Genomic DNA, 57435 nt, shown 5'->3' with positions numbered 1-57435 from the left:
TTAGGACGCAATACTTTAATCACGACTTTCTTTGCTTGATCAGTTTGTTTTAATGTCGCGGTATGAACTTGTGCAATTGATGCAGATGCTAAAGGGGTTAAGTCAAAGTCTTCAAAAGATTGTAAAAACTCCTCTTTTCCTATGGCATCAATAATTAATTGTTGCGCAATTTCGCCATCAAATGCTGTCACTTGATCTTGAAGTAATGCTAATTCATTTGAAAAATCGTCAGGTAATAAATCGCGTCGTGTTGATAACATTTGACCAAATTTAATAAACACTGGGCCGAGTGATTCAATTGCTAATCTAAAGCGTAGAGCTAAGGCTTTATCTTTGTGTTTATTTCTGATCCAAAAGACACTAAATCGGGCACATTTGATGTACCAAGGAATAGACTTTTTCGGTAATAATTCATCTAAACCAAAGTTTAAAAACGTTTTAACGATGCGATATAAACGAAAACTACTCACAACAATTCCTAATTAGACAATACATTAATCATTTTCCTGTTTGGAAATGCTGAATACCTTTGCAGCTAACTCTGCTAACCTTTGCTCTATATTAGCAACTTCGCTAGTAATTTCATTTACTTGTTGGTTAAATGCAGTCAATTGACTTTCGGTAACAACTAAACGCTTTTCATGTACAAGCCATTCACTTGCATCAGCTTGTATTTGCTGGCTAGCAAACTTTAATTTATCCGTTAACCATAATGAAAATTGTGACAGCTTATAAGTAGGGATATCACCAATATGGTGAGCAAATTCAGATTGCCAATCTATGGTTAAGTGTTCAAAAACACTCGCAAACTGTTGTGCTACTTTAATATCACCTAAGATATCGAGTTTACCTTGTTTAATTAATTCAGTGAGTTGCTGTTCTTTTTGTAATTCAACCAAACTTGCAATACTCGTTTTTAGCTGACAATCACTTCGCTCTGTTAACCTTGTTACTAATATCGTTTGCTGGTGAATCGAGAAACTGATCGGAAAAGCAAGTTCAGTTAATTCAAGTGTTAAGGTTTTTTGCTCTAACGGAGTTAATACTTGTAAGCCATGGATATTTAGAGACAAAGCTTTATTGAGTATTTTTTCTATTACTGAACAAAGGGCTTGTTGATGCATAATTTGGCTCATATTTTTGACTCAGTTTTATTAACTGGTAAAAGCTAAAACTTATAGCCTTTATGTAAAGCAACCACACCGTCGGTTAAATTTTTATAAGAGGTTTGCTCAAAACCTGCATCATTCATCATACCTTTTAAGGTTTCTTGATCAGGATGCATACGAATAGACTCAGCTAAATATTGATAGCTGTCGCCATCTTTAGCGACTAAATCACCCATTTTTGGCAAAATATTAAAGGAATAAAAATCATAAATTTTATTGATAATTTCATGCTCTGGCTTAGAAAACTCTAACACAAGTAAACGACCGCCTGGCTTTAATACTCGGTACATTGAACGCAGTGCCATTTCTTTATCGGTAACATTTCGTAAACCAAAAGCAATGGTAATAATATCAAAAGTATTATCTTCAAACGGTAAATATTGTGCGTTCGCTTGTACATATTCTATATTTTGTACTAAGCCTTTATCACGCAATTTATCGCGGCCAACATTTAGCATTGAACTATTAATATCAGCTAAAATAACTTTACCTTCACGGCCAACCAATTTTGAAAATTTAGCCGTTAAATCACCCGTTCCACCGGCCAAATCTAAGACCTTATTACCAGGTCTTACGCCACTAGCGTCAATGGTAAATCGTTTCCATAAGCGGTGAATACCAAACGACATTAAATCGTTCATCACATCATATTGTTGCGCGACAGAATGAAAAACACTGGCCACTTTTGACTCTTTTTCGTTTTTCTCAACGGTTTGGTAGCCAAAATGTGTTGTGTTTTCAGAATCAATGGGATCTTGTTGGCTGACTGTGGGTTGTTCTGAAGATGACATAAGGTTTTCACTAAGCTAAAAAATTAGCAATAGTCTACCGTATTTTCCTGTAATATTTAACACTTCAGATCAAGTAAACTTGCGTGGCAAGTAAATTGGTAATGAACTTTTCAATATTGCTCACTTCTAATGTCTATCAATATCACCTTATCAGGAAATTTTATGTCCATTAAAACGCTACTTCTTGCCGCTATTGGGGGACATCTATTGAGCGGTTGTTCAGCAAAAGAATTATATAACGCTGGTAAAAAACAACAAGAAACACATTGTAATCAATATGTTGGCCATGAAAGAGCACAGTGTTTGCAAGACATTAATCATAAAAGTTATGAAGTTTATCAGCAAGAACGCCAGCAAGTCATCAAAGGTGAAGTTGACGAGCAATAAGATTGAAACTTTGTCTGGCATTTTTCACAAACAAGAAGATCTATTCACCAAAAATCTTTAATGAGTAAATAAGTCGAACACATTCCCTAAAGTACTTGTTTTCCCTCGATAAAACTCGGTATAAGTACAGTTTGCACATATTACGGCAGTGAACTTTCGATTTTGCATATCAAAAATTTTTGACCAGCCGCTGCCCGTGGTTGCAATAGTATCGGTCTCATATTCTTGGCAATCACATTTTGGGCATTTCCAACGATTAGACATAGTATCTCCTTAATAAACGTGTACGATACTTGAGCATCGCCATGAAATGCTTTGCTCAAATCATACTCGCGGTTAATCACTTAATTATCATACCAAATACCGTATTTATCTCCTTGACGTTTTAAAAAGTGATAAAGGTAGGCAATAAATAGCAGCATTAATCCCCCGGTAAGCGCTGCTTCATTAATTAAGCCAAGGCAGCAAAATAAGAAGCCAAAACAATGACCTATTACTTCAATTCTTTTTGCGGTCGCTCTACTTGGCCGTCTTTCCAAAAAATTAAAAATAAACCAAAATTTTAATAATATAGGTAAGGTTTTCCAATTATCTGATTGTTTATTCACCGTAAATTTCTCCTGATTTAATGTTGATATATCAACATCTAAGGCAGCGGCAAGACACTTTAACGATTCTAAACTGGCATTTTTTCCACTCTCAATTCGTTGAATGGTGCGAACATTCAATCCCGACATCTGTGCTAATTGCTCTTGGGAAAGATGACGACTAATGCGTAGCTCTTTTAGAATCATAAAATTATCTCTTCGCTTAAAATGATCAAGATACGTTTTACTGTCTGTGTCTGTTACGACAGTTACCCGACACTATAGCGACATTCTAGTCACAGTGAAAAATTTTACTGATTTCATTTATGATGAAACAAAAACCCTATACGTTTTAACCGGCAATGTTATCGAAATGTCGAACTCAACTTTTCTATCTCTTGCGCTTTATCAGTGACATTTTGACCATTTTCATTCACTTGCTCGGCATTGTTGACATTTTCTTTTGAAATACTATCAATATGATGGACACTTTGATTAATTTCGTTAGCAACAGCGCTTTGTTCTTCAGAAGCAGTCGCTATTTGAGCGGTAACATCGGTAATATCGTCTAACATGGCTTTAATATTTACCATGCTTTCTTTCGATAATTTAGAATCATCAACACATTGTTCTGCATCATCACGACTTGCCAGCATAACTTGACTCCATTGCTGCAAGGTGTTTTGCAATTCAACCACAGAGCCCCTGATTTGCTCAGTTGCCGATTGCGTTCTACTCGCTAATGTTCTCACTTCATCGGCAACTACCGCAAACCCTCTTCCTTGTTCTCCAGCTCTCGCCGCCTCAATTGCCGCATTAAGGGCAAGTAAATTTGTTTGATCGGCAATCCCTTCAATCTCCGACATAATGGTTGAAATTTTATCCGCATCTTCAACTAGGCTATTTGCCGACGTTGCTGCTTTTTCAACTTCACCTGCTAAATGGATGATTTTACTTTGACTGGTTTCAATGGTTGTAATGGTTTTCGAACTTTCATCTTGAATAATAACGACTTTATCATGGGCGCCAGCAGTATTTTTACTGACTTCATCAATGGTTGCTGTCATTTCATTAATAGCAGTTGCCAATTGATTTAGCTGTGAATTCTCTTCAAATAACCCTTCTAGGGTTTTGCTTGAGGTATCTTTCAACTGTTCAGCTAAATCAAGTAAACTTTTTCCTGTGTCGTTGCCTCGACCTAAAATGGTGCGAACTTTCGCTTGCTGTAAAAGGTTGGGATAATTCAATAGACTAAAAATTCCTTTACCAGAGAAAATTAGCCGGGATGGACTATCATAGCTTGCTTTTGTCTCAGAAATTTTCGCCGGCAATAAAATGAATTCATCATTAAAAATCACGACAACTGCCAGTAAAGTCATGAATAAGATACAGGCGGCCACCAAAGAAAAAGCATAAGCCAAATAACCACATGACATAACACAAATTAAGGTGGCTAAAACTCTTTTAACGTTAATATTGGTTGAAAATTCAACGGTATTTTTATCTTGATTCAACGCATCGTATAATGTTTGCGCGGCAACTTTATCTTTTTTGCTGGGTAAAGTGCGAACCGATTGGTAACCAACAATTTTATCATTTTCATACAAAGGGGTTACATAAGCATCAACCCAATAATAATCACCATTTTTACAGCGGTTTTTCACCATGCCTCGCCATGAATCACCCCGTTTTAATTTCTGCCATAAATCAGCAAATGCCGCTTTAGGCATATTTGGGTGGCGAACAATATTATGATGTTGCCCGATAAGCTCTTTGGCACTGTAACCTGCTACTCGACAAAAGTCCTCATTAGCATATTGTATTACCCCTTGAAGATCTGTGATGGAAACAAGCTGCTCGGTTGATGGAAACGTCACTTCATTATTAGTCATGTTCATCTTTAAGTATTAATCCTTACCAGTCTAGCTAAACTAGATTGTCCTTTTTAACTACGACAAAAATTTTTCGGTCTTTTAATATTGGATCAACTCAATAAATATAGCCAATAAAAATTGTATATATTTTTCTCTGAGATATTGATAATTAATAAGTTATCTTCTGTTTGCTATAAAAAAGGGGAAGCAAAAATGCTTCCCCAAAGTAACCTCAAGATTTAGAGGTTAACTAACGCAAGGTTGATCATGAACATTGAGTTATAAAACATATTTCACGGATAACTGTGCATAATTTGAGTCAGCTTCAAGATCCTCTGCGTCAAAGTTACCCACTTCAACCCCATAAGAAAGTTTTGGAGTGATGGCTTTAAAAACATTAACGCCCCAATGTGTACGATCTCTGTCTGACTCTTCGGTTTGTGTATTACCATAGAAGAAATTCGAACGAAGATCTTCCGTCCAAAAATGACGATAAGACACTAAAATTGATGTTGTTTCTTCAACTTCTTCACCCACTAAGTCCGTGGCAGCTGCTGCACCTACATAACGTCCAGTATTGCCACCATGAAGTTGAAAACGAAAATCATCTTTGCCAAAAGTATTTATTCTGCCCGCGATACCATAACCTAACGCTGACTCAGACTCTCCCAATGCAGTTTCAAGTTGTTTAGCAACTGCGGCTACGGAAACATTACCCCAGTCTCCTTTAAAGGTATATTTACCAATCACATCTGGCATGGAATCTTTTGAGCCATATCCCCCAGAGCCCACATAGCCACCATATGATTCAGGATTTTCAATAGACACTTGGAAGCCACCATTGGTATAACGCACTAAGTCTTGGCGAATAAAAGCCGATGCCACTAATGGGCCGCCAAAATCTGCCGCTTCAGCAATAGCACTTGTATTGACAAATGTTGACCAGGTTTGACCTACCGTCCAATTTTTATACTTGATAAACGCATGTCTTAAACGAGGGTGGCGTGAGTTAGTCAGCTTTTCATTACCGCCACCACCAAATAAATCAAATTCAATAAAACCGGTAATATCTCCACTGACGTACTTAGTATTAAAGCGGGTAGAATCGGCATGAAATCGCGTGTTAGAAATTTCATCTTTAACCACATGACCGATCCAAAAGTCATCATTGGTTAATGTTGATGCGGCATTACCATCGATATAGCGAATATCCCCTTGAATATAACCGCCAAAAGTAATGGTATCTGTATCATTGACTTGAATGGAATAACCGGCATTAGCAGAACTTGCTAAAAACAATAAACTAGTCGCCAATAGGCTTTTTTTTCCGTTTAACATTTCACTTTCCCCATAGTTTTTTGTCAGCCTTAGAAAGAAAACAAAACAATCCTCTGGCCATATTTATTGAGTGCTTATAATTTTTATGGTTAATACGGTAGAGAGTTAGATGAAATTTAGGAATTAGACCTAAGTCTACATTTACGGTTATTTTAGGTAGACTTTAGTCTTATATAATCTAGCATTTCGTCTTAAAATCATGATGGACTATCGTATGATGAGCCAACAAACTCTCAGGATTATGCTAGGCTCTACCAGCAAATTTATGTGCGATTAAACTATAATAAAAAGGTTGTTTTCATGAAAAAACTACTCTCTATCACTGTATTAACATTGTTCACTACAGGGTTAGTCCAAGCAAAACAGTTAACGAAAGAGGATTACCAGCAAGCTGAAAAACAACTTTCTGCGACCACAAAAAAATTAGTAACCGGGACGGTTGAATACCCACATTGGTCGAGTGAGAATGCGCTTTATTACCGCAGCCATACCTCTGAGGGCAATAGGTTTTATCGCATTGATGCAAAGAGCAAAAAAAAATCATTCGCTTTTGACCACCAAAAATTAGCTGAAGCGCTTGCCCGTATTACAGAAAGTGACATCAATCAACATAATTTACCTTTTACTACCATTCATTCTTCTGAACAAAACGTCATCACGTTATCAATAAAAAAGCAGAGTTATCGTTGTGATATAACACAATATTTATGTCAAATAGATAAATTGGCCAAAGCATCAAATGAACTGTTAGCGCCAAATGGTAAACACGCAGTTTATATTCAAGATCATAATTTATGGTTGCGCGATATAGCCACCAATAAAACAACTCAACTGACCACTGATGGTATTGAAAATTTTGGCTATTCTACAAATAACGCGGGCTGGGTAAGGCGCTCAACGCCTGTAGTGAAATGGTCTCCCGACTCTAAAAAACTTACTACCTTTAAACATGACAGTAGAAATGTCGGTGAAATGGCCATAGTATCAAGCGCAGTTGGTCATCCAAAAATAGATGTTTGGAAATACCCTTTACCTGGTGATGAGCACATTTTTAAGATTCATCGCGTGGTGATTGATGTTGAAAATGCCAAAGTAACTCCGCTTGATATGGCACCTGATGATCATCGCTCTACCATTACTGATCATGTTGCTGGGCGAGACGGCAGTTTATTAGATATCGATTGGGCTGAAGACAGTAATAGTTTTGCTTTTGTTTCTTCTTCTCGTGATCATAAACAGGCGACATTACGTATCGCCAACGCGAATACAGGCAAAGTGAAAACAATCTTTACCGAAACAGAAGACAGTTTCTTTGAGTCTGGCGTTCAAGGGATTAGCTGGAAGTATCTCGAAAAAAGTAATGAAGTTATCTGGTTTTCACAACGCTCTGATTGGGGACATTTATATTTAATTGATCTTGAGTCAGGCAACATAAAAAAACAAATCACTCGCGGAGACTGGACGGTAATTTCTCTGTTACATGTTAACCAAGATACTGGTAAGTTAATTTTCACCGGCGCTGGTAAAGAAGGTGGCGACCCATATTTTCATTACCTTTATAGTGTAAACAAAGATGGTTCTAACTTGCAGTTATTAACGCCTGAAAAGCAACATCACAGAATTACATTAGCCGACAATGGACAATATTTTCTCGATCGTATTTCAACGTACAACCAAGCAGAGCAGAGTTATATACGCAGCACTGAAAATGGTCAAAGTTTTGCGATTGAAACTATGGATATTGCCAAATTATTACAAACCGGCTGGCAAGCGCCCACCCCCTTTATAGTTAAAGACCGAAATGGTCTGCATGATCTGCACGGTTTAATGTATAAACCATCAAACTTCGACGCAAATAAATCTTATCCTGTCGTCAATTATTTATATCCTGGGCCTCAGGTAGGCAGTATCCGCGGCCGTCATTTCAGAGAAGCGAGAGGAGACAATCAAGCCATTGCCGAATTAGGTTTTATTGTGATAGAAATTGATGCCTTAGGAACACCGGGACGATCGAAAAGTTTCCATGAATTTTATTACGGTAATATGGGCGACAGTGGCATTCCTGATCAAGTTGCCGCGATAAAACAATTAGCACAACAGTACACCTGGATAGATGATTCAAATGTCGGTATTTGGGGGCATTCTGGCGGAGGTTTTGCCTCTACCCGAGCCTTATTACTTTACCCTGATTTTTATCGTGTAGCGGTGTCACAAGCAGGTAATCACGACAATCGAAATTATGCCGATGAATGGGGTGAAAAATTTCATGGTTTAGTCACTGAAAACGAAAGGGGTGAAAGTAATTATGACAGCCAAGCGAATCAATTAATCGCGAAGAATTTGAAAGGTAAATTGCTTATTGCCCATGGCACAACCGACACCAATGTCCACCCCAATAATACATTAGAAGTTGTCAATGCGTTAATTGAAGCAAATAAAGATTTCGACATGATTATGCTACCTAATCGCGGCCATGGTTTTGCTCGTGAACCCTTTATGATGCGTAAACGTTGGGATTATTTTGTTGAGCACTTAATGGGAGCTCAGCCACCAAAAGAATTCACGTTTAAGACGCTTAAAAAATAACGTTTACAATCAATGTTGAAAATAATTATCTAATAAAAATCACTGCAAAATAATTAAAGGGCGCAAAGTTAATAGTACTTAGTGCCCTTTTTTTGTCAGTAATTTAGCGCTTCAACCTATCTTTTGAGCTCATCACTTAGTAAAACTAATTTTGTAAAAAATTGCCTTTGCTGCTTAACTTTGCTTTAGATCAATAATCTAGCTTCAGTAGCATTTATAATGAAGGTAGAAATCAACAGGAGATTACAGATGTCCGAGCAACTGATAAATACCTTAAAAGATAAACAAGTTGAACTCACAAAGCGTGTCGCGGCAATCGAAGCTGACTTTAAAAAAGGTCGCTCTGCCGATTTCTCCGAACAAACCACTGAAAGTGAAAATGATGAGGTGTTAGACGAAATTCTTCAGGAAGCTAAAACAGAGTTATCATTGGTAAAGAATGCCATTTCAAAGCTCCAACAAGGACACTATGGTATTTGTGAATCATGTGATGATGACATAAACCCTGAGCGTTTGAAGGCATTACCTTACACCACTACCTGTATTAAATGTGCTAAATAGGATATTAACATGACTGTAGAAAAACATGATTTACACCACGAATTTCCAGAATTTAATGATGAAATTAGAGCATTAAAAATATCCGACGCTCACTTTTCTCGCCTATTTAAAGAATATCATGAACTTGATCATGAAGTGCATCGTATCGAGCAAGGTGTTGAAAACACTTCAGATGAATATTTAGAGACACAAAAAAAGCAAAGGCTCAAATTAAAAGATCAGCTTTTTGTTATATTAAAAAAAGCGCAAACAGCCGCTTAACAACCTTTCTACCTATCAATTTGGCTAACGTACTCAGTTAGCCATTTAACTATCAATTTTTCACCTTTATTTGAATATAAACTCGACCAACAATTAATATTTCTCTTCGAAGATAAGAGTCAATATCCTCTATTTTTATTCACAGCTTTCAAAAAATTAATGAACGGTGAATATCAACCATTTTACCGGTGCTTTTTGATTTAAAAATCCTGACAGTTGGATAATGGTTACAAACATAAATATTCCAATCCTGATTAAACTTTTAGGTATTTATAATCAGTAGAAAGCTCTTCATTTAGCAACAGGTCGTATTTTGTACATTAGTTAAGTTTTTTCTTACATATAAAACAGATACTTAAAAATAAGTGTAAAGATATGTTGCAAACTACTCTGTTTATTTTTTGTTAATTTTTTGTTTAAAATTTGTTAAATCAATAATTTTAATTATGGTTATAAGACTCGTAATAGATGAGTACACAATAATAATTAACTAAAAATAAGAGATATTTATGAAAATTAAACACTTCAATTATCTGTTAGTTGCGATGTCGGTTTCACTTTCTCCGACGATGATGGCGGCTAATTCAGACGGTATTCTAGCAAAAACCAATAACGGACAAGCGATGTTTTCCTCAGGAAAGCTAGGGACAATTGACGCAACATTTAACATGAAAGAAATGCATAATGTCTTGTCAAATTATGCTAAAACACCATTAGCGAGTAATAATTCATTTATTATCAAAAGAAAATGGCAAGATGAATTAGGTCAAAACCATACTCAATTAACACAAAAAATTAATGGTATTGAAGTCTTTGGTACCAATGTCACCATTCATGCTAAATCAAATAGAGCTCTTAAAGGCTTACAGCAAAATACCGGTAAAAGCGAAATTTATGCAATTTCTGGCGTTATCGCGCATGCTGAACCATTAAAGACTAAAAAGAATGCTGTGCTTAGTGCGACAAGCGCGACCGCACGTGTCATTGAACTTGCTCAAGAAATGGGAGAAGTAACAACTACGCCAGTGCAAGCTTATGTATATTTACCCTTAAGCGAAGAAACCAAACTTGCTTGGCAAGTAGAAGTCACGTGGGATAATGGCGGTGAAGATTTTGGCCGTGATATTTTATATTTTGATGCAAATTCATTCACGTTATTAACACGCCATGCCCAAGTGCATTCGGCAAAAAATTGGCGCTCGTATACCTTACAAAATCAAAGTCAATCTGCTGCACCAGGTCAACTTTTATGTACCAACAACCAAAGCTGTGGTGACGCGTCGGCACAACGTGCCCATGACGGTGCCTCTAAAGTGTATGATTATTATAAAAGCCGTTTCAATCGAAATGGTATCAATAACAATGACATGACTATGATTTCTAGTGTGCATTTAGGTAATAACGTTGCCAATGCTTATTGGACTGGCAGTCAAATGATGTACGGCGATGGTGATGGACAAGTACTCGATGATTTAACGTTAAGTTTCGACGTCATTGGTCATGAGTTAACGCATGGCGTAACACAATATACTGCGAATCTTATTTATAACAATGCCTCAGGCGCATTAAATGAAGCGTGGTCAGATATTTTAGGTGTGGCAGCAAAAGCATATCGTGACAACACCACACAAGCTGACTGGTTATTAGCTGAAGAAAGCTATACTCCTGGCGTTAGTGGCGATGCTATGCGTTATATGAAAAACCCTACTCAAGATAACTACTCTAAAGATTGGTGGCCAGAACGTATTCCTTATGTCAGTAATCCAAGTAACAGCAACGATCAAGGGGGGGTTCACGGTAACTCGGGAATTGCTAATTTAGCTTTCGCTTTGTTGACAGATGGCGGGCAACACCCACGTAATAAATCAAACGCAACTGTCAATGGAATTGGCTTATTAAAAGCTGAACAAATATTTTATCGCGCTTTAACCACGTATATGAATCAAAGTACTAACTTTGCGGGCGCAAGGAGTGCAACGGCGCAAGCTGCGGCTGACCTGTATGGTGCAGGAGAAAAAACAGCGGTCGAAACGGCTTGGTGCGCCGTCGGTGTAGGTGCATGTCCTTCAACTGGTAATACAACCGAGGTATTACAAAATGGTGTAGCAAAAACGGGGATTTCTGGTGCTGCAAAAGCTGAAATGTTTTACACCCTTGATGTACCTGCTGGCGCGACTAACTTAACATTTACCACATCAGGTGGCTCAGGAGACGCAGATCTTTATGTCAAATTTGGCAGTGCTCCTACATTGTCTTCGTCTGATTGCAGTAGTACCACAGCGACCAGTAATGAAAGTTGTAATATCTCCAATGTTCAAGCTGGTACTTATTACGTGATGGTTCAAGCATGGAATCAAATCAGTGGTGTTAGCTTAACCGGAAGTTACCAAGCGAGTACGGGTGGACTTGATCCAATTTATGAAAGCGTGAGTGGCGTGTCTGTCGGGCAATCTGCGTGGAAACGATATACATACACGTTGCCTGCGGGCTATGCAGATATGGATATTTCGATATCTGGAGGCACAGGTGATGCAGACTTATATATCAACTTTGGCTCACAGTCGACTACAAATAACTGGGATTGTCGCCCATGGAAAAACGGAAATAATGAAACTTGTTCGTTTAACAATCCATCGGCAGGCACTTGGTACATAGATATTTATGGATATAGCAGTGCTTCTGGCATCACTTTGTCGTTATCGGCAAATCCATAACACCTTCGAATAACTTCCTATGGTTCACTAGTTAACTAGTGAACCATTTTCTTGTCGTTCAGTAAAATTAAAAAATTCGATTAAACTTTGTCTTTTGGCGCCCCTTCATCACATTTTTTACACACTAATTGCTGACCTAACATGCCATTTCGGCCCTGCTCTGTAACGACCCAAGGGCGATTTATAAAAGGCGGTTGATGTCTGACATGTTGAAAGTGATCACAGGCTAATTCCGCCACCCAATCAGCTTGTTCATCTAAATGATATCCGACAATAGTTTGTTTCATAATATGCAATTACTTCATGATAATTTCAGTGACCACCTGTGTTTTCACTGAGTTAGCAATAAAGCATTGCTCATGCGATTGATGATGCATTTTGGTTAGTTGTGCTTTCGTTGGCTGTTTATCACCCGAAAATTGCACTAACGGTTTTAGCGTGACTTTGGTCATCGAAATTTTCCCTGCTGAATCTTTCTCCATCTGCCCAACAGCATTATCTAGATATGATTCGACAACAAACTTATTTTTTGCAGCGATAGATAGAAAAAAGAGCATATGACAGCTTGATAACGAAGCAATAAAAGCTTCTTCCGGGTCAACATGTTCTGCGACCGAATAAGGTATTGGCACAATGTGGGGCGAAGAAGAAGCTTTTACCTTAGCACCGCCATCAAATGCCCATTCGTGACCTCGACTATATTGATTGTCTATATATTGTTCGTCTGGCTGCTTTGTCCACGAAATGTTGGCAAAATATTCTGACATTACTTGTCCTCGTTTAATAAACACTTATTTTTTATTGCAGGAAAATGCTTGTAAGTTTTGTTACATTCCCTTTTCTATCATAGTTTTAATTGTTTTAGCTTTCACAAAATGATCTAATTGATGAGTTTGGATCCACCAAGTAGCGACTTCCATTAATAGATCCGGTCGGTCATTTTTATTGGCAAAGAAAGCATAAAATGACAACCCAACATTCGGGCCTTTTTTCGCTATTTTTTCTTCGCAAACGTCGATAATTTTAGTTCTTAGTTCATTTCTCATTTTAATTACTTTGCATTTTAGTCAATCACTAACAATGACTTCCTTCAGGCACAATAACGGGTAAATCCATACAAGCATAATCAACCCCATTTTGACTTAACAGACAGGTTAGCTGACCACGATGATGCGTTTGATGGTTAAACAAATGCTGTACAATATCCGCAACCTTCTTGGTTAACAGAACGCCTTCGGTAGTCGTATATGAAATCACTTGTTCACACGCTTGTTCGGTCAAATTTTGACAAAAACAAATGATCAATTCATCAAGGGCTTGGCGACAAGTATTGAGCTGAGTTAATTCTTGATAATAAATATCTTGGGGAGATATGGGGGCAGGAAAGCGGGTAAAATCTGCCAAGGTAAGTTGACCAATATTATGTTGCGCTAAACGTGTTAATAAAACTAAATCACCAAACAGTAAATGATTCCAATAACTCATAATATTGGTAAAAAAAGAATGGCTGTCTTGTTCAAGGATCTCAACAGATAATGGCAAACAGCAATGCATTAATTGCCGATTTATTCGCTGATTATAAAGCGACATCATCTTAAAATTATTCACTAAGCTCAAGAATTTATCTCTTTAGGCAAATGATAAAACAACGAAATTTTTCGACCATTCTCATTGAAAAAGTGTTGTTACCTTACTCTTTTGTAATCAGCCAAAGTGCGTGTAAAATCCCTGGAATATAAAAGAAAATACACAAAATAATATTGATTAATAAGTCTTTTCCAACACCGCTTTTTAAAAACACAGCCACAGGCGGTAACAATAAAGCAATAATAATATGGAGTAATTTATTCATAATGATTTCCTTAAAAGTAAATTCATTCGTGTTATTTATTCTAACTTACAACAAATAGCCATGGATGAACAATGTAAACGTCTTCAAATTTTCAACTTTATATGCACGTAAAGTGAAGCTATTAACGGGAGCAAAGTAGTTGGTAGAAGATAATAAATAAGCTCATCTTCAGTAAAGAAATGTAAAAACCACAACAAGGTAATAATAGCTAATATCACTGACATTATCATTAAGCTGATGCCAATAATTCTACCCGCTTTTTCTGGATCTGAAATTTTATCCTCCTGCCAACCAGCAATTAAACCTCGGCGTCCCTGAAAGGCAATAAAGTATCCCAATACCAAACAAGGTAAAACAGCAGAAAATAAAACAAGTAATCCGCTCAAAGTAAATTCATCCATAAACACTCCTAGTTAACCAAGTATTAGGTTTTTTTAAAGTTGTTATCCCTTAACGTTAAGTCAATTTTTTAAGATAGCCTTTTATTAAATAACACGAAAAACAAACAGGCAAAGCAACCATGGTGAATATTTCAAAGATAACTTCAGAAAGGTTTTCATTAGGCGCCATCAAGATCATCAATATCACACCTATAGTAAACAAGAGCGATAACACAATAGTACCGCCCCAAATGACCTTACGCATAAAAACTTGTTCTCGTTTTGCTAAACTTTTTATACCAATACCCATCATTCTTCCATATTTACTACTGCAAAATTATAAGAAATAATAACGTAAAACCCGTCAAATTGCACAAGTATATTTAAGCCAACTTATTGTATTTTACACCTTTACTGTGTAATTACATACTTACAATAAAAACTCCTTTAACCGTGTTTTATTTGAATAATGGCAGGTTTGTGCGAGCAATAACTCCGCAGTGGCTATTGCGTCATTTAAGGCATTATGCGCAAAATATTGTGGGAGGTGATGTCGCTTTCTTAAGGCGCCTAATCTCAGCTCAGATGGATCATAGGCAACATCTTTTTTATCTAACCTACGTTTGGCGATAGCCAAGGTATCAATGATCGGAAAAGATGGCGCCAAACCATACAATTCAAGACACGCCTGCTGAAGAAACTCGCGTTCTATTCGTGCATAGTGAACTAGCATCACTTTCCCTGCTAACGCCTTTAACAAGGCTTCCACAACCACTTCTAAAGGTTGTCCTTGTTGCTGTTGCTGATCCGTAATTTGATGGATCACAACATTATCCGCTTTGAGTTTTTGCTTAGTATTTATGATTTGATGATAACAAGTATTGAGTTTGATTTGTTGTTGCGACATATCAACAAAACCAACACTCAGTAACTTATCTTGTACAGCATCTAAGCCAGTTGTTTCAAAGTCTACTGCTAAAATATTTACCGCTTGAAAAGCACTGTTTACATCAGGAAAAGGTACCGAAAGAAAATCTTTCAACGGCCCCTCTGGAGCAAGTAAAAGGTTTCGTTTACGTTCAATTTCATAACCGATGAGCCATTTAAATAGCAAGTGATGTCTTAACATAGTAACTCTGTATTAATAAGCCGACTGACGACTGTCTTGCAAGGTTTTAATCACTTTAAAAGCGTCTTTTAAATGCTCACGTTCAAGCTTTGAAATGTGTTTTGGTACGAGATAATTGTCTGGTTGCTCATTCAGTTGCAGTTTTTTTGCTTGATGCTCCATACGTAACAAACCTAAAAATTCATAAGCATCAATTAAATTCGCCGCTGACGCTTTGGTTAACGATGGCGAACCTGCTACTTGCTTTAATCGTTCTATGGTATTGGTTGCGGAGATCCCTTCACTTAAGGCATAAATTCTGGCCAGATCCACAATAGGTGCAATCCCATTATGTTTTAAATCGAGTACGTTTTTATTTTCGCCATTGTTGATCAACACAAAATCGCGAAAAAATCCCAGAGGGGGTCGATTCATTAAAGCATTTTTAGCAAGGTGTGCTAAAAATAACGTATTTCCTTTGGTCTTCTTTAGTAAGCGTTCACGCACTTGTTCAAGCAAAGAAATTTCACCATGAACTGTGGTTAAATCAAAAAAAACACTACTGTTTAGTAAGGCTTTTGGGCTAGGAGTCTCAACCCATTGATTAAAGTATTTATGCCATTTTTTTTGCGGTTGTCGCCATTTTGGGTTTGTCGCCATAATGTCACCTGGACAATAAATAAAACCACATTGCGCGAGCCCATCACAAACAAATGTCGCTAACTTTGCAAACCATTGGTCATCTTCTGGAATCATGTTATCAGCAATTATTAAGGCGTTATCTTGATCTGAGTGGGCAAATTGTTCTTGTCTTGCTTGTGATCCTGCTGCTAACCATGCATACGGTACGGGTGCTTGGCCAAGTTGTTGTTCAGCCAATTCAATTAACCGAATTGTAAAAGCCATGGTAATTGCACTGATACTCTTTCCAACATGATCTGCCGTAGTGCCTAATTTAGCCATACGAATTTGTAACTTTGGCAACAATAAGCTGGTTTCCACAAGTTCATCAATATTTTTAGCTTTACGAATGATATGGGTTAAATTGACCGCATTTTGACTCTCGTTATTCATTAAATCTGTGATAGTCACCATGGCATGAAGTTGATTCTTTTTCATCACAGGCAAATGATGAATGCGCTTTGCCGTCATCAACATTAAAGCGTCATAAGCACTAGCGTCATGATTTATCGTCAACATATTCTCCGTCATAATGCTACTGACCGCTTGAGTAAAATCGAGGCCTGTGGCTATACAACGTTGTCGTAAATCTTTGTCTGTGACAATACCAATCGGCTGCAGCTCTCGCTTGTCACCTTGAAGAATATCTTTGACGATTACTAGGCAAGAAAATTTACGTTCAGTCATTTTAATCGCAGCTTCTTGAATAGAACAATGTTGATCTATGGTCTCAACCGGACTGTGATAAAACTGACTTATACTCGTATTTAATAAAGACGAAGCGATAATTGCGTCTTCATTGATTTGACTCATTTTCTTATTTAATCGCTGCTCTGCACTGTGAACAAAAAAGTTAAGTACCGCTGGATAATCAGCAACTAAAAGCTCAAGCTCTTGATAATCAATACTATATAAAAGTGTGTCTTCCTCTGTATGCACTGTTATTTCTGACGAAACGGGGGGTTGGCAAAACACAGTGCATAAGTCTCCCTCACCGTATTTCCCTAATAATTCATCCAAATGATCACGATAATTTAGCGCACCTTTTCGTATGATAAACAATGGATGAACGGCACAATGCGAAGGAGGTAAAGGTTCGCCTTGATGCAGATAACAAATACTTATCGTATTGACGACTTTACTCAACAATGCGGGAGGCAGTTGATCAAACGGAGGAATCGTTTGCACAAAAGCAGAAATTTCAGCTAACTCAGTGTCCATAATTATCTTTTCAGTCATGGCTATTCTATGTTTGTAGTGCATTTATTCGCGAAAGGCTAACTTTATTTGCGCGATCTAGACTAAAGTGTAATACCTCGGCTTGAAAAACCTTGTTAGTGTTTAAATTAGCTAAGATTCATTATGGATTTTTGCCTTTGCTACATCACTGACATGGTATGGTAAATCTGCAATCAATAATTAATTTTGCTAAATAAAATAACAGGTTAATAAGTGCGTAAAAAAATTATAAAACGCGTATTAGTGAGCTAACAAGCTCAATGCTAGGAGAATAAAATGGAAGACAAACAGTCATATTGGTCAGAGAATCTGCGCCTAATATTTATCTGTCTTGCTATCTGGTTCGTGGTTTCATTTGGTTTCGGTTTGCTGTTAGTAGAGCCATTAAATGAAATTCGATTAGGTGGGTACAAACTAGGTTTCTGGTTTGCACAACAAGGCTCTATTTACACCTTCGTTGGTTTAATTTTCTGGTACGGTAAGAAAATGAACGACTTAGATAAAAAGTATAACGTGGAGGATGCGTAATGGATGAGTTAAGACTCTATACGTGGATCGCAGTTGGCGGTACCTTCTCACTTTATTTCTTTATAGCTTGGTGGGCCCGTGCAGGTTCAACCAGTGAATTTTACGCGGCCGGTGGTGGTATTACCCCATTACAAAATGGTATGGCAATTGGTGCCGACTGGATGAGTGCCGCATCATTTATTTCAATGGCCGGTTTAATTGCTTTTTTAGGGTATGGTGGCTCAGTATTTTTAATGGGCTGGACTGGCGGCTATGTGTTACTCGCCCTATGTTTAGCGCCTTATATGCGAAAACATGGCAAGTTTACCGTCCCAGAATTTATCGGTGATCGCTTTTATTCTAAAACCGCGCGTATTGTTGCAGTGGTTTGTTTAATCATTGCTTCACTCACCTATATCATAGGTCAAATGAAAGGTGTCGGTGTCGCATTTTCACGCTTCTTAGAAGTTGAATATGACATGGGACTCTACATTGGTATGGCGGTTGTGTTTGTTTATGCAACTTTAGGTGGCATGAAAGGTATTACTTATACGCAAATTGCACAATACTGCGTGCTTATTACTGCTTATACGATACCCGCCGTATTTATCTCATTACATTTAACAGGAAACCCCATTCCGCAATTAGGTTTAGGTTCAACACTTGCCGATGGAAGTGGTGTCTACTTACTGGATAAACTTGATACTGTTGTCTCTGAATTAGGCTTTAAGGAATATACAACGTCAACATTAGGGGATGTTGAAATGTTTGCTTATACCTTATCTTTAATGATCGGTACGGCCGGTTTACCTCATGTAATCATGCGTTTTTTCACGGTACCTTCGGTTAAAGCCGCGCGTCAATCTGCTGGCTATGCTTTAGTTTTCATTGCATTGCTTTATACAGTGGCTCCTGCCGTCGGTGCAATGGCTCGATTCAATTTGATGAATACCATCGAACCTGTTGCTGGCCAAAATATGGAATATGCAGAACGTCCACAATGGTTTAAAGAATGGGAAAAAACGGGTTTATTAGCCTTTGAAGATAAAAACGGTGACGGTAAAGTGCAATATAATGCTGATCCAACTACCAATGAAATGGTCAAAGTTGATCGTGACATTATGGTACTTGCAAACCCTGCTATTGCAAATTTACCAAACTGGGTAATTGCCCTAGTTGCCGCCGGTGGTTTGGCAGCCGCATTATCAACCGCAGCTGGTTTGTTATTAGCAATATCTTCGGCGATTTCACATGATTTAATGAAAGGTGTCTTAATTCCTGACATGAGTGAGAAAAATGAATTGCTCGCCAGTCGTATCGTAATGACATTATCAGTTTGTGTCGCTGGCTATCTAGGTTTAAATCCACCTGGCTTTGCCGCAGGAACGGTAGCATTAGCCTTTGGTTTAGCAGCATCTTCAATTTTCCCAGCGTTAATGATGGGGATCTTCTCTAAGAAAATGAGTAGTAAAGCCGCTATTGCCGGTATGTGTTCTGGGCTTGGGGTAACAATGTTATACGTATTCCAACATAAAGGTATAATGTTTATCCCAAGTACAGCATTTTTAGGTGATATGGAACCGAACTGGTTTATGGGTATTTCTCCAAATGCCTTTGGTTCAGTAGGCGCTTTTGTAAACTTCGCTGTTGCGTTTATCGTACTTAAGTTTACCGGCCCCGCTCCTAGCCATATACAAGACTTAGTGACTAACTTCCGTACTCCTCACGGCCAAATTGCAGCGGCTCATGATCATTAAATAAAATGCCAATGCAGTTAACTAACGAATAAATTTAGGCTCCTGTTCTTATGAATTGGAGCCTTTATTGTCAGAATAATTAAAAGATATTGTTTTGACTACTTTGTTTTTCATTGAGCAAAATAGGCAAAACAATATTACATTTATCCATAATAAGCACGATAGGAAATTACATGAATCGTCACACTAAAATCGCTATATTTGTCGCTCCAATATTAATTTTACTCGGCTATGTTTTATCTGACATGTACATGGAGCATGAAGCGAGTAAAACGAAAATTGTTGAATTAGTGCCTTTTGGGCATTGTGATATAAAAAATCAAAAGTGCATTTTAAAGTCTGGAGAATTTGAAATTAATGTGATGGACGATCAAGGGATAACTACAGTTAATTCAACGTACCCACTTGATACCGCTACCTTATTTACGGTCGATAAAAATAATCAAGCCACGCCTTACCAATTAGGTATGAAAGATAGTCCTTATTATTGGAAACGAGAAACGCCACTTGGTAATCTACTTTCAAAGAAAGGTGAGAGTGTTAAGTTAAGGGTAATTATTGAAATAAAAGGCGGCAAATACTTCGCCGAGTTTTATACTCAAACGACTAAATAACCATTAGAATGTAAGCAACTTCAAGGCTAATTCAGGTTTTATATTAGCTTTGCTAAGCACAGTTTCAGCACCTTGCTTTAGAATAGATTGCTTAGTCATTAAAGCGGTCTGTATTGCAAAGTCAGCATCCATAACTCTTGAACGGGCTGCAGATAAATTCATATGCGAATTGCGACTGCTACGGGCAACACTGTCAAGCCCACCCATTTTGGCACCATAATGAGCTCGATTCTCCCCTACCTTATCTATAGCATTCTTCATTGACACTATCGCTTTTTGAGCTTCAGATAAAGGATCTAATGACAAACCAGCTATGTTTAAATCGCCAGCCGTTGAAGGAGTTTTATCTATCTGAATAACATCATCAACGCCGTCGGCTTGAGTAGCAACAAAGACTTGAAACTCACCATCATCATTTTTTTGTTCCGGGTTCGCAGGGCCTAACCCAGTCCAAGTAGCTGTAATATAAAAGCTACCATTTCCCACTACTGATAACATCAACGGTTCAGTTGTTTGATCTATGTGAAGAGTTTCAATCCTTTGCGTAACAGAACCATTATTGTTACCGTCTGATGGACTAGTTCTATCTGCATCACCACCAAAACTAATATTCATGCCATTATAATTGGTCGTATTACTCGCTGTTGCCGAATAAGCTGCTCCGCCACTATTTAAGCTTGAATCATCGTAAGTTGCTGTAGGGGAATACCCATTGGCAACTGTTAACACTGAGTTTTCCACATCAGCCGGAGTACTTATTCCTTTACTATTCCATACATAATCATTTAAATCCGTACCAACAATGTGCTGCCCTGATTGTGTAAATAATTGAATATCATCATCCGCACCTAATGCATCAATCTCAATCGTAACATTGGTAGAACCAGCAGGAATGGAAGCAAATGATTGAATGCCGGAGGCAAAAGATTGTTGTATACCATTACTCACTACATTATCAATACTATTAACAACGGTTGTAGGTATTGCAGAAGGCAATAAGGGGTAATGATCAAAAATATGTGTGGAATAAGCAACTCTATTGATTTCTTCTTTGAGCTCTTGAAATTCAATATCTAAACTTCTTCTATCACTCTTATTTAATGCACCACTGGTAGCCTGAATAGAAAGCTGGTACATACGTTGAACCATGGCACCTACTTCTTCTAAAGCTCCATCAGCAACTTGCGCATAACTAATTCCATCATTTATATTTTTATCGATTGTATCTAGCGTTTTTATTATTGAAGTATGTCGATTACTAATGGCTAGCCCTGCAGCATCATCTGAAGCACTATTTATTCGCTTACCTGACGATAGTTTTTCCATCGCATTATTAATGGCTTTTGTGCTATTGGCAAGATTCCTCTGTGCATTCAGGGATGTGGTATTGGTATTAATGTACATTAATTAATTAGAACTCTACTTCATCAGTGGTAAATAATTATCACTAAAGCAACATACTAAGTTACAAGGCGTAATTTCATTTGATGATAGATACAGCAATTTTCATTCCAACAAAATCAATCACTTAAAACAGGGTGATAGAAAAAGAAATGTCAATTAATTGACCTAAAAATTAAGGCAAACTATTTACTTATTTAAATACTATAAAGCTGTTTTTACTTTTCTCTCTAAAATAACTGGACCAGTTCCTTTTTCAGCGAGTTCATCGTCTTTATTATATAAAGGACAATGATTTAAAGATAAGCAGCCACAACCAATACAGCCACCAAGATAGTCTCTTAAGTTCTCTAAATAGGTGATCCTAGCGGTTAAATCATCTCGCCAGCTGCTCGCCAGTTTTTCCCAATCACGTGTATCAGGGGTTCGGTTATTCGGTAAAGTCGCCAATGCTTTTTTGATCTCTTGTAAACTTATTCCCATTTTTTGCGCCGCTTTGATCACCGATACACGCCTTAATACGTCAGTTTTATAGCGCCGTTGATTACCTTGATTTCGCCAACTTTTAATTAACCCTTTCTCCTCATAGAAATGCAACGCAGACACCTTTACTCCGCATCGTTTTGCTACTTTCCCTACGGTTAGTTTTGCGTCTTCTAATTTATTTTTCATCTATCAATGTCCATAAAAATTATTTTCAAAAAAAGCTTTACCTCAACTTAACTTGAGGTTTTAAAGTATCGTCACTTTCTCCAAAAAAGGCAATTTAAAATGAATAAAAACAAGGTTACTACTAGCAAAAACACTACACTAAGAAATTATTTAGCGAATTCTTTGCACTATTTTAATCAAACAATGCAAAACAAATAATCCCCTCAAAACGATAATAAGGAACACATATGATCTATCTAGAACATTTAAACTTAGTGGTAAAAGATATTCCTGCTGCACTCACTTTTTATCAAGCAGCTTTCCCACATTGGTTTATTCGTAGCCAAGGGCAAAGTGACTGGTATGGTAAACCTCGGGATTGGTTACATTTTGGCGATGATTATCAATATATTACTTTCAATAATAATGGCGAGAATAACAATCGCGATTTAACTGGTCATCAAGTTGGGCTTGCGCATTTTGCTTTTGTCACCAACAATATTGAGCAGGTTATTAACCGATTAGCCAAAGCTGGTTTTGCTATTCATAAACCTGGGGCTGAAGAGCCTTATCGAAAGAACGTTTATTTTGTTGATCCCGATGGTTTTGAAATCGAATTTGTTCAGTATCTCAGTGATCTGCCAGCAGAGCGGAATCTTGAATAAACAACTATAAAGTTATTGGTCGAGTTTCAAACAATATATCCTTGTTAAATAAATATATATTTACAAATATTACTGATTTTTGTTTATCTTCAAACATTTATCTATTTTATTACGCTATACTGTCAAAAGTTTTACACAAATTTTACTCGTAACTTTTAGGATTTATGTTCAACAATCAAGACAATACAGTAAATGGACTTGCTACCGAGGCATTAAATACTGACTTCTATGACGTCATGTTTGGCAGTATTAATACCACAGGGACCATGAGCGCGCTCGAACAAAATACCTTAAATCGAATCGTTAATGTATTAAATAATCCACAGCAATTAAAACAGCATATTCCTGCTTTACCTGCCATGCTGATTAAATTGCTCGATGCGTTAAAAGATCCCCATGCTGATTTTGATACCTTTGTTGATATTATTGAAGTGGACCCTTCTTTTGCTGCAGAGGTTTTAAAAGTCGCAAATACTGCAAAGTATAATCGAACCGATAAAGCCATTATCTATTTAAGCAAAGCCACTTCATTATTAGGCATATCTGGCTTAATGAACATAGCCAGTACGCTACTACTGGCAGAAGTTATTCCATGTAATCCCTTATATTATCAGCTTTATGGGCGGCTAATTTGGGTACATTCAGTTCAATGTGCAACCTTATGTGAAATGCTAGCAAAAGCCGAAAAACATAATACGGCCGATGCATATTTTATTGGTCTTATTCATGATCTTGGGCGCATCATTATTTTCAATTGTATCTCTGAAAATATGGAAAAAACTTTTGCTTCATTAACACCGTGCACAAGAGAATATAAAGCCTTGATGTCAGAAATGTCGATGGATATGACTTATTTTATCGCCAAACAATGGCAACTCCCTCCCATCTATATCGAAGCGCTAAAACAACAACGTGAAAACAATCGTAATGCGTTGAGCGACATACTTTTTAAAGCTAACCGCTTAAGTGAACACTATTTATTATTTCATAAAAAAGCAGTGAAAGAAGATGAATATCAAGCGGTACAGCAAGAGCTTGGCATCAGTGATAAGATTTTTGAAGCGTTTAACGAAGTTGCGCCTACTATTTCTGAAAGTATTACCTGATCATTTTATCCCTAGTACCGACTCAACTTTTCGCATCAAGTGTTTTCATCGGCATATTTGCTTGATATCTTACAACAACAATAAATAACTCTGATAATTTCATGTTCCCTAACTGGCAACTCACCTTAATTAGTATCAGCTATATTGGTTTATTATTTCTTATTGCTCATTTAGGGGATAAATATCGCCATCGGCTCGTGAAAAAAAGCCAAAGTATTATTTATGCATTGTCGCTTGGGGTATATTGCACATCGTGGAGTTTTCTTGGCACTACCGGACAAGCTGCGAGTAACTTTCTATCTCATCTTCCAATATATTTAGGGCCGATCCTGCTTTTTATTTTCGCTTGGCCATTTATACAACGCATTATTCGAACAAGTTTAAAGTTAAATTTAACCTCAATTGCAGATTTACTTGCGGCACGCTTTGGTAAGTCACACAACTTGGCTATATTAATCACCGTAGTAGCTTTAGTTGGCACTATGCCTTATATCGCCTTGCAACTAAAAGCCATTGTCTATTCATTTCAACAACTTCAGGTCAGCAATACCGTCAGTACTTGGGGATTAGGCTTAATAGTCAGTATGATATTAGCAGGTTTTACCATCGTCTTTGGTATTAGAAATATTGATGTGACAGAACGCCACCCTGGGGTTGTATTGGCTATCGCGTTTGAAAGTTTAGTAAAACTTATCGCTTTTCTTGCTGTCGGTATCTTTGTCACGTTTTTCCTTTTTGAATCCCCCAGTGATATCTGGTACCAATCAGGTGCAAATATTCAGCTATATCAAAATTTTAACATGCCAAATTTAATGTCAATGATAGCAATGTTAGTGATTGTCATGGCAGCCTTTTTATCTTTACCACGCCAATTTCAAGTGATGGTCGTTGAATTGAAAGACGAAAAAGACACTTGGCTTAGTCGACGTGTTTTCCCTTTGTATTTATTAGTGTTTGCTTTATTTGCAGCGCCACTAGGGCTTGCTGGTCATATTGTCTTAGGCGACACAATTCCAGCAGATGCTTATGTGCTTTTTTTACCTTGGTCTCAACAACAAACTTGGTTAACGCTTATTGCCTTTTTAGGAGCGATTTCGGCGGCTAGTTCTATGGTGATCATTTCTTCAATCGCGTTAAGTACTATGCTAAGTAATGAAATTGTATTTCCACTATTTTTTCGTTCCAACAAAACGAATCACATTGAGTACAGTAACTTCAGATATCGCTTACTTAAAATTAGAAAACTTTTAGTGCTTTTTGTTATTTTATTAGGTTATGGCGTGTTTTTAATGGCTTCGCCTGATACTTTGAGTTCGCTAGGTGAAGTTGCTTTCGGCGCATTCGCACAACTTACCCCTGCATTAATTGCAGCCTTTTATTGGCGTCGAGCGAGTTTAACTGGGGTATACGGAGGCATATTAGTTGGCTTTACCATGTGGCTAATACTGAATTTTCTGCCACAATTTGGGTTTTATCAGCAGCCTTTTGATGATGGCCTTATTCCCGCCAACAGTTTATCGAGTCTAATAAGTTTAGCCGCAAATATTTTTGTCATGTGGTCGCTTTCGCAAATAAGCCGACAAACGGTGCAAGAACGCGTTCAGGCATCATTATTTTTAGAATGGCAAGCACCAAACTTACTCAGTAGTGGCAAAAATAGGCGCATTGATGATCAAGAGTTAGAGTTATTAGTTTCTCGCTTTGTTGGTATAACCAAAGCCGCCAATAGTTTCGCGAAGTTCCAACGGAATAAAATCAAAAAAGAATTAGGCACGACGGCTTATAATCAAGCATTATTACAACATACAGAAAATACCCTAGCCAGTGTAATGGGCGCGTCTTCGGCACGATTAGTGTTATCTTCTGCCCTTGATGGCAGAGATATCGCGTTAGACGATTTAGCACTGCTTGTTGAAGATGCCTCAAATCAACGCCAGCAATACAGCGAAAACCTACTACAAAGTGCAATAGAGAATGCAAGTGAAGGCATTTCCATTGTCGATAAAGATTTAAACTTGGTGGCTTGGAATAAAAAATATCTCGATATATTTCAATATCCACCGGAATATATTTATAAGGGCGCCCCGATTGAAACCTTAATTCGTTACAACGCTACACGAGGATTATGTGGTTTAGGTGATATAGAAAACCAAGTAAGTAGGCGCTTACACTATTTAAGACAAGGTAGTTCCCATAGCTCTGAACGCCAACAAGACAATGGTAAAGTGATCAGAATAGAGGGTAATCCATTACCCGATGGTGGCTTTGTCATGATGTTTTCCGACATCACTGCGTATCGTCAAGCAGAACAAGTATTGAAAGAAACGAATGTCGATTTAGAAGCGATCATACAAGAACGTACCCAAAAATTAGCACAAGCAAATGATGCCCTTGAGTTAGCAAAAGAAAAAGCCGAACAAGCACATATTAAAAAGAGTTTATATTTAAAAGCTTGTAGTCATGACTTAATGCAACCATTAGAAGCCGCTCGTTTATTTACTTCAGCCTTAACCAGTCAAGATAATTTAAATGAAGTGCAAAAAAGACAGGTGAAAAATATCGATCATTCGTTAAAAGTGGCGAATGATCTGTTAGCCGACTTAGGTGAAATCGCTCGCATTGAAAGTGGTAATATTAAGCCACACTTTACTGCTTTTGCTTTAAATAATTTATTTAAAGAACTTGCAGAAGAATTTTCTGCATCGGCAATTGAGCATGACATACAGTTTCGTCTGGTAGAAACCTCGGCGTGGGTATATTCCGATCGCAACCTCTTACGCCGCATTTTACAAAACTTAATTGGGAATGCTTTTCGTTATGCAAGTCCAGGTAAAGTATTACTCGGCGCAAGGGTGATCAATCAGCAAGTAATAATACAAGTGCTCGATAATGGACCCGGTATTCCCGTTGAAAAACAGTCGTTAGTCTTTGAACAATTTACTCAACTGGACACCCCTCAATCTCAATCTGGCAGAGGGTTAGGTTTAGGGTTAAATATCACGCAAAGTTTAACTCAACTATTAGGTCACGCTTTAGGATTAAAATCAAAAGCATCACAAGGATGTAAGTTTACGATATCCCTTAAAAAGGTATCGCCGGTGTTACAGCCTATGATTGAAAAACCTAGCATCAAGATTGGTTTTAGTGATATTACCGTTATGTGTATTGATAATGATCCAGACGTACTTAGCGGCATGGTTGAACTCTTGACTACATGGCAATGTAATGTCTTAGCCGCGGATTCATTTGAGCAAGCACAATCCTTGTTTGCACAACACAGTAACGATATACAAATTTTATTGGTTGACTACCAACTTGATAATGAACATAACGGCTTAAACTTAATTTCAACATTGAGAAAACAATGCTCGTATCAGATCCCGGCCATTTTAATTACCGCAACCACAGACAGCGATATTGAAGAAAAAACCAAAGCAGCCAATGTTGGTTTCATGCGTAAATTAGTAAAACCCGCTTCACTGAGAGCGATGATGAGTGCTCTACTAACGAAAAGTCTTCAGGATAAATATTCATAAAATGTCCGCCAAACCTTGGTTGACGGGCAAACATTAAGTTAGGTAATCACTTGCTCATCGCTAATGATCATTCCGTTATGGTTGAATCGTGAATATCGAGTTGGCTGATAGCAATTACCGCTTGCGTACGATTACGAACATTAAGCTTTCTGAAAATAGCCGTTGCGTGTGCTTTGATCGTCGCTTCAGAAACATTTAAATCATAAGCAATTTGTTTATTAAGCATGCCTTGAGCAAACATCATTAATATTCGATATTGTTGCTGAGTCAAGCTGGCAACTCGCTCGGCAATCTCGGCATGCTCTTCATTACTAGCATTCATTTGAAATGATTCGGGCAACCAAATATCCCCCATCAATACTTGCACTATGGCTTGGTAAATTATCTCCACTGACGTTGACTTAGGGATAAAACCCGCTGCGCCAAACTCAATCGCTTTCGCAATTGTATCCTGATCTTCATGAGCCGAAACAATCACCACAGGTATTTGTGGAAAATGATTTCGAACATGGATTAACGTGTTAAAACCATGAGCTCCGGGGATATTTAGATCTAATAACAACAAATCACTTTCACTATTCTCTGAAAGCTGTTGTTCTAATTCAGCAATTGTTTGTGCTTCAACCCATTGTGTTTGCGTCAGTTTTGCTTTTAGCGTATTCAACAACGCTTGCCTGAATAATGGGTGATCATCAGCTATTATAATTTTTTCTGGCTGGATCATAGTAAGTTTCCTAAAACTGGGGCAATTTCAGTATACATTGATCATCAATAAAAGCTTCTACGACTAAAGTCTAATATTGCTTTTATTGATCTATTCGACATTTGCAAACCAAGCGATTATTTTGCTGGAATGTTTTTTAGTACGGCCACAAGTAGCTGCCAATATTGCTCAACCGTTTTCACATTGACCTTTTCATCTGGCGAGTGAGGAAACTTAATGGTTGGCCCAAACGACACCATATCCCATGCTGGGTAAGCGGTTTTAAATAAACCACATTCTAAACCAGCATGAATCACCATAATCTCAGGCAATTTACCAAATAATGATTGATATGTATCTCGTACTGTTTTCATGATCGCTGAACTCGTATCAGGTTTCCATCCAGGATAAGCCCCTGAAAACTGAATATCTGCGTTAGCTAAGTTGAAGATAGACTCAACCATAGTTTGCGCTTCTAAACGACCATCATCATGTAAACTACGGATCAACGTCATGGCAATAAATTTTGCCCCTTTACTTCTCATTACTCCTAAGTTTAACGACGTTTCAACAATTCCTTCAATATCATCACTCATACGTAAAACACCATTTGGGCACGCGTTTAACGCACGTAAAATTTGTTTTTGAGTGGTGTTATCCCAACATTGATCAAAGGTTTCTGGCGATATCAATAACAATTCAATACTGTTTTCAACCGCTTGGAGGTTTTCTTGAATAACCGTTAAATAATCAGCTAGTTCGCTTTTTAGCGCAGCCACTTGGTGAGTAGGTATAACAAAACTCGCATCAGCTTCACGAGGAATAGCATTGCGTAAACTACCACCATTAAGTTCAGTCAGTCGAAGATCAAATTTTTCATTTGCATTCAGTAAAAAGCGTATCAATAATTTACAAGCATTGGCTCTACCCGTATGAATATCAACGCCAGAATGCCCACCTTTTAACCCTGAAATGGATAAATTAAATGATTGATAATCAGCGGGGACATCATGGTAGTCAATATTAAATGTTGCAGTGCCATCAATGCCACCTGCACACCCCATATACACTTCACCTTCTTGCTCTGAGTCCGTGTTAATTAAAATTTCACCTTCAAGCCAACCAGCTTTTAAGCCAAAAGCGCCTGTCATACCTGCTTCTTCATCTATCGTCACTAATACTTCTAATGGCCCATGTGCAACATCATCACTGGCTAATATCGCTAAAGCTGACGCTAAACCAATCCCGTTATCAGCCCCTAATGTTGTACCATTCGCTTTAACCCAGGATTCTCCTGCATCATCAAACAAGATAGGCTCAATAGGATCGGTTAAAAAGTTATGATCTTTGTCGGCATTTTTTTGTGGCACCATATCCATATGCGCTTGTAATATCACGCCTTTTCTATCTTCCATTCCTAGTGTTGCAGGTTTTGAAATCGCTAAATTACCTACCTCATCTTCTTTGACGGTTAAACCTTGTTCTGTTGCCCATGATTTGATCCAAGCAGAGATTTTATCTTCATGTTTTGAAGGGTGAGGAATAGCGCAAATGCCAGAAAACATTTGCCAAAGTTTTTGCGGTTGAAGCTGCGATAAAGTACTCACAATTTTTCCTTGAAATTGATAGATTATATTCATTGATTTGATGGTTATATAAACGCTGAATATTCAGCGTTTATTGAGACTCTTAACCTAGAACGATTGATTAAAACGTTCAGAGAGGAGGTCGTTTTTATAACGTTATTTACTTGCCATTAAAAACTGCCATTGATCATTAAAGTTATCACTGGGTTTTTTATCAAAGCCAGAACGAACATACTGACTAATTTTGCCTTCTGCGAAAGCCACTAGAATATTTGCTAACGCCAACTCATTAATCTCAAACCCTTTGCCTTCGCGTAACTTACGTTCTCGTAAAATTTGTTTAAATTGCGATTCTAATTTTTCAAAAAATTGGTTTACCCGAGTTCTTAAACGTTCGTTTTCACCCATTAACGCATCACCCGATAAAATACGGCACATGCCAGGATTACGCTCAGCAAAAACCAATAAGACATGTAATATATGATGGCAACGTATTAGCGCCTCTTTATGATCAGATAATATTAAATTAATCCGAGAAAAGGTTGATTCTTCAATAAATTCAATCAAGCCTTCAAACATTCTCGCTTTCGACGGAAAATGACGGTACAGCGCCGCTTCTGAAACCCCCACTTCTGCAGCTAATTTAGCCGTGGTGATCCGTTGACCAGGACTAGACTGTAACATTAACGCTAAACATTCTAATATTTGCTGTTTACGGTTTGGTTTTTTATTAACCGGCATATTTCCTGTTCTCTATATTTTTTATTAAGAATAATCATGACTTAACAAGCATGAAGGACAATAAGATTGTATAGGGTTCTTTAACGCTTTTCACCCAATTGTTCTGCAATAATGTCGACTAATTTTTCCGCTACATCACTTTTACGCATGAGCGAAATATCTTGTTGAGAAGTCGCACTAAAAACCGTTAATGCATTGTTATCGCTGTTAAAGCCTTGTCCAGAAAGAGCGACATTATTCGCGGCTATTAAATCTAAGTTTTTACGTGTTAATTTATCTAATGCATATTGTTCAACATCTTGTGTTTCAGCAGCAAAGCCAACAGTAAATGGCTTTTCTGATAATGCGGCAACGTCGGCGACAATATCTGGATTTTTTACCAAATTGATTTGCATGTGATGATTATCTGCCGTTTTTTTGATTTTTTGCTCGGCAATTTCAGCCACCCGATAATCGGCTACTGCTGCACAGGCAATAAAAACATCTGCACCTTTCGCTTTTAACAGTGCTTGTTGATGCATTTGCTCAGCACTCATCACGTTAATTAATTCCACTGAGCTAGGTTCAGGTATATTGACAGGACCAGAAATCAACGTAACTTTAGCGCCAGCATTGACCGCCGCCTGAGCAATGGCGTAACCCATTTTTCCCGAACTGTGATTAGATATATAACGCACGGGATCGATCGCTTCGCGAGTAGGACCGGCGGTGATCACCCAATGTTGATTCATTAAAGCCTTTTCTTGATACAACCCACAAACCAGATCTACTAACTCTGGTACATCTAGCAATCGGCCAAAGCCTATGTCGCCACAGGCTTGTTCGCCTTGCCCAGGTCCCCAAATATTGATGTGACGATTTTTTAATTTTTGCATGTTTTCTTGGGTGATTTCTGCATGCCACATTTGTTGATTCATTGCCGGTGCTACCGCAATGGTTGCTTTTGTAGCTAAAACTATGGTGCCTAATAAATCATTGGCTAAACCGTGGGCAATATGTGCAATAGTATTAGCGCTAGCGGGAGCAATTAATAACAAATCTGCCCACTTTGCTAATGCAATATGCCCCATTGCGCGTTCAGCTTCCATATCTAATAAACTATCAGAAACAGGATTTCCAGAAACCGCCTGAAGAGTTAAAGGTGTAATAAATGCTTTCGCGCTTTCAGTCATCACAACACGAACGTCCGCCCCTTGCTCAATCAATCGTCGAACAAGCTCTGGCATTTTATAAGCTGCAATACCGCCGGTAATACCTAAGACAATTTTTTTACCCTGAAGAATTTGCATAACCTGCTAGTCTTAATAATCTAAATCTTTATTTTATATACGATACCATTAATCGTCATCGATGAAAATTGACATTGCAAGGATGCACTTATGTTAAAAGATTGGCCAAGTTCAGAAAAACCAAGAGAAAAATTATTAAATCAAGGCGCAACAAGTTTATCCGACGCTGAACTATTAGCTATTTTTCTGCGTACTGGCGTAAAAGGCTGCCATGTAGTTGATTTAGCAAGGCAGTTAATAGCCAGTTTTGGCAGCATAGCTGCAATCTATCAAGCGTCCGCCGAAGAATTTTGCCAAGTGCGTGGGCTAGGCAAAGCAAAATTTGTCCAATTACAAGCTTGTTTAGAAATGAGTAAACGCTTTCTTGCGGAAGAAATGCGTAACGGACAAGCGTTAACGTCTTCACAAGCAAGTAAAGACTTTTTAATCAGTCAACTTCGTAATGAAACCCATGAAATTTTTGCCGTTTTATTTCTCAACAACCAACATCAAGTGATCACCTTTAAGCGCTTATTTTATGGCACAATCAACGCTTCCGCAGTTTACCCTAGAGTTGTGGTTGAAAAAGCACTACAACATCAATCTAGTGCCGTAATTCTTGCCCATAATCATCCTTCAGGTATTGCAGAAGCCAGCTTTGCAGATAAAAATATTACGGAACAATTAACTCGAGCACTCGCTTTGATTGATATCAGAGTATTAGATCATATGATAGTAGCAGGCCACCAATGTTATTCTTTTGCTGAACATGGTTTATTATAGTCAATGAAATATTTACTTAAAAATCTTGCAAGTCGTTGAATTGACAGTTAGGTTTAAAATATCATGAGAAAGAATAAGGATTGAAATATGTCAGATGATATCCAAACGACTAACAATCAAGAGGGTGAAGAACGTCGTAAATCATTTCGATTAGACATGGAAAAAGAACTAGTAGATATTACTTGGACCAATGATTCTGGACAAGAATTAAACAAGAAAATAGTCTGTGTTGATTTTTCTAAAGGCGGTCTAAAACTCGACTGTGATCAAAGCATTGCGATCAATACTGAAGTAACTATTACGTTTAAAGCGGCAGCAGAAAATTGTCAAATTTTAAAAGGTAAAGTAATACGTTGCCTAGAACAAGATAATGGTTGGTTTGAAGTTGCATTAAAATTGAACTAATAGTGAATAAAATTCAACATTGATTTTTTAAGCTATACTAAAAGATCGGTGCATAAATGAAGCATTAAAGTTGTAGTAGAAGGAATTGGCGAAATGATGATATTAGTTGGTGGTGAAAAAGGTGGCAGTGGTAAAAGTTGCCTTGCGCAAAATTTAGCGGTTTATTTTGCACGTGATAAAAATGCCATCGTTTTAATGGTTGATTGTGATCCACAACGAACCACTTCTGATTGGATACAAGCACGCAATACCGATCCATCTTTACCCGCAATTAACTGTATCCAATTATACGGGAAAATTCGCAATGATTTATTAAGTCTAAATCAGCACTATGACTATGTAATTGTTGATTGTGGCGGTCAAGATAATTTAGCATTACGCGCTGCGATGTCGGTAGCTGAGCATGTTATCATTCCTCTTCGCCCAAAACGTCGTGATTTAAAAACAGTGCCACATATGGAAGATATGTTAAGCACCTGTAAAATGGTTAATCCTAAAATGCTAGCCTCGTTTGTTATTACCCAATGTCCAGCATTGCCAACACAAGCAAACCGTATTTTAGAAGCTAAAGATGTTTGTCGTTCATACGGCATTAATGTGTTAGACGCTGTAACCTATAACCGAAATATTTATGATGACAGTGAAGAACAAGGTTCTTCAGTGATTGAAATAGACCCTGATGGTAAAGCGGCCACTGAAATGAAAGCAATAGCCGAGGAATTACTCGCCATGAAACCGGACAACTCACATGAGTTTATCTGATCTAAAAAAATCCAAGGACGGCAAGCCGCGGAAAAAGGCATTTACCGTAGATGAGTTCATTGCTGACGCAGAGAATTATGCGAAAGGCACACCTGAACTTGTCAGTGAAGATAAAAATCAAACGGTAAATTTGCAACAAGCATTAGCAGCAGCCAAACAATTTGAAGTAAAAAAACAAGCAGAAAGACGGAAAAATAAAGCCGGTAAGCCATTTAGGCATGCAACTTTTACTTTGAGTGAAGAAGCTATCGAACAACTGCAAGAATTGGCAAAAGACAGCCAATTAGCGAAGTCGCATATCATCCGAATCCTAATAGATGAACTATGCAATAAAGATCAACAAAAGAAACTCAATAAACTTTTAGATTCGAATGTAAGCTAAAATTGTTTATTATCCCAACCAAAGCTTGTAGAAAACAGCGTGAAATCGCTGTTTTTTTATACCGAAAAGTGAAAATTAATCATTTAACTGATTAATTTATAAGGAATTAGCAAAGTTCTTTGCTTGGATCGCGATAAAAACTAGATTTCGTTTTTCACTTTCTCTATAATATGCCACCTTTTTCAGGATCCCGGGGCGACGGTCTTGGGGAAAAATAGCTCGAGCTGAAATTAATTTTGGAGTACTCATATGTCTAAAGTTTGCCAAGTAACAGGCAAAAAGCCAATGGTTGGAAACAACCGTTCGCACGCAAGAAACGCGACTCGTCGTCGTTTTTTACCAAACCTTCAAACTCACCGTTTTTGGGTTGAAAGTGAAAATACATTCGTTAAGTTACGTTTAACTCCGAAAGGAATGCGTATTATCGATAAAAAAGGTATTGATGCAGTATTATCTGATATCCGTGCCCGTGGCGAAAAAGTTTAAGGAATCATCATGCGTGATAAAATTCGTTTAGTTTCAAGTGCTGGTACTGGTCATTTTTATACTACAGATAAAAATAAAAAGACTATGCCTGAGAAAATGGAAATCAAAAAGTTTGATCCAAAAGCTCGCAAGCACGTAATGTACAAAGAAGCGAAAATTAAGTAATTTTTGTTTTCAGAATTAAAAACCCAGCTTATTGCTGGGTTTTTTTATGGCTAAAAATAATTACGTATTCACCACATAGTGTTGTTATCCTAACAAATGACTCGTATTATTTTAACTCAACATAAGTTTTCATTAATTCATGAAAGACATTCGATGACAAAGCCTATAAATATCCGTAAAGCATTAAACTCCGATCACGACTTTATTCTTTCTTTATCGCCTGATTTAGCCAATGTCGCTAAGTTATCTTGGCATAGCGACAACACTGTGCTGCAAATGCAAGATAAATACGCACTTGAAATGCTCAACAATGCACCTGAGCCAAACATAACACTCATTGCTGAGCAGGATGGCACGCCATTAGGCTTTATTCTCGCCAGCAGCCATAAAGACGATATTTCAGAAGAAATGTGCGGCACCGTTAATTTGTTAGCGGTATCTTCAAGCGCTCAAAAAATGGGGGTTGGAAAATTATTAATAAACTCAGTAGAGCAATGGGCAAAAAATCAGAGCTATCGTTTATTACACTTAGAGGTATTCGCAAATAACAGCAATGCACAACGCTTTTACGAAAATTTAGGTTTTGAACCTGAAATGCTCAATATGATTAAACCCCTAAAATAGAAACGAATACGTTTTTATTTTCACTTTCTTTTGTCACTAAAAGCAAAAAGGCTGTTAACTTGCGTTAACAGCCTTTCTTAAATCATTTTTTGATTACGGTCTAATTGTAATATCGGGCGAGGTATTAATTTCACCTTCATCATTAATTGTCGCTGCATTTCCATCACATAATAAAATAGCTAAGCTACCTCTTGCTTGGCTATTACGGATAAAAGCAAGGTCGTAGCCAAATTGAGTTAAGCTACTAGCCGCAAATTTTTGCGCAAGCGATAGCTTGTCCCATAATGAAGAATGTTCAGGCGTATATTGCCTTCTTTCTAATAACACTTCTCTCTCTAATACAGCTTGCACGTGTCTACCTTTACAATCAACGAGGATCTTATGTTTAAAATATAATCGGACATTATCCTAGTTGGTTTTATAATTCAACAATTGCAGCGAATTAAATTGTAATTTTCCAACTGGTACAAGCAGTCTATTCCAATCACGACTATATTACTTATATAATTACAAATATGTTTATTATGAGAAATATAGATTATGAGCCAAGTTTTAAAAGATCTACTCACCCTTTTATCGTTAGAAAAAATTGAGCAAGGTTTATATCGTGGCCAAAGCCAAGATTTAGGATTTAAAGCACTTTTTGGTGGACAAGTTATGGGGCAAGCTTTATCAGCGGCTCAAGAAAGTGTTGAGGTCGACAGGCATGTCCATTCACTACATTCATACTTTTTACGCCCAGGTGACGCAGCAAAGCCGGTTATTTATGAAGTTGAAAATATTCGTGACGGACGCAGTTTTAATACCCGAAGAGTTAAAGCCATTCAAAACGGCCAAGCAATCTTTTATATGACGGCTTCTTTTCAATTAGAAGAAAAGGGCTTTGATCATCAAAATGAAATGCCGGATGTTGTAGGTCCCGATGAGTTACCTTCATTCACTGACTTTATTTTTGATAATCAGCAATATATCCCGGAAAATGTTCGTGGTAAATTTCTTTCCGAAAAACCAATCGAGTTAAAACCCGTAGAGCAATATAATTGGATAAAGCCTGAAAAATCAGAGCCTATCTGTCATATGTGGATAAAAGCGAATGGTCAATTGCCAGATGACCCACGCATACATAAATATATGCTTGCTTATACATCAGATTTTCACTTTTTACCCACCGCATTATTTAGCCATGGTGTCAGCCATTGGCAGCCTAACTTTCAAATAGCGACCATTGACCATGCAATGTGGTTTCATCGACCATTTCGCTTTGATGATTGGTTATTATATGTCATGGAAAGCCCAACAAGTGTTGGTGGTAGAGGCTTAGTTAGAGGACAAATATATAACCAAGCCGGTGATTTAGTTGCAACAACAATGCAAGAAGGCGTGATAAGACAACGTTAAGCGACTTTTTAACGGTGTCGCCAATCATCACCACTTGGGTGTTGAAAAATGCGTAAATCAAACACGGGCGCCATCGCAAAGAGGTGATCAAAAATATCCGCTTGTATTGCCTCGTAATTCACCCAATTTTGGTCATTACTGAAAAAATATAACTCTAACGGTAAGCCAGTTGCTGTCGCAGGAAGCTGTCTTACCATGCATGTCATTTGATGGTGTACTTTTTCATGCTGTTGCAAAAATTCCTCAATATAAGCGCGAAAAGTGCCGACATTCGTTAATTTGCGTTGGTTGACATAATCAGTGTCTTTTAATGCTAATTGTTTGGAGTGCTCAGAAATTTCTTGTAACTTCCTTGCTAAGTAATCCTTTAATAAATGAATTTCTTTAAGTTGTTCAATTTTCTCCGCTTGGTAAAAATGAATACTACCAATATCGATAATTATCGTACGTTTGATACGACGTCCGCCTGATGCAAACATGTCACGCCAATTTTTAAAGGAACCACTGATCAATGCATATGTTGGCACGGTCGTCACTGTTCGATCAAAGTTTTGCACTTTTACGGTGTTTAAACCAATTTCAAGTACATCGCCATCAGCGCCATATTGAGGAATTTCAATCCAATCACCGGGAGCTAGCATTCGGTTCGCTGATATTTGAATACTCGCGACCAGTCCTTTAATGGTATCTTGAAAAACTAACAGTAATACGGCCGTTAAAGCTCCTAAACCACTCAATAAATATATCGGTGATTTATCTAGCACAAACGAAATAGATAAAATAGTCGCCACTAAATAGACAACTAACTTTATCACCTGAATACTTGCATTTAAGGGTAAATAACGATCTTTCGCTGTTTCTTTTGAAAGGCTGTTTATAACATTGAGCAATGCTCCTATGGTACGTGCAACCTGAAAAGTTATCGCAACTTTAGCTAGTACCAAGAGAAAATTCAGTATGAATGGCTCATCAATAACAAATTGTGGAATTAAAAACCAAAAAATAATGATGGGGATCAATAAAGCAATTCGGGTAAATACATGATGTTCAAAAATCAAATCGTCCCAAGTGTTTCGAGAATGTGAAACGAGTTTTTGAATGGCAACTAACAACTTATGTTTTACTAAATAATAGGCAATCGCACTGATCACAAAGATGATTGCACAACCAACGAGCATTGAAGCAATAGCTAAATTTTCAGGAGCAACCCCTTGCTCCGTTAACCATGATGAAAGTAAAGCTATCATAAAATGTCCTTATTGGTTCTGTTGATGAAACTCGGCCAATTTTTTGTCTTTATCTAACCAAAGCTGGTTAACCCACTTTTGAAACTGAATTTTATGAGCACGATCATTAACATAATCACCCTTTAATGATTGATCAATATCTTTTATTCCTATATCCACGCGGATTTCTTTCACTCGGCCACAAATAAAATCGATAAAGGTTGGCGTGCCATCAGGATAGTATATGGTAATGTCTAAAACTTTGTTTAACTGATCTCCCATTGTAGACAGCACAAAGCCAATGCCACCCGCTTTGGGTTTTAATAAATATTGAAACGGTGAATTTTGCTTTTCATATTTTACTTTTGTAAAACGAGTCCCTTCAATAAAATTCATAATACTGACAGGCTTATGCCTGAACTTTTCACAAGCCTTTTGTGTCGTTTCGATATCTTTCCCTTTTAAATGAGGATTTTTTTTGACGAAACTTTGGCTATATCGTTTCATAAACGGGAAATCGAGTGCCCACCAAGCAACTCCAAGAAAAGGTACATAAATTAGTTCTTTTTTTAAAAAGAATTTCAAAAAAGGTATTTTGCCATGAAGAATGCGTTGCAAGACAACAATATCAACCCAACTTTGATGATTTGATATCACTAAATACCATTGTCTTTTTTCAAGTTGTTCTAAACCTGTTACCACTAACTGAGTGGTATTAAATAATTTTTGAATGAGGGTATTTACCGCCACCCAATTACTCGCCATATTATCCAGTAAATAGCTAAAAAACTTGCGCCATAAATTTAAAGGAATAAGCGCTTTAAGCAAGGAAAACAGTACAATCGGCAACAACCAAAAAAGAGTGTTAACGGTATAAAAAATCATTGAGATAAAACCAATGAGGTAAGCAGGTAAAAAATTTAACATCACTTAAGCCAATACAATCACGTTTATTCTTGTCCGATATAATAAATCGAATTTATCTTGCTTTCAGCTAATATTTTACCCTTTTTCCACATATCTACATATAGATGTACTAAGGATGGTTATTTTTTTACCATTATTATTTAACCTTAGAGATAATCCGGCGATATTCTTACGTTAAATACTACAAAATACCCCTTAATCAACCGTTATTGCCTAAAGCTACTAAAAAGAGCAATCTCTTCTAATAAATGACTAAAATATCATTGCATCTCACCGCGCTTTCAGGGCATGCTATAACTAATTATCATGGGGAAACGTAATGAATTTTAATCGTGCTGTCATCAAAGTGGGCAGTGCCTTAGTATCACCCGATGCAAAAGGCTGTAGTGGCATGTATTTATTAGCCATCGCTCGCTTTATCACCGAATGCCAACAAGCAGGCAAAGAAATAATTTTAGTGTCATCTGGCAGTGTTGCTGCTGGCCGACAACTTATTCAGCACGGTGCTAATGTTCCTTCAATTCCGACCAAGCAAGCCATGGCATCTGTTGGTCAAATGCAGATGATGGCAAATTGGCAGCGTTTTTTTGATCAGCCTTGTAGTCAATTATTAATTACCCATGCTGATCTAAAAAATCGTGAACGCTATATTAATATTAAAAACACCCTCCGCATTTTACTCGCCAATCATGTTATTCCCATTGTGAATGAAAACGATACGGTGGCAACAGATGAATTAAAAGTGGGTGATAATGACAATCTTGCTGCTCTTGTTGCTTTAGTGAGTGAAGCTGATTGCTTGTTTATTCTCAGTGACATTGATGGTGTTTACGATCAAGACCCACGCGATAATCCAGATGCGGTACTGATACCAGAAATTAGTGAAATCACTGATGAAATTTATGCCATGGCAGGCACCACCAATAATCCTATCGCAACGGGTGGCATGAAAACCAAAATTCAAGCGGCTGAAAAAGCAGTAGAAAACGGTATCGAAACCTACATTTTAAATGGTCGAAATAGCGAAATATTCGACGCCTTATTAAAAGGCGAAAACCCTGGCACTCGCTTTAAAGCCAATCAAACAGCAACCAAAGCACGAAAACATTGGCTCAAGCACACTTTAAAAAGTCATGGCAGTGTTAGTTTAGATAATGGCGCGGCAAATGCAGTGATCAATAAAGGTGCTTCATTACTACCTTCAGGCATTGTTGAAGTCAGTGGTAATTTTGCCGCCGGTGAATCAATTAATATCATCGACAGTAAAACAGCTGCAATCATCGCGAAAGGGATTAGCCAATATAGTCAAAGAGATTTATTGCGTATAAAGGGTTGTAAAAGCAATCAAATCACCAACATTTTAGGCTGTTGTCCAAGCAAAGTCGTGATTCATCGAGATGATATGGTGATTTTATAATTGATTACGCGATAGCTACTTTTTACTCAATATAATTAACATTTAACCCTTAGACTTTTACATCAAAATGGCTAAGTAAAGAGAAAATTCATGACACAATTTAATATGGCAGAAAATGCCAAGCTGGTTAGAAAAGCCTCTCGAGTGGTTGCTCAACTGACCACGTCAGAAAAAAATCAATTATTGTCAAAAATGGCACAAGCGATAGAAGATAATAGCGATACTATTATTCAAGAAAACGCCAAAGACATTCGTGCAGGTAAAACGAAAGGCTTAAGTGATGCCATGCTCGATCGGTTATTATTAACTGAACAACGCATTACCGACATTGCCGACGCGATTCGTGAAATCATTACTCTGGCAGATCCGGTAGGCAATATTGCAAATTTAGCGTTGCGGCCAAATGGTATGCAAGTGGGTAAAATGCGCATTCCGTTAGGCGTGATTGCGATGATTTATGAATCGCGCCCGAATGTGACAGCCGAAGCAGCCGCCTTGTGCATTAAATCAGGTAATGCTGTGATTTTGCGTGGCGGCTCTGAAGCTATTTACAGTAACGTTGCGCTGGCAAACTGCTTGCATCAGGTCTTAGAGAGCCAAGGCATCGACAAAAATATTGTCTCGGTTATACCTGACACGAGTCGTGAAATTATTAATGAGTTATTAAAACAAAGTGACAGTATTGATTTAGTGATCCCTCGCGGCGGTGAAGGATTAATTCGCTATGTCACCGAAAACAGCCAGATCCCTGTCATTCAACATTTTAAAGGCGTGTGTCATTTGTATATTGATAAATATGCCGACTTAACCAAAGCAGTTAACATTTTAGTGAATGGTAAAACACAGCGCCCAAGTGCCTGTAATTCAATAGAAACGTTATTGGTACATCAAGATATTGCTGTAGAATTTTTACCTTTAGCAGCAAAAGCACTTGCTGATTCAGCCCAAGTAAAAGTACATGCTTGTGAAAAAAGCTTACCTTATTTTACCGGAGCAACGTTAGCGTCAGCTGACGATTATCATGCTGAATATTTAGCACAAGAAATAGCCGTCAAAATAGTGGACAGTTTTAACGAAAGTATTGAACACATTAACGAATATTCTTCTGATCATACCGAAGTAATTGTTAGCCAAGATACCAGTCGTACACAGCAATTTGTTCGTGCAATTAACTCTTCTGTGGTGATGATAAATGCTTCTTCGCGCTTTTCAGATGGCGGGCAATTAGGATTAGGTTCTGAAATTGGTATTTCAACCAGTAAATTACATGCTTATGGACCGATGGGGTTATCATCTTTAACGACTGAAAAATTTGTCGTGATTGGTGATGGTCAAGTAAGGGACTAACTTTTGCAATCATTTGATACTGGAAAGGTTTATGAATAAAGATTTAAAATTTTCTTTAAAATGGGCTTTTTCTGGTGTAGTTATAGGTTTAATCGCATTTATTTATAACTACACCATGGCGCCAATTTCGCTGCCGGGCTATGAGATATTAGCTTGGCCAGCAATGTTTGGCTTGCAGTTCTTTAGTGAAGAAACGGCTTTCTGGCCTAAATTTATCATTTTTATAACGAGTCAATATCTCGCGTACTTTTTGATGATATTTACTTTTAGAAAAATTTTAAGGCTTTATCAAAGTAAACATTGATTGCAAAAACATGGATTGTAGAAAACATGGCTTGAAATAGTGTCGATAAAAAAGAAAGCACCGTTAGGCGTTACTAAAATGCTCACGACTACCTAGCCAGCGATCGATCAAGGCAACCGCATTATCTGGATGTTGTTTCCATAACAAATAAGCTTGTTGCTGAATGTCAGGGATTAAATCGGCATCTCGCAGTAAGTCGGCGATTTTCAAATCAGCTAAACCGGTTTGTTTAGTACCGAGCAATTCACCAGGGCCTCTAATTTCAAGATCTTTTTGCGCAATCACAAAACCATCATTGCTTTCTCTTAACACCGCTAAACGTTTCGTTGCTGTTTTCGATAAAGGGCTTTTATACATCAATACGCAATGAGAGGCGACCGATCCTCGACCAACTCGACCACGTAATTGATGTAATTGCGCTAATCCCAATCGCTCAGGATTTTCAATGACCATTAAACTCGAATTAGGCACATCAACGCCCACTTCAATGACAGTAGTCGCCACTAATAAATGCAACTCGCCCGCTTTAAAGGATTCCATCACCGCTTGTTTTTCTGCGCCTTTCATTCGGCCATGTACTAAACCAATTTTTAATTCGGGTAAATGTGCTTGTAAATAAACTGCGGTATCTTCTGCTGCTTGGCATTGCAACACTTCTGATTCTTCAATCAAGGTACATACCCAATAAGCTTGGCGATTTTCATTGATGCACGACTGACGAATACGTTCAACAACATCGTCACGTCTCGAATCCGGTAAAGCCACGGTAGTAATTGGCGTTCTTCCCGGTGGTAGTTCATCAATAACAGAGGTGTCTAAATCAGCATAGGCTGTCATCGCTAATGTGCGAGGAATAGGCGTTGCCGTCATAATTAATTGATGCGGATAATTGCCTTGAAATGCGCCTTTTTCTCTTAGTGATAAACGTTGATGAACACCAAATCTATGCTGTTCATCGATGATAATGAGCGCTAATTTATGAAAAACCACTTGCTCTTGAAATAAAGCATGCGTGCCAACCACCATTTGCATATTGCCATTTTCAATATGTTCCAATGCGTGATTTCGCGCTTTCGCTTTGGTTTTTCCGGCTAACCAACCAACGGTAATATTGAGCGGTTCAAACCATTTTTGAAAACTAATCGCATGTTGTTCTGCCAAAATTTCGGTTGGTGCCATTAAGGCAACTTGAAAACCTTCGCTAATTGCCGTTATTGCGGCTAATGCTGCAACCAATGTTTTGCCTGAGCCAACATCACCTTGTACGAGGCGCATCATAGGCTGATCTTTGGCTAGGTCTTGACGAATTTCTTTTACTACTCGCGCTTGGGCATTGGTAGGCGAAAAAGGTAAAGACGTTAAAAATGCTGACTCAACCTTTTCATCTACTTGTAAGCTAACCGCTTGATGTACATCACTTGATTCACGCAGTTTTAGCATACTTAAATTATGGGCAAGTAACTCTTCTTTAATTAAACGCAGTTGCGCGGGATGCTTTCCGGCTTCTAATTGTAAAACGGATGTATCGGGGGTTGGTCGATGAATAAAAGCTAAGGCTTGTGCGAGTGAATAACTTTCGTGATTAAAATTTTCAGGTAAAAGCTCTTCCACTTGTCCACGTTTAAGACGTATTAATGCTTGTTCGGTTAAATTACGCAGCGATATTTGCCTTAAGCCATCAGTGGTTGGATACACAGGCGTTAAGGTTTCTTCGACTGGCGTTAATGGTTTGTCTTGATCGAGCGGTTTATATTCAGGATGAATGATTTCAAACCCTCTGCCGCCACGTTGAATTTCGCCATAACAGCGAATGTTTAAACCTACTGATAGATTATTTTTTTGGGCAGCGGAAAAATGAAAAAAACGTAAATTAACCGAGCCTGTGCCATCGTTGACAGTCACTACCATCATACGACGGCGACCTTGCACAATTTGGTTTTGAGTGATTTCACCGATAATATTGGTAAAGATGCCCGGCATGCAATCTCGAATAGCAGTGACTCGAGTGCGATCTTCATAACGATTAGGCAGGTGAAATAATAAGTCTTGTAACGAGTGCAAACCTATTTTTTCGAGCTTTTCGGCCATGCTAGGGCCAACACCTTTCAGTGTTGTGATGGCGATACGCGCGAGATTTCCAATTCCTTTTTGAGTTTCTGGCACGTTCACACCTAACTGTTATTCACTATCAAGCTCTTGCCACGCTTCTTGCGTCATCTGCATTTGTTGCCACCAATCATCGGAAGCAACAATTTGCCCGTTTTCATCAATTTCAGGATAAGGTAACCCTTTACGTTTACAAGCACTGGCAAAAATAGGGTGGCCACCTTCAAATAAAAATCGTTGACGACGCTCATAAGAAATACTTGGCTTGTCATACATACCAGCCGCTTTACGTTGCCGCTGAGCTTCATACAAAACAACCGAGTTGGCAACAGACACGTTTAATGATTGCACCATGCCAACCATAGGAATGATAATATCTTGATCAGCCAGTTCCAGCGCAGCAGGGGAAGCACCAAACTTCTCTTGCCCCAAAACTATTGCGGTAGGTTTGGTGTAATCTATTTCTCGAAAATCGACAGAAGTATCGGAAAGGTTCGTCACTAACACTTGCATCTTTTGACGCTTTAATTCTGCAATAGCATCTTCAGTTGACGTGTAATTATGGACATCCACCCAATTTTGACTACCGGCAGCACTGCCGCCAGACACGCGCATACGCTCATTTTTCCACACGGCATGAACATCACTGATACCAATAGCATCAGCCGTTCTCACTACCGCTGCAAGGTTATGCGTTTTATGAACGCCTTCCATACAAACGGTTAGGTCAGGTTGGCGATGATCTAACATCGCATTAATTCTTTTTAATCTTTCTGGAGTCATTACACTTCACATTTAAACATTAAGGGAATCGCTTAAAACCGAATACAAGCCCCAAAAAAGTGTTATTAACCTACGTTAGGTAATTCCATAACACCGTCAATTTCAATCGCAACATCTTTCGGCAACCTTGAAACTTGTACCGCCGCTCTTGCAGGATACGGCTGTTGAAAGTATTGACTCATTACGTCATTCACTGTGGCAAACTGGCTTAAATCCATTAAAAAGATATTCACTTTTACCATGTCATTTAGTGTGCCACCAGCAGCGTCACATACCGCAGATAAGTTTTTAAACACTTGATGTGCTTGGGCAGCAAAGTCATCTGAAACCACTTCCATGGTTTCTGGCACCAATGGAATTTGACCTGAAAGATATACAGTATTGTTGACTTTAACCGCTTGGCTGTATGTGCCAATTGCGCTCGGCGCGTTCTCGGTATTAATAATCGTTTTCATAATTTTCCTAAATTCTTTTTACTTGTTACGTACAACTCGTTGTACATCAACCATTACTTTAATTTTTCGAATGATATCGGCTAAGTGAACTCGGTTTCGGCAGGTAATTTCCATATCAATGACATATAAACCTGATTCTTTTTCACCCGAATTAAGGGTGTGAACATTAGAGCCACCACGTGCCACAACATTGGTTAATGCCGCTAGCGCACCTTGATGGTTGACAATTTCAACCCGCAATTTAGCAATAAAATCTCTATCGATATCGGTGTCCCATCTTACCGGGAATAATTGAGATTCCTTTGTGCCTTTAATATTTTTACAGCTTTGCTGATGCACAATTAAGCCTTTACCCGGACTTAAATAGGCAAGAATGCCATCGCCAGGAATAGGACGACAACATTTACCATAGCTAACCAACATACCTTCCGTGCCTTTAATCGGCATTTTCGCTTTGGTCGGTGAAGGCGCTATTTCACTGTCTTCCGTAAACTCATCCGTTAAACGGCGAGCAATACCAATACTTAGCGCATTCCCTAAGCCAATATTGATCAGCAATTCATCTAAATTTTTATTGTCAGTTTCCTTCACAACTTGATCAATTTTCGCTTGATCAATATCTTCAATCTCAATTTTTCCTAATGCGTGATTAAGCAATCGACGACCGAGTGCATACGATTCAGTTTGCTCTTGGGAACGTAAATAAGTACGAATTTGTAATCGAGCTTTCGCCGTTACAACAAAGTTTAACCAAGTTGCATTAGGTCTTGCTGCAGAAGAGGTGATAACCTCAATCGTTTGGCCTGAGTCTAACGGTTGACTGAGAGGATGTGGTTTACGGTCAACTTTAACGCCCACACATGAATTACCAACATCGGTATGCACCGCATAAGCGAAATCAACCGCAGTTGCTCCCATCGGCAATTCAATGATTCTGCCGTCAGGTGTAAAAACATAAATTTCTTCAGGGAATAAATCCGATTTTACATTTTCGATAAATTCAAATGAACTACCAGCACTTTGTTGTAATTCCAATAAGCTTTGCATCCAACGGCTTGCTTTCATTTGAGCCGTAGTGCCACTTTCATCACCATCTTGTTTATATAACCAATGAGCGGCAACACCTTTGTCGGCCATTTGGTCCATATCATTGGTACGAATTTGTATTTCAACAGGAATACCATGAGGCCCAATTAATGAGGTATGAAGCGATTGATAACCATTGGTTTTTGGTATGGCAATATAGTCTTTAAAACGCCCTTCAATGGGCTTAAATAAATTATGAACAGCCCCTAATGCGCGATAACAATCATCTATTTTATTATCAACCACAACCCTAAAGGCATAAATGTCCATCACTTCATTAAACATTAATTCTTTATTGAGCATTTTTCGGTAGATAGAAAAAAGGTGCTTTTCACGTCCCACCACTTTGGCACTAATACCACTTTCTTCAAGCCGAGCGGCTATTTCTTCTTGAATGTTTTGAACAATTTCTTTTCGATTACCGCGCGCTTGTTTGACTGCTGATTTTAACGCGCGAGAACGCATGGGGTACAAGGCTTCAAAGCCTAAAACTTCTAACTCATTTTTAATATCATGAATACCCAAACGATTAGCGATAGGGGCATAAATATCAAGTGTTTCACGAGCGATTCGACGTCGTTTATCGGGTCTTAACGATTCAAGCGTACGCATATTATGGGTACGATCAGCAAGCTTGATCAGAATAACGCGGATATCTTGCACCATAGCAAGTACCATTTTACGGAAGTTTTCCGCCTGCATTTCTTCTTTGTTATCAAACTTTAATTTATCTAGCTTACTTACACCTTCAACAAGCTCTGCAACTGTGTGACCAAATAATTCTGCTAATTCATCTTTGGTGGTTTCAGTATCTTCAATGACATCGTGTAATAGCGCCGCCATTAACGTTTCATGGTCAAGGTGCATTTTCGCTAAATTATAAGCAACAGCAACAGGATGCGTAATATATGGCTCACCACTAGAACGCATCTGCCCTTCATGTGCATCTCGAGCGACAATATAGGCTTGCTTAAGTAGATCTATTTGTACTTTTGATAAATAGCTAGAAACGAGTTCTTTTAGTGGTTCAAAAAGGTACACACATTTTCCTGTAAGATAGCTGAGCGAAGTGAAACGTATTGATATTAAGAATACGATGAATTAACAGGAATACCAAGCACCAAAGGCATCTCTGTGAAACATTATTTTTGCAATAAAAAACGCGCAATCATGAAGTCATAATTACGCGCTATTGTTCGATAAAGCTAAAGGCGAATCCGCCATTAACGTTATTGTTGTTGCTCTTGACCACCAACAATAGCCGCAACAGCTGCGAGCTCTGCAGATTCTTGTTGTACTTGCTCATGACGATCAGTTTCATTCATCACTTCAGTTGTGATTAAACCTTCTTCGATTTCACGCAAAGCAATAACAGTAGGTTTGTCATTTTCTTCTTCAACCAAAGGATCTTTTCCACCCGTAGCAATTTGACGAGCACGACGAGATGCAATTAACACCAAGTCAAAACGATTACCGATTTTATCTACGGCATCTTCAACAGTTACGCGAGCCATTTGGTCACTCCAACGTTTAAAATTTATAAAATAGTTGCGTAGTTTACTATGTGCTTAATCGTTAGCCAATAGATCTTTGAATAAAAGTTGATGATTTTCTATTTGTTGGCTACGTTTTAAGCGTTGATTGTTCACAATAGTCGTTAAATCAGCCAGCGCTTGCTCAAAATCGTCGTTAACAATGATGTAATCAAACTCTTGATAATGTGAACACTCGGCTTTAGCTTGTGCCATTCTGCTTGCGATCACTTCTTCACTGTCTTGTCCGCGAGAGCGAAGTCGTTCTTCAAGTGCTTGCCTAGAAGGTGGACTTATAAAAATAGTGGTGACATCTGGTTTTTTCATTCGCACTTGTTGAGCGCCTTGCCAATCAATATCAAGAAAAACGTCAATCCCTTTTGCTAATTGGTTATCAATGGCCACTTCAGAAGTACCATAGTAATTACCAAAAACTTCGGCATACTCATAAAAATCATGGTTGTCGATTTGTTGCTTAAATTTTTCAACACTTACAAAGTGATAATGCTGACCATCAACTTCTCCCGGCCTTGGTTGGCGCGTGGTGTGAGATACTGACACTTGCATTTCACGTGAACTTGCTTGTTTTAACAACGCAGAGATCAAGCTCGACTTTCCTGCGCCACTGGGCGCTGAAAGGATAAATAAATTACCTGAAGTAGCCACGCTACCCTCCAAATTTTGACAATATTTTCGGCACTATACCGAAAATCACGCTTTTTTCCTACGTTTAAGCGAGGCTGAATCTTTATCAAGATGCCAACTACAGCCTTAAGTATGAAAGAATTGCTGTATTTTTCGTCAACAATTCACTACAAGTAACCAAAATTAATATAGAGTAAAAACTCTTTATAGTATCTTTTATATACAAAGTTTTGCTATGATAGCGCTGTCATTTTTATTTTAGTTGTATAGAAAGGGTCATTACGTGCTTAGTTTAAAAAATAATGTCTTAGTCGTTTTGGTATGTATCAGTAGTGTATTTGCCACTACAGCAAAAGCAGGATTAATTGATTTAGGTGTAGATCTAAGTACCGTAGATAAATATACCTTTGCCGTTGGCGGTGCTAGCTCGAGCTTAATTTTAGGTAGCGAAGCTGAAATTTTTGGCAGTGTTGCCTCACAATATTATTTGTCGACAGCGCCCAGCGTAAAAATTCATGGCGATGCTTGTTACCAAGCAAGTGGCATGGGACCCAATACAACCCTGGATGGTTTTTCTGGCACCTGCGATGAAATCAATCAACTGGAGTCGGTCATTGCGCAAGCCAATGCTTTTGCAACCGCCTTAACAGGCGAGAGCATCAGCGATATCACTGGTACTTTTACCTTAGATGCGAGTGCTCAAAATGTTTACTCTGTTAATGAAATTCATTTAGCGACAGGGGAATTTCTCACCATCTCAGGGAATGCTGATGATCAAGTTATCATCAATGTTGCCGGTAATATTAAAGTAGGATCTTTGGCAGGTATTTTATTAACCGGCGGAATATCTAGCGCAAACGTGCTTTTTAATTTCAGCAATAATTTTGCTCAAAATGAGTTTAATTTTGGTGGCGCAAATATTAGTGGAACGTTTTTAGGCAATAATACCTCTTACATTATGGGTGATGGCGCAACGCTTGATGATGTTCGCTTTTATACTAATAAACATTTACAAGCTAATGTACAAGTGGTTCGTACTAAAGAGCCTTCAGTCGAAGTTCCAGAGCCTTCAACCATTTTAATGTTAATGGCTGGATTATTTGTGGTTTTGATGCGCTCGAAAATTAAACCCAATTAATCTTCTTGAAACATCGAATATCAGCAAATAAAAAACGGATAACGATCACTCGTTATCCGTTTTGTGTCTTTATAACGACAAATAAATTACAACACTTTAGCAATCGATTCAGCTAAATAGTCAACGTTTGAGTTAGCAATACCAGCGATACTCATACGACTAGAGCCTACCATGTAAATACTGTACTCATCTTGAAGTTGTTGCACTTGCTCTGGGGTTATCCCTAAGAATGAGAACATCCCCATTTGACGAGTAATAAAACTGAAATCTCGTGTAACACCTTTTTCAATCAGTTTATCAACCAATAATTGACGATTACCATTAATGCGATCACGCATTTCTTTTAACTCTGCGAACCACTGATGTCGCAATTCATCAGAATGCAAAATGGTTTCAACTAGCGCAGCACCATGCGCTGGCGGCATCGAATAAATAACACGAATAACATACAGTAATACTGAGTTGGCCACATCAACTGCTGCCGATGATTGACCAATAATGGTGATTGCGCCAATACGCTCTCGATATAAACCAAAGTTCTTTGAACAAGAACTACACACAATCATTTCTTCAACGCTGTCGGCCATTAAACGTAAGCCGTAAGCGTCTTCGTCTAAGCCTTCGCCAAATCCTTGATAAGCCATGTCGACCACAGGTAAAAAGCCAACTGATTTCGCCACCTCAGCCACTTGTTGCCATTGTTCGTTATTTAAGTCCATACCACTGGGGTTATGACAACAAGCATGTAATAACACAGCATCGTCAGCACTTACTTCTTTAAGTGTTGCTAACATGCCATCAAAATCAAGCGTCTTATTTTCGTAATCATAATAAGGATAAGTTTTGACGGTTAAACCTGCCGCTTCAAACAAACCGGTATGGTTTGCCCAGGTTGGATTACTCACCCAAATAGTCGCGCCTGCTTTACACGATTTAATAAATTCAGCGGCAACACGTAATGCGCCAGTGCCACCTGGAGTAGAAACCGTGCGAGCGCGGTTTTCGAGTAATACTTTGTGATGACCAAAAATCAATTTGCTCATTTCATCATTAAATACAGGTGATCCGGTAGGGCCAATATACACTTTGGTATCTTCATTATCGTTACGATATTTTTCAGCTTTCTTTACACAATCTAAAATTGCGGTATGACCTGCTTCATCTTTATAAACCCCCACACCTAAATCAATTTTCTGAGGGTTAGCATCTTCACGATATTTTGCTAATAATCCTAAAATAGGATCGGCTGGCAATGCCTTTAAGCGACCAAACATGACTCCGTTTACCTTATACAATGATCGGGATTTAACAAACGTTACGCCTTCGCAATATTTGCTTTTACAAACCCCTGAGATTAAAGCGCAAGCATAGCCCTAATAGGGACAAAATTAAAGGTCATTTTAATGGAACTCTGTGGTTATCTATGATGGAAGTGTAGTGGATAGGTTACATAGTATGTACAGTTATATGGCTGTCACCCACTAGAAGCGAAACTGCGCATTTAACATCATTTGTTGCTGAGATAAATTTGTCTTTATGCCCATTCCCGCACGATTATCAGCTTGACTATTCATCGCCGCACCTTCGATACCTAATTGCCAATTTGATGTTAATTGATAACGCCACGTTGCAGTTATCCCTTCTCCTTGGCTGGCATTGGGGTCAAGTAGCCAATCATCAACATCAGTGACCTCAAAATAATCATACCTAAGTGAGAAACGATGTTTGTCCATTTTATGACTGAGCATAATAAAGTGGCTATGGAAACGATTATCAATGCCTCGGCTCCTGCCCATTGCAGTCTTACCCGACATTAGCTGAGCGATAATTCGAGTTTGCCCGTTAAACTTATAAAGCCATGCAGCACTTGAAAAACTGGTATCCCATGCGTATTGCCCGGTACTTCGATTAACAACAGCCGGATCGCCATTGTTGTCATAATAATAAAAACGAAACTGTGATTTTTTTAAATAATCCCAGTGTATTCCAGCATAATAACCAAACCGACCATCTATCTCAGTAAATGGTAGTACTTGATTCGCTTGAAATCGTAATTGTGGTGTACTTAAAGAGGCTATCGGGGCAAATTTTATCGATTCATTAAACAGGGTTTGGCGATCGTGCATTGCCCAACCTCGCCAAGAAAGCAAAGTGCCTGCTGGATCATTGCCTTTGAAGGTTGCACCAACAAAAGTAAAACTATGCGCGCTTCTATAACTCCGCCCTGGCAGTTTAAACGTTGCTTCAAGACCAAAGGTTCTTAACTCTTCCCCTACCCAACTATTAATGGCTGAATTGGTATAGTTATAAGGCGAAATCCAACCAATGTCAGGGTTCTCTAAAGAGAGCAAAGGATAAAACCCGCCCACGCGAACATGCCACTTATATTTACTTTGGCTTAAAGGCTGATATTTAACGTAAGCTTGGCTAAAGCCGAGCGTTGACTCAGGATCTTGATAAGCATTTAGCACGCCATGAGCAGACCAAGCCGTACTCAAATCTTGTCTGAATTCGATTAATCCTTGTGATAAAACAATGCCGTCGTGTTCACTATCAAAACGATAAAGACCAACACCACCTTGCTGCCAGCTTAACTGGTTATCACCATGAATAGCGCTTGCTTGTATTAAGCCATTTACTTGGGCATGTACGGTAAAACTGCCAACAAAAATACAAATGATTAAAAAACGTAAACAATTACTCATAATCATCAAACTCATCTATTTCAATGGGAATAATAGCTTTTACTGCTTGTTTGAGCTGATAGCTAAACCGATCCGCAGAAAGCTGAATAGTCTCTTTTTCAACTTGGCTAAAGTCGGTAAAACCTTCATGCCACAAGTTTAATGTATATTCGCCATGTTCAACATTTAAAGACACTTGCCCTTGCTCATCGGTAATGGCATAAAACGGACTATCAACAACCACGATAAAACTTAACATCCAGTCATGTATATTACAGCCAAGCTCAACTACGCCTGTTTGCTCAAAAACGACTGGTGATTGAGGCTGCCCATGATAAAGCTTTAATTCAAAAGTTTTACTTTTAGAAAACGAATATACGTGATGCATAATCGAATCAGCATTTGGAAATTCAACTTTAGCGTGCTGAGGAACCACTAATATATGAGGAATGAATTGCCTTTCTTTCTGCATCATAATGAAAGGCGTTTCTATGGGTTTCACTGGTTGGATATTGTCTTTCGAAGTAAGCCAAACCACAGTGTTGGGCAAAGGTTGTTGTTTTTCATCGTAAATTGTAAAAGTCACCGCATGACTTTTTAACACAACAAAAAACATGGTAATAATGAAAGAAAATTTTATCATTTTAAACTTTTTATTTATGAATAATCATCATGATGAACCGTCATATTGGCATGTTAATAAAGCCTGCACAATAGCCAATGCCATGACTTTTTTGCACTGTGATTATTCTTAGAAATTATTAGTGATTGCGGCAATAAAGCCAATTAATCCACCAAATACTCCCCCCCACACCACTAACCAGCCCAAATGTTTACGGATCATCTCTTGGATAATTTCTTTGACTAATTGCGGCGTTAATTCATTTAATCGTTTTTCAATAATATCACTCACTTTTTCACGCATTTCCGCCATCACATTCGGCTGTTCAAGCTCTTTGCGCATGATTAAGTTAAACTCATCACTTTGAGAGATAGTGATCACACTCCCTTTCATTTTTTCGATAAAAGGTTCCCGTAATGGCTGGAGCGCTTCGCTGCCACCAACCATTGCCAGCATACCGCCAAACGATGAATTTTCAATAACTTGCACTAAATCATCAAACGCGGGACTTAAGTCAACTTGTTCAATAATGGGCGCTAAATCTATACCTGCGGCATTGCCAGTGCCACCGCTTTCACCTGAAAGAAAACGATCAATGTTTTCCTCAGTAAAAAACTGCTCCATCATTAAATGACGGATACCTTGTTTAAATTCTTCAAAGCGAGCGGGAATAACTCCAGAGCCATATAAAAATGGCACCTTTTCAAAAAGCATGTGAATTGCTATCCAGTTAGTGATCGCGCCTGATAATGCGAAAACACCTATGGTAAAGATCAAATGATGACTAAAGACATGCCCAACAATAATACAGGCTAAAGCAAGTAAATTAGTAACAACGCTTTTGTTCACAAAACACTCCAATTTCACACAGTTTTTATCGTAATATATTAACAATATCATGGTTTAACACCAAGAGAATCCTGTATAGTAAAACCAATAACAACAAAAAGAGTACATGGATATGATGAAAAAATTCACCGTAGTAATTATTAGCTTATTAACGGTTTTCAATGCAGTTGCCTCTGACAAGGAATGGCGTACATTAGACCCAGAAAATGCTATTTTATTAACACTTCCTCATGGCAAGGTCGTTATTGAACTAGCGCCACAGTTTTCGCCAAATCATGTAAAGCGCTTTAAAACCCTTGCGCAAAAAGGCCATTATGATGGTAATAAATTTTATCGAGTTATCGACGGTTTTGTCGCTCAAGGAGGGCCTGAAGACGGCAGTATAAAAGACAAAACCATATCAGAGTTAAAGATAGAAGCTGATTTTTCTATCGATAAAAACTGGACATTTACTCTTGTTCAGCAAAACGATTTATTTGCCGAACAAACCGGCTTTAAAGAGGGTTTTGCGTTGGGAAAAAGTGATAAAGAAAATAAAGCATGGATGTTACATTGTCCAGGCGTAATTGCGATGGCTCGCACAAATGCTCCTGACACCGCAACGAGCCACTTTTATATCACCAATGGACAAGCACCAAGATACTTAGACCGTATAATGACTGTATTTGGTCGAGTGGTTTATGGCATGGATCATGTTCAAGCAATTACACGTACTTCGGTTATTGAAGGAGACACGCCTGTCGATCCAAAAGACTTCACTCCGATGGTAAAAGTGCAATTAATGAGTGACTTACCAAAAGAGCAACAAATTCGTTTAGAAATTAAAAATACCGAACACCCAAGCTACGCGAAAAAATTATCTGATAGAAGAAAACGTGAAAGCGCGTTTTTCTATAAAAAGCCGCCACCCGTATTAGATATTTGCCAAACACCTGTTGGTGTGAGAATGATTAAATAATTATCTGAGGTTTCCGGCTTTAATCGATATTAAGCCGGAAATCTCTGAACTAGTGATGTGTTGTCTTTTCTTTTAAAGCGGCTTTACTCGCTTTCTCTCTGTCTATTTCTTGTTGAATTTTCTTAAACAACGGTGAGTTCTTTTTGTATTCATCACCTATTTTATTAAAATAATTTAGCACTTTATCGATAAATAATTGCTCATAAATCGACATTTTCCTTTCCACCATTTCTCCGTCTATATATTCAACACCATATGTTTGATTTTTTGGTTTGGTTCCATCGATAGGAATGAGTAAAAAAAACTTAGCATTAACAGAGCGACATGATTTAAATGGCTTGAAAATAAAAGAGCAAAAGACAATGTCATCTAAAATAACCGTTTCATTAAGATAGATAAGCTCGTTGACATAGTGTTCTTCTATACCCTTTAATAAAAACTCTCTCGGTAACAATTCTTGATTTGCAACGCTCTGAAAAGAAAGAAAAATAAATATAATAAATATTGTGATAGCTTTCATAAATATCCTTATTGATGAAGTTGATGCATATTATTATCAGTTAAAAATTATTACTTAATTCCAAATAATTATGGGCTTTTTTGCCAAATTTTATCTGAGTCTTCAAGGTATGCAGCTAACGCTGCAGAGCCATACCAAGGGTATAATTCTGCGGCTAACAAATTAGCGTTAATCGCGGGATCTGTTTGCATTAACGCTTCCGCTTCTTCTATGCTCGCCACGTCTAAGATAAAGATACCACGATATGATTTATCATTTTTACCGATAGGTCCTGCAACAATAAGCTTTTTTTCTTCAACCAATCGATTAATGTTTGCCATATGACCATTAAATAATTCGCTAATTTTTGCTTGGTCTTCCGTTTTATTACTACCTGTTTTCAACATAACCAAAACAAAACTTTTCATACCATACTCATCACCATCATATTTAGCCGCTATCTTGGCATCATAATTAGGGTTAGTATTTTCTGCATATGCAGGAAAAAGACAAAACGTCAGTAGTAACATTAATATCAGCGATTTCAATGACATATTTATTCCTTAAATGATTGATTATAAACTATTATTTATACCATATTTTTACCACATCAAAAACACGTTCACCTTCTGGAGTTTTCACAACAACTTCATCATCGACTGCTTTCCCAATTAAGGCGCGCGCCATTGGAGAATCAATACTGATTTCTCCAGTTTTAGCATTCCACTCATCCGGACCAACAACGCGATAAGTGACTTCTTGATCATCCTCGTTTAACAAGGTAACCCAAGCGCCGAAAAAGACTTTACCTTCTTGTTTCGCATCGTAGTAAACAATGGTTAGTTCTTCGGTGCGTTTCACTAAAAAACGAACGCGGCGATCAATTTCTCTTAATCGTTTTTTGCCGTAAATATATTCAGCGTTTTCACTTCTGTCACCTTGAGCTGCTGCTTCTGAAACAGAACGAGTAATACGTGGACGCTCTTCCTTCCAAAGATATTTTAGTTCTTTGTCTAAACGGTCCCAGCCCTCACGGGTGATGTAATTGGATTTTCTCATTCAGGCATTTTAACGATAGCAGAGAAAGAAGACTATAAGAAAATAGCGACAGCGACACTTTCTTTAAATCTATAGAGTCTTTTAAAGGGGTCGGTGACAGATAAGACTTATTATCATTTGCAAAACTACTCATTGCTAACGGGCCGACCTCTTTGAGGATAACCTATAACCCTACCCAGCGCTTTCTCAATCGCGAGTTTAAATTTTTTATCCCCTAGAGGCATTGAAAACAATGCCGCATTCGTTATTTCCTGGCACACATTAGGCGCCAACTCGCTATTAAATAATGCTTTATATTTTTGACAAACCTTTAATTCATTTTCCCCAAGCGCTATGTAACTTGGATGAGCAACTAACTTTTTTCGCTGTCTTAGGCCGGTATTGACATGGTAGCTTGACCATTTATATTCTGCGGGATGATTGACCATATTCGCCCTTACTGGGTTCAATTCTATATAACGCATACAAGCAAGTAGGTAAGCATCTTCATCAACTAAGCTCGCTTTAAAACGTCCTTCAAATAACGTGCCTGTTCGACTAAGTTCTTTATTGATGTATTGCACATAACGTCTACCAATTGACTGCATTACTAATGAGATACCTGTTTCATCATTTGGGGTCATCAGCAAATGAATATGATTTGTCATTAACACGTAAGCATGTAGATCCACATCATATTTTTCGCAGGCTTGTGCCAAGCATTCTAAATAGAATGAGTAATCTAGCTCTG

The 57435-nt window shown here is 38.1% G+C and carries 63 protein-coding genes (1 of these 63 only partly in view); 24 read left to right on the top strand and 39 right to left on the bottom strand.

The genetic code is table 11. The features are described 5' to 3' along the window. The 3 genes in view from ubiB to ubiE are tightly spaced (at most 32 nt apart) and all read right to left on the bottom strand, a layout consistent with a single transcriptional unit that may run on beyond the window. Positions 1-470: the beginning of a ubiquinone biosynthesis regulatory protein kinase UbiB gene (gene ubiB, locus ABXH06_RS09080; RefSeq protein WP_311581714.1), read on the bottom strand. Its footprint begins 1096 nt before the window's first position; only the first 470 of its 1566 coding nucleotides appear in the window; it begins with the start codon at positions 468-470; its stop codon lies beyond the left edge, outside the window. 24 nt (positions 471-494) lie between these two features. Further along, the gene (locus ABXH06_RS09075; protein ID WP_353518032.1) at positions 495-1136 is read right to left on the bottom strand and encodes a ubiquinone biosynthesis accessory factor UbiJ; all 642 of its coding nucleotides are present in this window, start codon (positions 1134-1136) and stop codon (positions 495-497) included. A 32-nt stretch (positions 1137-1168) separates the two neighbouring features. Next, complete coding sequence (ubiE, locus tag ABXH06_RS09070) at positions 1169-1960, bottom strand: bifunctional demethylmenaquinone methyltransferase/2-methoxy-6-polyprenyl-1,4-benzoquinol methylase UbiE (RefSeq protein WP_311581718.1); 792 nt, start codon at positions 1958-1960, stop codon at positions 1169-1171. Positions 1961-2122: 162 nt separating this feature from the next. Between ubiE and ABXH06_RS09065 the strand changes: the two genes are divergently transcribed. After that, positions 2123-2347, top strand: a complete 225-nt coding sequence (locus ABXH06_RS09065) for a hypothetical protein (protein WP_311581720.1) — start codon at positions 2123-2125, stop codon at positions 2345-2347. Positions 2348-2404: 57 nt separating this feature from the next. Here the strand turns inward: ABXH06_RS09065 and ABXH06_RS09060 are convergent, their stop codons facing one another. The 4 genes from ABXH06_RS09060 to ABXH06_RS09045 form a co-directional block, all read right to left on the bottom strand. After that, on the bottom strand, positions 2405-2611 hold the full coding sequence (locus tag ABXH06_RS09060; protein WP_311581722.1) for a zinc ribbon domain-containing protein: 207 nt from the start codon (positions 2609-2611) through the stop codon (positions 2405-2407). 80 nt (positions 2612-2691) lie between these two features. Then, complete coding sequence (locus tag ABXH06_RS09055; RefSeq protein WP_353518031.1) at positions 2692-3141, bottom strand: helix-turn-helix domain-containing protein; 450 nt, start codon at positions 3139-3141, stop codon at positions 2692-2694. Positions 3142-3299: 158 nt separating this feature from the next. Continuing rightward, positions 3300-4826, bottom strand: coding sequence for a methyl-accepting chemotaxis protein (locus ABXH06_RS09050; RefSeq protein WP_353518030.1), 1527 nt, complete (start codon positions 4824-4826; stop codon positions 3300-3302). Between the two features lie 261 nt (positions 4827-5087). Next, a complete protein-coding gene (locus ABXH06_RS09045) occupies positions 5088-6146 on the bottom strand; it encodes a DcaP family trimeric outer membrane transporter (protein ID WP_353518029.1) in 1059 nt (352 codons plus the stop codon). A gap of 300 nt (positions 6147-6446) precedes the next feature. Between ABXH06_RS09045 and ABXH06_RS09040 the strand changes: the two genes are divergently transcribed. The 4 genes from ABXH06_RS09040 to ABXH06_RS09025 all read left to right on the top strand — a co-directional run bounded on the left by ABXH06_RS09040 (position 6447) and on the right by ABXH06_RS09025 (position 12268). Then, entirely contained in the window at positions 6447-8732 is a 2286-nt protein-coding gene (locus ABXH06_RS09040; RefSeq protein WP_353518028.1) for a S9 family peptidase, read from the top strand. A gap of 249 nt (positions 8733-8981) precedes the next feature. Further along, positions 8982-9293: a TraR/DksA family transcriptional regulator gene (locus ABXH06_RS09035; protein ID WP_353518027.1), complete on the top strand. Its 312-nt coding sequence runs from the start codon at positions 8982-8984 to the stop codon at positions 9291-9293. 9 nt (positions 9294-9302) lie between these two features. Next, positions 9303-9554, top strand: coding sequence for an HP1242/YdcH family protein (locus ABXH06_RS09030; RefSeq protein ID WP_353518026.1), 252 nt, complete (start codon positions 9303-9305; stop codon positions 9552-9554). Positions 9555-10063: 509 nt separating this feature from the next. Further along, a complete protein-coding gene (locus tag ABXH06_RS09025) occupies positions 10064-12268 on the top strand; it encodes a M4 family metallopeptidase (RefSeq protein WP_353518025.1) in 2205 nt (734 codons plus the stop codon). Positions 12269-12348: 80 nt separating this feature from the next. Here ABXH06_RS09025 and ABXH06_RS09020 read toward each other — a convergent pair whose 3' ends face one another. From ABXH06_RS09020 to ABXH06_RS08980, 9 genes are all read right to left on the bottom strand, one after another. Continuing rightward, entirely contained in the window at positions 12349-12555 is a 207-nt protein-coding gene (locus ABXH06_RS09020; RefSeq protein ID WP_353518024.1) for a DUF3565 domain-containing protein, read from the bottom strand. A gap of 9 nt (positions 12556-12564) precedes the next feature. Further along, entirely contained in the window at positions 12565-13035 is a 471-nt protein-coding gene (locus tag ABXH06_RS09015) for an OsmC family protein (protein ID WP_311581734.1), read from the bottom strand. Between the two features lie 60 nt (positions 13036-13095). Next, positions 13096-13314: a DUF6500 family protein gene (locus ABXH06_RS09010; protein ID WP_311581736.1), complete on the bottom strand. Its 219-nt coding sequence runs from the start codon at positions 13312-13314 to the stop codon at positions 13096-13098. Between the two features lie 28 nt (positions 13315-13342). Continuing rightward, positions 13343-13876 carry a DinB family protein gene (locus ABXH06_RS09005; protein WP_353518023.1) on the bottom strand — a complete coding sequence of 178 codons (534 nt, stop codon included), beginning with the start codon at positions 13874-13876 and terminating at the stop codon, positions 13343-13345. A gap of 82 nt (positions 13877-13958) precedes the next feature. Then, the gene (locus ABXH06_RS09000) at positions 13959-14126 is read right to left on the bottom strand and encodes a YqaE/Pmp3 family membrane protein (protein ID WP_311581876.1); all 168 of its coding nucleotides are present in this window, start codon (positions 14124-14126) and stop codon (positions 13959-13961) included. Positions 14127-14203: 77 nt separating this feature from the next. After that, positions 14204-14521, bottom strand: a complete 318-nt coding sequence (locus ABXH06_RS08995; RefSeq protein WP_353518022.1) for a DUF3784 domain-containing protein — start codon at positions 14519-14521, stop codon at positions 14204-14206. 55 nt (positions 14522-14576) lie between these two features. Beyond that, complete coding sequence (locus tag ABXH06_RS08990; RefSeq protein ID WP_353518021.1) at positions 14577-14813, bottom strand: hypothetical protein; 237 nt, start codon at positions 14811-14813, stop codon at positions 14577-14579. Positions 14814-14930: 117 nt separating this feature from the next. Continuing rightward, the gene (locus ABXH06_RS08985; RefSeq protein WP_353518020.1) at positions 14931-15629 is read right to left on the bottom strand and encodes an exonuclease domain-containing protein; all 699 of its coding nucleotides are present in this window, start codon (positions 15627-15629) and stop codon (positions 14931-14933) included. 12 nt (positions 15630-15641) lie between these two features. Beyond that, positions 15642-17528 carry a putative nucleotidyltransferase substrate binding domain-containing protein gene (locus ABXH06_RS08980; protein WP_353518019.1) on the bottom strand — a complete coding sequence of 629 codons (1887 nt, stop codon included), beginning with the start codon at positions 17526-17528 and terminating at the stop codon, positions 15642-15644. A 276-nt stretch (positions 17529-17804) separates the two neighbouring features. Between ABXH06_RS08980 and ABXH06_RS08975 the strand changes: the two genes are divergently transcribed. The 3 genes from ABXH06_RS08975 to ABXH06_RS08965 all read left to right on the top strand — a co-directional run bounded on the left by ABXH06_RS08975 (position 17805) and on the right by ABXH06_RS08965 (position 20406). Then, the gene (locus ABXH06_RS08975; protein WP_311581748.1) at positions 17805-18056 is read left to right on the top strand and encodes a DUF4212 domain-containing protein; all 252 of its coding nucleotides are present in this window, start codon (positions 17805-17807) and stop codon (positions 18054-18056) included. Next, positions 18056-19792, top strand: coding sequence for a sodium:solute symporter family protein (locus tag ABXH06_RS08970; RefSeq protein WP_311581750.1), 1737 nt, complete (start codon positions 18056-18058; stop codon positions 19790-19792). Before ABXH06_RS08975 ends, ABXH06_RS08970 begins: the two co-directional genes overlap by 1 nt. 173 nt (positions 19793-19965) lie before the next feature. After that, positions 19966-20406 carry a hypothetical protein gene (locus tag ABXH06_RS08965; RefSeq protein WP_353518018.1) on the top strand — a complete coding sequence of 147 codons (441 nt, stop codon included), beginning with the start codon at positions 19966-19968 and terminating at the stop codon, positions 20404-20406. A 3-nt stretch (positions 20407-20409) separates the two neighbouring features. Here the strand turns inward: ABXH06_RS08965 and ABXH06_RS08960 are convergent, their stop codons facing one another. Both ABXH06_RS08960 and soxR read right to left on the bottom strand, forming a co-directional pair. After that, positions 20410-21810 carry a flagellin N-terminal helical domain-containing protein gene (locus ABXH06_RS08960; protein ID WP_353518017.1) on the bottom strand — a complete coding sequence of 467 codons (1401 nt, stop codon included), beginning with the start codon at positions 21808-21810 and terminating at the stop codon, positions 20410-20412. A gap of 201 nt (positions 21811-22011) precedes the next feature. Then, positions 22012-22479: a redox-sensitive transcriptional activator SoxR gene (gene soxR / locus ABXH06_RS08955; protein WP_353518016.1), complete on the bottom strand. Its 468-nt coding sequence runs from the start codon at positions 22477-22479 to the stop codon at positions 22012-22014. 227 nt (positions 22480-22706) lie between these two features. On the opposite strand from soxR, the gene ABXH06_RS08950 reads away from it, so the two are divergent. From ABXH06_RS08950 to ABXH06_RS08940, 3 genes are all read left to right on the top strand, one after another. Continuing rightward, positions 22707-23123: a VOC family protein gene (locus ABXH06_RS08950; protein ID WP_353518015.1), complete on the top strand. Its 417-nt coding sequence runs from the start codon at positions 22707-22709 to the stop codon at positions 23121-23123. Positions 23124-23287: 164 nt separating this feature from the next. Next, on the top strand, positions 23288-24229 hold the full coding sequence (locus ABXH06_RS08945; RefSeq protein ID WP_353518014.1) for an HDOD domain-containing protein: 942 nt from the start codon (positions 23288-23290) through the stop codon (positions 24227-24229). A 101-nt stretch (positions 24230-24330) separates the two neighbouring features. Further along, positions 24331-27765, top strand: a complete 3435-nt coding sequence (locus tag ABXH06_RS08940) for a hybrid sensor histidine kinase/response regulator (RefSeq protein WP_353518013.1) — start codon at positions 24331-24333, stop codon at positions 27763-27765. A gap of 67 nt (positions 27766-27832) precedes the next feature. Here ABXH06_RS08940 and ABXH06_RS08935 read toward each other — a convergent pair whose 3' ends face one another. The 4 genes from ABXH06_RS08935 to coaBC form a co-directional block, all read right to left on the bottom strand. Then, the gene (locus ABXH06_RS08935) at positions 27833-28489 is read right to left on the bottom strand and encodes a response regulator (RefSeq protein WP_311581764.1); all 657 of its coding nucleotides are present in this window, start codon (positions 28487-28489) and stop codon (positions 27833-27835) included. 116 nt (positions 28490-28605) lie between these two features. Continuing rightward, entirely contained in the window at positions 28606-30075 is a 1470-nt protein-coding gene (locus ABXH06_RS08930; protein WP_353518012.1) for an aminoacyl-histidine dipeptidase, read from the bottom strand. Positions 30076-30210: 135 nt separating this feature from the next. Then, positions 30211-30795 (bottom strand): nucleoid occlusion factor SlmA, encoded by a 585-nt coding sequence (gene slmA, locus ABXH06_RS08925; RefSeq protein ID WP_311581768.1) that lies wholly within the window; start codon positions 30793-30795, stop codon positions 30211-30213. 80 nt (positions 30796-30875) lie between these two features. Next, a complete protein-coding gene (gene coaBC / locus ABXH06_RS08920) occupies positions 30876-32084 on the bottom strand; it encodes a bifunctional phosphopantothenoylcysteine decarboxylase/phosphopantothenate--cysteine ligase CoaBC (RefSeq protein WP_353518011.1) in 1209 nt (402 codons plus the stop codon). 90 nt (positions 32085-32174) lie between these two features. On the opposite strand from coaBC, the gene radC reads away from it, so the two are divergent. From radC to ABXH06_RS08885, 7 genes are all read left to right on the top strand, one after another. Continuing rightward, complete coding sequence (radC, locus tag ABXH06_RS08915) at positions 32175-32846, top strand: RadC family protein (protein ID WP_353518010.1); 672 nt, start codon at positions 32175-32177, stop codon at positions 32844-32846. Between the two features lie 87 nt (positions 32847-32933). Continuing rightward, a complete protein-coding gene (locus tag ABXH06_RS08910) occupies positions 32934-33251 on the top strand; it encodes a PilZ domain-containing protein (RefSeq protein ID WP_353518009.1) in 318 nt (105 codons plus the stop codon). Between the two features lie 93 nt (positions 33252-33344). Then, positions 33345-34013, top strand: a complete 669-nt coding sequence (locus ABXH06_RS08905) for an AAA family ATPase (RefSeq protein WP_311581778.1) — start codon at positions 33345-33347, stop codon at positions 34011-34013. After that, positions 34000-34395 (top strand): ribbon-helix-helix protein, CopG family, encoded by a 396-nt coding sequence (locus ABXH06_RS08900; RefSeq protein WP_311581781.1) that lies wholly within the window; start codon positions 34000-34002, stop codon positions 34393-34395. Before ABXH06_RS08905 ends, ABXH06_RS08900 begins: the two co-directional genes overlap by 14 nt. A gap of 249 nt (positions 34396-34644) precedes the next feature. Then, positions 34645-34881 (top strand): 50S ribosomal protein L28, encoded by a 237-nt coding sequence (rpmB, locus tag ABXH06_RS08895; RefSeq protein ID WP_311581784.1) that lies wholly within the window; start codon positions 34645-34647, stop codon positions 34879-34881. A gap of 9 nt (positions 34882-34890) precedes the next feature. Further along, complete coding sequence (gene rpmG, locus ABXH06_RS08890; RefSeq protein ID WP_044834320.1) at positions 34891-35046, top strand: 50S ribosomal protein L33; 156 nt, start codon at positions 34891-34893, stop codon at positions 35044-35046. A gap of 153 nt (positions 35047-35199) precedes the next feature. Next, positions 35200-35670 (top strand): GNAT family N-acetyltransferase, encoded by a 471-nt coding sequence (locus ABXH06_RS08885; RefSeq protein ID WP_311581796.1) that lies wholly within the window; start codon positions 35200-35202, stop codon positions 35668-35670. 93 nt (positions 35671-35763) lie between these two features. Here the strand turns inward: ABXH06_RS08885 and ABXH06_RS08880 are convergent, their stop codons facing one another. Then, the gene (locus ABXH06_RS08880) at positions 35764-36021 is read right to left on the bottom strand and encodes a hypothetical protein (protein WP_311581798.1); all 258 of its coding nucleotides are present in this window, start codon (positions 36019-36021) and stop codon (positions 35764-35766) included. Between the two features lie 189 nt (positions 36022-36210). Here ABXH06_RS08880 and tesB point away from each other — a divergent pair, with 189 nt between their 5' ends. Continuing rightward, positions 36211-37068: an acyl-CoA thioesterase II gene (gene tesB, locus ABXH06_RS08875; protein WP_311581800.1), complete on the top strand. Its 858-nt coding sequence runs from the start codon at positions 36211-36213 to the stop codon at positions 37066-37068. Positions 37069-37076: 8 nt separating this feature from the next. On the opposite strand, the gene ABXH06_RS08870 is transcribed toward tesB, so the two are convergent. Together ABXH06_RS08870 and yihG are read right to left on the bottom strand one after the other, a co-directional pair. Next, positions 37077-38315 (bottom strand): mechanosensitive ion channel family protein, encoded by a 1239-nt coding sequence (locus tag ABXH06_RS08870; protein WP_311581803.1) that lies wholly within the window; start codon positions 38313-38315, stop codon positions 37077-37079. A 9-nt stretch (positions 38316-38324) separates the two neighbouring features. Continuing rightward, positions 38325-39221 (bottom strand): 1-acylglycerol-3-phosphate O-acyltransferase, YihG family, encoded by an 897-nt coding sequence (gene yihG / locus ABXH06_RS08865; RefSeq protein ID WP_353518008.1) that lies wholly within the window; start codon positions 39219-39221, stop codon positions 38325-38327. Positions 39222-39540: 319 nt separating this feature from the next. On the opposite strand from yihG, the gene proB reads away from it, so the two are divergent. The 3 genes from proB (at position 39541) to ABXH06_RS08850 (ending at position 42289) form a co-directional block, all read left to right on the top strand. Continuing rightward, complete coding sequence (gene proB / locus ABXH06_RS08860; protein ID WP_353518007.1) at positions 39541-40638, top strand: glutamate 5-kinase; 1098 nt, start codon at positions 39541-39543, stop codon at positions 40636-40638. Positions 40639-40728: 90 nt separating this feature from the next. After that, positions 40729-41985 carry a glutamate-5-semialdehyde dehydrogenase gene (locus tag ABXH06_RS08855; protein ID WP_353518006.1) on the top strand — a complete coding sequence of 419 codons (1257 nt, stop codon included), beginning with the start codon at positions 40729-40731 and terminating at the stop codon, positions 41983-41985. A gap of 31 nt (positions 41986-42016) precedes the next feature. Further along, complete coding sequence (locus ABXH06_RS08850) at positions 42017-42289, top strand: hypothetical protein (protein ID WP_353518005.1); 273 nt, start codon at positions 42017-42019, stop codon at positions 42287-42289. 63 nt (positions 42290-42352) lie between these two features. On the opposite strand, the gene recG is transcribed toward ABXH06_RS08850, so the two are convergent. The 6 genes from recG to gmk all read right to left on the bottom strand — a co-directional run bounded on the left by recG (position 42353) and on the right by gmk (position 48917). After that, positions 42353-44431, bottom strand: a complete 2079-nt coding sequence (gene recG, locus ABXH06_RS08845) for an ATP-dependent DNA helicase RecG (protein WP_353518155.1) — start codon at positions 44429-44431, stop codon at positions 42353-42355. 36 nt (positions 44432-44467) lie between these two features. After that, positions 44468-45178 (bottom strand): tRNA (guanosine(18)-2'-O)-methyltransferase TrmH, encoded by a 711-nt coding sequence (trmH, locus tag ABXH06_RS08840; protein WP_353518004.1) that lies wholly within the window; start codon positions 45176-45178, stop codon positions 44468-44470. A 65-nt stretch (positions 45179-45243) separates the two neighbouring features. Continuing rightward, on the bottom strand, positions 45244-45633 hold the full coding sequence (gene ridA, locus ABXH06_RS08835; protein ID WP_432280239.1) for a deaminase RidA: 390 nt from the start codon (positions 45631-45633) through the stop codon (positions 45244-45246). Positions 45634-45651: 18 nt separating this feature from the next. Continuing rightward, on the bottom strand, positions 45652-47760 hold the full coding sequence (gene spoT, locus ABXH06_RS08830) for a bifunctional GTP diphosphokinase/guanosine-3',5'-bis pyrophosphate 3'-pyrophosphohydrolase (RefSeq protein ID WP_311581820.1): 2109 nt from the start codon (positions 47758-47760) through the stop codon (positions 45652-45654). A 188-nt stretch (positions 47761-47948) separates the two neighbouring features. Further along, complete coding sequence (gene rpoZ, locus ABXH06_RS08825; protein ID WP_303450179.1) at positions 47949-48233, bottom strand: DNA-directed RNA polymerase subunit omega; 285 nt, start codon at positions 48231-48233, stop codon at positions 47949-47951. A gap of 54 nt (positions 48234-48287) precedes the next feature. Next, entirely contained in the window at positions 48288-48917 is a 630-nt protein-coding gene (gene gmk / locus ABXH06_RS08820) for a guanylate kinase (protein ID WP_311581825.1), read from the bottom strand. A gap of 262 nt (positions 48918-49179) precedes the next feature. Here gmk and ABXH06_RS08815 point away from each other — a divergent pair, with 262 nt between their 5' ends. Then, on the top strand, positions 49180-50034 hold the full coding sequence (locus ABXH06_RS08815; protein ID WP_353518003.1) for a PEP-CTERM sorting domain-containing protein: 855 nt from the start codon (positions 49180-49182) through the stop codon (positions 50032-50034). Between the two features lie 86 nt (positions 50035-50120). On the opposite strand, the gene ABXH06_RS08810 is transcribed toward ABXH06_RS08815, so the two are convergent. From ABXH06_RS08810 to ABXH06_RS08795, 4 genes are all read right to left on the bottom strand, one after another. Next, complete coding sequence (locus ABXH06_RS08810; RefSeq protein ID WP_353518002.1) at positions 50121-51308, bottom strand: amino acid aminotransferase; 1188 nt, start codon at positions 51306-51308, stop codon at positions 50121-50123. 207 nt (positions 51309-51515) lie between these two features. Further along, positions 51516-52745 (bottom strand): hypothetical protein, encoded by a 1230-nt coding sequence (locus ABXH06_RS08805; RefSeq protein WP_353518154.1) that lies wholly within the window; start codon positions 52743-52745, stop codon positions 51516-51518. Further along, positions 52732-53361: a cupredoxin domain-containing protein gene (locus tag ABXH06_RS08800; protein WP_353518000.1), complete on the bottom strand. Its 630-nt coding sequence runs from the start codon at positions 53359-53361 to the stop codon at positions 52732-52734. The genes ABXH06_RS08805 and ABXH06_RS08800 overlap by 14 nt, the downstream gene beginning before the upstream one ends. 108 nt (positions 53362-53469) lie before the next feature. Next, a complete protein-coding gene (locus tag ABXH06_RS08795) occupies positions 53470-54189 on the bottom strand; it encodes a DUF445 domain-containing protein (protein ID WP_311581837.1) in 720 nt (239 codons plus the stop codon). 112 nt (positions 54190-54301) lie between these two features. Here ABXH06_RS08795 and ABXH06_RS08790 point away from each other — a divergent pair, with 112 nt between their 5' ends. Beyond that, positions 54302-55147 carry a peptidylprolyl isomerase gene (locus tag ABXH06_RS08790; protein WP_353517999.1) on the top strand — a complete coding sequence of 282 codons (846 nt, stop codon included), beginning with the start codon at positions 54302-54304 and terminating at the stop codon, positions 55145-55147. Between the two features lie 49 nt (positions 55148-55196). Here the strand turns inward: ABXH06_RS08790 and ABXH06_RS08785 are convergent, their stop codons facing one another. The 4 genes from ABXH06_RS08785 to ABXH06_RS08770 all read right to left on the bottom strand — a co-directional run. After that, positions 55197-55667, bottom strand: a complete 471-nt coding sequence (locus ABXH06_RS08785; RefSeq protein WP_353517998.1) for a hypothetical protein — start codon at positions 55665-55667, stop codon at positions 55197-55199. Positions 55668-55735: 68 nt separating this feature from the next. After that, a complete protein-coding gene (locus ABXH06_RS08780) occupies positions 55736-56200 on the bottom strand; it encodes a YciI family protein (RefSeq protein WP_353517997.1) in 465 nt (154 codons plus the stop codon). 31 nt (positions 56201-56231) lie between these two features. Continuing rightward, on the bottom strand, positions 56232-56705 hold the full coding sequence (greB, locus tag ABXH06_RS08775) for a transcription elongation factor GreB (RefSeq protein WP_311581849.1): 474 nt from the start codon (positions 56703-56705) through the stop codon (positions 56232-56234). 125 nt (positions 56706-56830) lie between these two features. Beyond that, positions 56831-57435, bottom strand: a 605-nt coding sequence (locus ABXH06_RS08770; RefSeq protein ID WP_353517996.1) for a transposase, incomplete at its 5' end; no start/stop codon positions are given.

The sequence above is a fragment of the Thalassotalea sp. SU-HH00458 genome, assembly GCF_040362795.1.
Lineage (GTDB): Bacteria > Pseudomonadota > Gammaproteobacteria > Enterobacterales > Alteromonadaceae > Thalassotalea_H > Thalassotalea_H castellviae.
Note: the sequence above shows the minus strand (reverse complement) of the source record. Positions and strands in the feature narration are given on the sequence as shown.

What these genes read in the sequence shown, in the direction of transcription:
- ABXH06_RS08980 (WP_353518019.1), bottom strand. Translation starts at nt 17,528, where the DNA reads ATGACTGAAAAGATAATTATGGACACTGAGTTAGCTGAAATTTCTGCT.
- ABXH06_RS08995 (WP_353518022.1), bottom strand. Translation starts at nt 14,521, where the DNA reads ATGGATGAATTTACTTTGAGCGGATTACTTGTTTTATTTTCTGCTGTT.
- ABXH06_RS08780 (WP_353517997.1), bottom strand. Translation starts at nt 56,200, where the DNA reads ATGTCATTGAAATCGCTGATATTAATGTTACTACTGACGTTTTGTCTT.
- ABXH06_RS08910 (WP_353518009.1), top strand. Translation starts at nt 32,934, where the DNA reads ATGTCAGATGATATCCAAACGACTAACAATCAAGAGGGTGAAGAACGT.
- proB (WP_353518007.1), top strand. Translation starts at nt 39,541, where the DNA reads ATGAATTTTAATCGTGCTGTCATCAAAGTGGGCAGTGCCTTAGTATCA.
- ABXH06_RS09055 (WP_353518031.1), bottom strand. Translation starts at nt 3,141, where the DNA reads ATGATTCTAAAAGAGCTACGCATTAGTCGTCATCTTTCCCAAGAGCAA.
- greB (WP_311581849.1), bottom strand. Translation starts at nt 56,705, where the DNA reads ATGAGAAAATCCAATTACATCACCCGTGAGGGCTGGGACCGTTTAGAC.
- ABXH06_RS09015 (WP_311581734.1), bottom strand. Translation starts at nt 13,035, where the DNA reads ATGTCAGAATATTTTGCCAACATTTCGTGGACAAAGCAGCCAGACGAA.
- ABXH06_RS09010 (WP_311581736.1), bottom strand. Translation starts at nt 13,314, where the DNA reads ATGAGAAATGAACTAAGAACTAAAATTATCGACGTTTGCGAAGAAAAA.
- trmH (WP_353518004.1), bottom strand. Translation starts at nt 45,178, where the DNA reads ATGACTCCAGAAAGATTAAAAAGAATTAATGCGATGTTAGATCATCGC.
- coaBC (WP_353518011.1), bottom strand. Translation starts at nt 32,084, where the DNA reads ATGCAAATTCTTCAGGGTAAAAAAATTGTCTTAGGTATTACCGGCGGT.
- ABXH06_RS08965 (WP_353518018.1), top strand. Translation starts at nt 19,966, where the DNA reads ATGAATCGTCACACTAAAATCGCTATATTTGTCGCTCCAATATTAATT.
- ABXH06_RS08850 (WP_353518005.1), top strand. Translation starts at nt 42,017, where the DNA reads ATGAATAAAGATTTAAAATTTTCTTTAAAATGGGCTTTTTCTGGTGTA.
- ABXH06_RS08985 (WP_353518020.1), bottom strand. Translation starts at nt 15,629, where the DNA reads ATGTTAAGACATCACTTGCTATTTAAATGGCTCATCGGTTATGAAATT.
- ABXH06_RS09030 (WP_353518026.1), top strand. Translation starts at nt 9,303, where the DNA reads ATGACTGTAGAAAAACATGATTTACACCACGAATTTCCAGAATTTAAT.
- rpoZ (WP_303450179.1), bottom strand. Translation starts at nt 48,233, where the DNA reads ATGGCTCGCGTAACTGTTGAAGATGCCGTAGATAAAATCGGTAATCGT.
- ABXH06_RS08970 (WP_311581750.1), top strand. Translation starts at nt 18,056, where the DNA reads ATGGATGAGTTAAGACTCTATACGTGGATCGCAGTTGGCGGTACCTTC.
- ABXH06_RS08790 (WP_353517999.1), top strand. Translation starts at nt 54,302, where the DNA reads ATGATGAAAAAATTCACCGTAGTAATTATTAGCTTATTAACGGTTTTC.
- ABXH06_RS09040 (WP_353518028.1), top strand. Translation starts at nt 6,447, where the DNA reads ATGAAAAAACTACTCTCTATCACTGTATTAACATTGTTCACTACAGGG.
- ABXH06_RS08785 (WP_353517998.1), bottom strand. Translation starts at nt 55,667, where the DNA reads ATGAAAGCTATCACAATATTTATTATATTTATTTTTCTTTCTTTTCAG.
- ABXH06_RS08805 (WP_353518154.1), bottom strand. Translation starts at nt 52,745, where the DNA reads ATGATTATGAGTAATTGTTTACGTTTTTTAATCATTTGTATTTTTGTT.
- ABXH06_RS08870 (WP_311581803.1), bottom strand. Translation starts at nt 38,315, where the DNA reads ATGATAGCTTTACTTTCATCATGGTTAACGGAGCAAGGGGTTGCTCCT.
- ABXH06_RS08975 (WP_311581748.1), top strand. Translation starts at nt 17,805, where the DNA reads ATGGAAGACAAACAGTCATATTGGTCAGAGAATCTGCGCCTAATATTT.
- ABXH06_RS08940 (WP_353518013.1), top strand. Translation starts at nt 24,331, where the DNA reads ATGTTCCCTAACTGGCAACTCACCTTAATTAGTATCAGCTATATTGGT.
- ABXH06_RS08945 (WP_353518014.1), top strand. Translation starts at nt 23,288, where the DNA reads ATGTTCAACAATCAAGACAATACAGTAAATGGACTTGCTACCGAGGCA.
- soxR (WP_353518016.1), bottom strand. Translation starts at nt 22,479, where the DNA reads ATGAAAAATAAATTAGAAGACGCAAAACTAACCGTAGGGAAAGTAGCA.
- rpmG (WP_044834320.1), top strand. Translation starts at nt 34,891, where the DNA reads ATGCGTGATAAAATTCGTTTAGTTTCAAGTGCTGGTACTGGTCATTTT.
- ubiE (WP_311581718.1), bottom strand. Translation starts at nt 1,960, where the DNA reads ATGTCATCTTCAGAACAACCCACAGTCAGCCAACAAGATCCCATTGAT.
- ABXH06_RS08935 (WP_311581764.1), bottom strand. Translation starts at nt 28,489, where the DNA reads ATGATCCAGCCAGAAAAAATTATAATAGCTGATGATCACCCATTATTC.
- ABXH06_RS08960 (WP_353518017.1), bottom strand. Translation starts at nt 21,810, where the DNA reads ATGTACATTAATACCAATACCACATCCCTGAATGCACAGAGGAATCTT.
- ABXH06_RS09065 (WP_311581720.1), top strand. Translation starts at nt 2,123, where the DNA reads ATGTCCATTAAAACGCTACTTCTTGCCGCTATTGGGGGACATCTATTG.
- ABXH06_RS08855 (WP_353518006.1), top strand. Translation starts at nt 40,729, where the DNA reads ATGACACAATTTAATATGGCAGAAAATGCCAAGCTGGTTAGAAAAGCC.
- rpmB (WP_311581784.1), top strand. Translation starts at nt 34,645, where the DNA reads ATGTCTAAAGTTTGCCAAGTAACAGGCAAAAAGCCAATGGTTGGAAAC.
- ABXH06_RS08905 (WP_311581778.1), top strand. Translation starts at nt 33,345, where the DNA reads ATGATGATATTAGTTGGTGGTGAAAAAGGTGGCAGTGGTAAAAGTTGC.
- ABXH06_RS08885 (WP_311581796.1), top strand. Translation starts at nt 35,200, where the DNA reads ATGACAAAGCCTATAAATATCCGTAAAGCATTAAACTCCGATCACGAC.
- ABXH06_RS09075 (WP_353518032.1), bottom strand. Translation starts at nt 1,136, where the DNA reads ATGAGCCAAATTATGCATCAACAAGCCCTTTGTTCAGTAATAGAAAAA.
- ridA (WP_432280239.1), bottom strand. Translation starts at nt 45,633, where the DNA reads ATGAAAACGATTATTAATACCGAGAACGCGCCGAGCGCAATTGGCACA.
- ABXH06_RS09020 (WP_353518024.1), bottom strand. Translation starts at nt 12,555, where the DNA reads ATGAAACAAACTATTGTCGGATATCATTTAGATGAACAAGCTGATTGG.
- ABXH06_RS08990 (WP_353518021.1), bottom strand. Translation starts at nt 14,813, where the DNA reads ATGATGGGTATTGGTATAAAAAGTTTAGCAAAACGAGAACAAGTTTTT.
- ABXH06_RS08900 (WP_311581781.1), top strand. Translation starts at nt 34,000, where the DNA reads ATGAGTTTATCTGATCTAAAAAAATCCAAGGACGGCAAGCCGCGGAAA.
- ABXH06_RS08810 (WP_353518002.1), bottom strand. Translation starts at nt 51,308, where the DNA reads ATGTTTGGTCGCTTAAAGGCATTGCCAGCCGATCCTATTTTAGGATTA.
- ABXH06_RS08800 (WP_353518000.1), bottom strand. Translation starts at nt 53,361, where the DNA reads ATGATAAAATTTTCTTTCATTATTACCATGTTTTTTGTTGTGTTAAAA.
- ABXH06_RS09025 (WP_353518025.1), top strand. Translation starts at nt 10,064, where the DNA reads ATGAAAATTAAACACTTCAATTATCTGTTAGTTGCGATGTCGGTTTCA.
- tesB (WP_311581800.1), top strand. Translation starts at nt 36,211, where the DNA reads ATGAGCCAAGTTTTAAAAGATCTACTCACCCTTTTATCGTTAGAAAAA.
- ABXH06_RS09060 (WP_311581722.1), bottom strand. Translation starts at nt 2,611, where the DNA reads ATGTCTAATCGTTGGAAATGCCCAAAATGTGATTGCCAAGAATATGAG.
- ABXH06_RS09035 (WP_353518027.1), top strand. Translation starts at nt 8,982, where the DNA reads ATGTCCGAGCAACTGATAAATACCTTAAAAGATAAACAAGTTGAACTC.
- slmA (WP_311581768.1), bottom strand. Translation starts at nt 30,795, where the DNA reads ATGCCGGTTAATAAAAAACCAAACCGTAAACAGCAAATATTAGAATGT.
- yihG (WP_353518008.1), bottom strand. Translation starts at nt 39,221, where the DNA reads ATGTTAAATTTTTTACCTGCTTACCTCATTGGTTTTATCTCAATGATT.
- ABXH06_RS09050 (WP_353518030.1), bottom strand. Translation starts at nt 4,826, where the DNA reads ATGACTAATAATGAAGTGACGTTTCCATCAACCGAGCAGCTTGTTTCC.
- ABXH06_RS09045 (WP_353518029.1), bottom strand. Translation starts at nt 6,146, where the DNA reads ATGTTAAACGGAAAAAAAAGCCTATTGGCGACTAGTTTATTGTTTTTA.
- ABXH06_RS08950 (WP_353518015.1), top strand. Translation starts at nt 22,707, where the DNA reads ATGATCTATCTAGAACATTTAAACTTAGTGGTAAAAGATATTCCTGCT.
- radC (WP_353518010.1), top strand. Translation starts at nt 32,175, where the DNA reads ATGTTAAAAGATTGGCCAAGTTCAGAAAAACCAAGAGAAAAATTATTA.